This is a genomic window from Streptomyces sp. NBC_00637, from assembly GCF_045161545.1.
Taxonomy (GTDB): domain Bacteria; phylum Actinomycetota; class Actinomycetes; order Streptomycetales; family Streptomycetaceae; genus Streptomyces.
This window is the reverse complement of record NZ_CP109046.1, coordinates 8363978-8419113: the sequence shown is the minus strand read 5'-3', so window position 1 is coordinate 8419113 and position 55136 is coordinate 8363978. Positions and strand designations below refer to the sequence as shown.

Here is a 55136-nt window from a genome sequence, read left to right as displayed (position 1 = left end):
GCCCAGCCGGCTTATCCCCTCCCGCGCCTCCCGCCACCCGACGAGCAGTTCGGTTCCCGAGGGCGACTGCCGGAGCCACTCCCCCCACGTGTCATCCCACACGCTGACACCTCGCAGGTCTCACGCCGCCCCGCCCCGCGAGACACCCGTCACCAGCGCTCCAGGTCGATCGCCGGGAAGGCCAGGGTTCCAGACAGAGGTCACACCGGCGAACCGGTTTACGGGGACGTACCAGCTCGTTCACGGAGGGCCACCTGGGCGGCGACAACCGTGCGACAGCAGCATCCAGCCGGCTCACCACAAGTTGCACTGGTCGCCGAGGAAGAGGAACAGCAAGAGCCGTTCTCGCTCGCCGTCACCGCAGATCACTGGTACGACAATCCCCGGTTCCGGCCGCGTCACGCGGCGGAGTGCAGGGGCTCGGGATCAACCGGCTGAGACACCACAGATCCGTGGCGACCGGGTACGACAAATTCGCGGCCCTCCACGGAGCGACCGTGCTGGTACCGGCACAACCAAGTGGCGATAACCGTCACGATCGAACGCTGCCTACAGAGTTATCCAGTAGCGCCGCTTGACGCCCGCGCTGGTTGTGCGGACGTCCTCCAGAACGCCACCGTTGCGTTCGATGCTGCGTGCCGATCCGATGTTGTCGTCGTCGCACGTGACAAGGACCCGGTCCAGGCCAAGGGCACGGGCTTCGGGTAGCACCGCCCCGAGGGCCCACGTTGCCAACCCGCGTCTCCGGAAGGAGGGCCGGATGCTGTAGCCGACGTGCCCGCCCACATCGAGCAGAAGGGCGTTCAGGTAGTGCCGCAGGTCTATGGCCCCCAGGTAGTTGTCACCCTCGGTGATCCACCAATGTGTGGCGTGGACGCGTTCTTCTCCCAAGACGGCCGAGCTGTCCGACTGCTGTCGCAGTCGCTCGACCCACGCCGAGAAGACTTCGGGGCTGCCGAGGTCGGCACCAGTCGCGAGACGCAAGCCCGTCCCGTCCTGGTGGGCACCTGGAGACCACTCGTCACGCGCCGCGAGCCATGAGGAATGCAACCGGCCGGTGGGCGCGATCAGTTCGGGCATGCGGGCGACGCTAGCACTCGTTCGCCCATCGTGACCGAGTCCCGGGCGGAATCGCTCCTGCGTCCCTTCGTCGCCGCCTGCGCAGCCGTGTCTGCCGGCCGAGGCGGTGGACGAGGAGCAGCGCGGCCGGGCGAGCCGATCCGGTCCGATCCGATCCGACAGCAACCACTGAGCCTGACACCGAGCCCATGCCCAACACCGAGTTCCTGCGGGACCCGACGGATCCGCCGGACTCGCCGGGGGGCGGACCCACTCCGCACCTCGGAGCGGGGACTACACGGCGGATGCCGCAGAAGCGGAAGCGGAAGGCAAAACGGCTCCCCCTGCGTCCAAACACGTCCCATGCACCCCGCCCCAGTTGAGAGGCAGACCCACCTCGGTCGGCTAACGCGTCCGGATAAAACAGAGCGTCCGGCCGTTCTCGTCGGGCGTGGCGGCCGCGCACGCCGACTCCCACCCCTCGGGAAGCGACGGGGTCGGGCCGGGCTCCTCCCGGCCATACGGCTGCGGCTCTGCCGAGTCCCGCCACCACAAAGTCATCCCGCCCGCTGCGGTCACGAGGATCAGCCATATCGCTACGGCCCACCGCCATAACCTGCGGCGGCCCGTCACCACCACGGCTCCACCGCAACCACCGCGTCCGTCGCGTCCACCGAAACAGGGCCGTACCCACGCAGGCACCTCCCAGCTGCAACCGCAGACGCGCGTCGACTCCGGTACGCGCCGCGAACGCCGGCCGCGTCCCACAGGGACCCCTCTGCGAGGTGCAGGATGTGCGTGTGTTCGGGCATGGGTCCACGCTACGACGCCAGCCGCACCCACCGCCAACTTCGACAACTCCGTCCTGCCCAGGCGCTGTTGAAGTGCCAGACGCCGTCTTCGGTGGCTGGAGCCACAATCGGGCCCCTTGCCCCGTCGGCGGCAGCTGTCTCTACTGTCTCTCCCCTCAGCACGCGCGATGGGTATGGCGCGGCCCGTAGGGCACATCAGCCCTAGTCACCCGGTGCGGTACGCCCTCGCGGCCCACGGCCGGAGACGGCGTCCGCGAGGATCCGAGCCAGGTCTCCGTTGTATGTAGTGTGCGGAAATGACAAGAAGTGGGCGGCTCGCGGAGCAGTTGGACTGGTACTGGCGCAAGAACTTGCGGCCGCGGCTGAACGGCCTTACCGATGAGGAGTACTTCTGGGAGCCGGTGCGCGGCTGCTGGAGCATTCGCCCACATGGCACGTCGGACGCACCGATATCGGAGGGTTCGGGGAAATGGACGATGGACTCCGCGTCCCCTGACACGATGCCGGCGCCGCCACCGGTGACCACGATTGCCTGGCGGCTGGCGCACATCATCGTCTCCTGCCTGGGCTATCGGGTCGGATGGCACTTCGGCGGCCAGGACATCGACTCCCGGACGTTCGCCTACGCGGGGACCGCCGACGAGGCGCTGGAACAGCTCGATGAGATGTATGGGAGATGGAACTCGGGGGTCCGCGAGCTCTCGGACGCCGACCTGGAGAATCCGCCCCCGGTGGGCCCCGAGCGGCGTCCCATGGAGGGCATCGTCCTGCACGTCAACAGGGAGCTGATCCATCACGGCGCCGAGATTTCCCTGCTGCGCGACCTCTACCGCCGACAGGACGGAGCCGTACCGCGCCGAATATGAATTTCCGGCAACCGGCGATCGACTCCGGCACTTACGTGGGCTCCGTGACGCCCTGTACGGGCTCAGCGCGGCGAACACGGCTATCGGCTGTCCAGGACGGCTTCGGCGCCGTGATCACACCAGCCGCATCAAGATCACCCCACTTGCCGAGGCTGATCCGTGTCCTCGATCCTGTGTGGTCGGCAAGCGGGAGGGCACATGGGACTGGTTCTTTTCCCGGGCGACGCAGACAACGGAAGTCCCGACGTCTCCTGGTCCTACAGCGGCTTCGCCACGTTTCGGCGACGCCTGGCGGAGACCGAGGGGTTCGTCCTCACCGAGATGTCGAGCTTCGGCGGCGAGCGCCCGTGGAGTGAGATGTCCACGGTTCTGAAGCCATTCCTCGATCATCCGGATGCCGGCGGTGACAACCTCTCGCCTGCCGACTGCGCGGTGATCCTGCCCCGGTTGGAGGCGATCATCGACCAGTGGGCGCGGGAGAGCGGCGACCAGCACCTCCAGCAGCACATTGCGGATGCCGACCAGTTGGCAGACGTCCTGCGACTCTGCATCGAGGAGGACGTCCCGCTCACCTTCCTCTGAGGCACGCCGCCCACGGATCCCCCTCACGGGACAGCACTGAGGGCGCACCGCGGCCTTCGGGGATTGATGATCGTCCGGTGGCGTTCGGCCGATCAGGCGCGGTCGTGGAGAGTCACCTGGTAGCCGTCGGGGTCGGCGAAGGTGAATGTCCGACCGAAGGGGCCGTCGATCGGCGCGGAGACGATGGTGTGGCCGCCGGCGACGAGAGCATCGTGAATGGCCTGGACGCCCGTGGCGTGAAGCCAGATCGCGGCACCGATGCCGGGCTGGGCAACGGATGCGAGATCGGTGCCGGGAAGGACGTCCCGGAGCGCGAACGCGATCGGCTTCGTGTCGAAGACGACGGCGTGCGGAGGTCCGGCCGGCGAGCGGACGAGGCCTAGGTACTGCTCGTAGAACGCTTGCGAAGCGTCGAGGTCGCGCACTTGGAGCGAGATGAAGTCGGGGCCGGTGGCAGGCATGATGATGCTCCTTCTTTCGTGTCAGCTTTCTGACACAGGTCAAGCTATGTCAGAATCCTGACATGAATCAAGACGGTGTCGACCTGGAGACGTCTCTGGGCTACCTGTTGAAAGAAGCGTCCAGCGTCCTCCGCACAGCCATGGAGGAGGTGCTGCGGCCGCTCGGGATGAGCGTGACGCACTACTCCTGCCTCGAGCTGCTGGCTCAACGACCGGGGTTGTCGAACTCCGAGCTCGCGCGGGGCGCGTTCGTGACACGACAGTCGATGAACGTGCTGCTCCAGACCCTGGAACGAGAGGGCTACGTGAGCAGGCCTGCGGCGGCACCCGTAGGGAAGGCTCTTCCCACGCGGCTCACACCTCGCGGCCGACAGAGCCTCGAGAAGGCGACCGTGGCGGTACGGTCCGTCGAGGTCAGAATGCTGGCCGGCATGACCGAGGCCGAGCGGTCAGGCGCGTTCCGGATCCTGAAGAGCATGATCCATTCCCTGCGCGACGGCAACGCCGGCGCATAGCTCGTGCGCCGGCACACGTCTCGTCGCGCCCGGAGAACCAACGGATCCCGACTCCGCCTTCTCCGCCGCGAGTCGACAATGAGGTAGCGCTCCCGGGAGGCGGCGCACCGGGTGAGGCCTTCCGTCACGAGGAGAAGGGTTCTCTGACTCCCGGCCCGGACTCGACGAAGCCGCGAAAGACTCCACGCCCTGACCAACCCGCCCGATGGGCCGCCGAGTCGGCCGAACCCGAGGGCCACCCCCCTCACGCCGGCTGCCCACCGGACGAGGACGATCCACGACCAACCGCTACGCCCCCCAACCTGGCACATCCACCCTGGCGGCTGGGGTTCCCTCCGCTCTGCACGGCCTCCAAGAGGGTGGCGCCGCCTCCGCGTGTGGCGCGAACCAGCCGGCTGCTCATCTGCCGTGCGTCGAGCCGTAGTTACCGATGAGTAGAGTAGAGCGGCTGTGTGCAGGTCATTTCGAGAAGGGATCATGGAGTGCGTCGGTTGCTTGGCGTGGCGGTGGTGATGGCGGGGATGGCTCTCGCGTTCTGGTTGGTCCTGGGACCTTCGTCCGACTGGGAAGGTGCCGCGAGGTTCGTGCACTTCGCCCTCCTGCTGTCCTGCTTCCTGGTGATCGGCGGCGGGGTGCGGCTGGTCTTCCCCGAGAAGTCCGAGGACGAGGCGGCGGAGACCGCGGGGTGAGCAGCGCTCCGTGCGGACCTGTCGCGTAGGGACGGCTCCCCGCGAGCGACTCCGCCCGCAGCCCGCCGCCGGCGGTTTCCCGGACCCTCACACAGTGCGACTTCGAGTCCTGCGCGTCCGACTGCGACCGCTGCCGCAAGGCCGTTGGGTCCGCAACAGAACCAATTCACCCTTCAACGGAATTGCGTCAATCGCCGACCGATAGCGCTCCCCAGGGAACCGAATGGCGAGGGAACCACTCAGGGGTGAATGCACACGAACGCCGCGCTGTGATGATCACCACAGGGCCACTCCTTGAGATGGCTTTGATGATCTCCATAAGATCATCGAGGAATCGCGGCGGGCATGAAGGCCCTGCTTGCAGATGCAAGCGGGCATACGGGGCGCACGTCGCGAAAGTTCTCCGTCTCCGTCGGAGAAACTGGCCGGCTCACGGGGGCGAGCGGTCGGGAATGTCTGACCAACATTTTCCGGCACGCCGTCGTCTTCACCCCGGGCGACCAGATACAAAGAGGGGAAATCATGAAGAAGAAGAATGCCGCAGTCATCTTCGGTGTGGCCGTTGCGGGCACGCTTCTGACGGTGTCGATGCAGGGTTCGGCTCAGGCGTCCGCGCCGCAGCAGGCTGACGTGAGCCTGAGCGCACAGGCTGCCGACGCGGGCGCTCCGGTGGCTCCGCGGGCCGCCGCCGGTGCACGGGCCGCCGCGGCGGCCGGCCGGGCCGCTGCTCGCGCTTCCGTGCACGCACGGGCCGCCGCCGGCTCCGTCGCGCACCAGGCGTCCGAGGTGGCCAACAACTTCAGCCTCTTCAGCGCGCCTGCAAAGGTGTCCGTCGACGGCGCCTCTGCCGCGGCAACCGCTTTCGACAGGTGATCGCGCGCCATCGGCGCATCCAGAGGGCGGCACTGTTGGCTGGTGCCGCCCTCCTGGGCGCCCATTTCTTTCTTGCGGCCTTCTCCCAAGCGCCGCTCAGCCCAGCCAAGATCAGGCTTCATGGACTCATCAGCGGCTACTTGGAGCCGTATTTCACGCAGAACTGGAGTCTCTTCGCTCCGAATCCGACCAAGGATGACGAGGGGATCATAGCTCGCGCAAAGTGTGCTGACGGTTCCGTCACGGATTTCTACGACGTGACCGGACCCTTGATCAAGGAGACCCAGGAAGACCGATTCTTCCCCTCCCGCACCGTACGCCTCGTGAGCAACGGGATAAACCAGCTGAATGATTCGGACGACCTTTTGCTGCGCCTCCGCCAAAAAGAGGAGGAGAAGAATACCGAGGACTCCACGACCAAAGATTCGAAGCGTGATCACGTCATTCCTCTGACTCCCTATGAAAAGAGTCAGCACGAAGCCGCCGAGCGATCGCTGTCCCGTTTCTCGCTGACCCGGATGCACGACGTCTGCCCCGACGGCACAGGACCGACCGCCGTCCAGGTACGCATGTACATCAAGACGTTGCCTCCCTGGTCGCAGCGGAAGAACTCCGAGGCGAAGAGCAAAGTGGACCTCTACGACTTGCCGTGGAAGAAGACGGTGGACCTTCGATGAGGATCAAGGAAGCGATCGACGCCGCCGCCAGTCGCCCCATCGCCGCGCTGGGCGTGTCGGGGACCCGCGCGCTGCTCGGCTTCGTCGGCCTCATGTACTACGTGAGCCACTACAGCGACCGGAGCTACCTGTTCGGCCCGGGATCCGACTCGGTCCTGCCCCATCACCTCTTCGTCGAAGAGATCAAAGAGAAGGGCAGCTTCAGCCTCTACGCATGGAACACCTCCCACGCCTGGTTCGAGGTGGTCTTCCACCTCGGGCTGTTCGCCGCTCTGGCCGTCACCTTCGGCGTGGGGGGCAGGATGGTCCTCGCGGCGCACGGAATCCTCCTCTGGTCGCTCTACGAGCGGCAGTCGGCATTCCTGGACGGCGGGGACAACCTCGCTCAACTCGTCATCCCGATGCTGCTGTTGACCGATTGTTACCAGCACTTCTCCTTCTCGAGCGGGCTCGCGCAGCACGTCACGAGACGACTCCCCGAAGGCCTGCGCTGCCTCCGCGTCCCCCTGCACAATCTCGGCGTGGCCGCGATCGCCGTGCAGATGTGCCTCGTGTACGTGGTGAGCGGTCTGTACAAGGTTCAGGGGGAGGTGTGGCAGGACGGCACGGCGCTCTTCTACATCATGCGCGTTCCCGAGTTCGAGCTGCCGGGATGGTCCAGCCTGGTCTACGACAACGACGTACTCGTCTTCCTCGGCACCTACAGCACCACCTTGTTCCTCGTGTACTTCCCGATGGGGATCCTGGTGGCGAGACTGCGCCCGTGGACGGCGGCGGCATCCATCGCGTTCCATGTGTCCATCGGCGTGTTCATGGGACTCACCGCGTTCGCCCTGACGATGATCGCCTGCGACCTGATCTTCCTCTCGTCGGCTCTGGCACGTGCACGCCGGACGGCACGCGGCATCACCACACGCTGGGCGCCGAAACAGCCTGAAGGTGTCCGGACCGTCACCGAGAAGGGCACGCCGGACAGCGACCGTACAGTCGATGCCCCCGTACCCCAGACAGCGAGCTGACAGCCATGCGCACCGTCCCCACTTGCATCCTCGGCAGCGCCGACGAGAATCCGATCGTCACCGGCGCGCACGACCCCGACAAGTACGTGGAGGTGGGGTCCTTCACCAAGGTCGTCACCGGAACCGTCCTCCAACAGCTGTCCGCTCAAGGGGTGTTGACGCCTGACGACCCCGTCGAGCGATGGCTGGGCGTCCCTCGGGGAACCGGGATCACCCTGCGTCATCTGGCGGAGCACACCTCGGGTCTGCCCCGGCTTCCCCCTGGCACGTCCCGCCGCGACCCGTACCGCAGGTTCACCGACGACCGACTGCGCGAGCTGCTCACCGGCCTCGACGGGCTCGCTGGAGCCCCGGCGGGACAACGCGAGGAGTACTCCAACCTCGGCTATGCCGTTCTCGGCGCGGCGCTGGCAGCGGCGAGCGGGCAGGAGTACGAGGAGCTCGTCGCCGAACTCGTGTTGTCACCCCTCGGCCTGCCTCCGGCCGCCATGAGCGCCACACCGCCGCAGCACAGCCGACTGCTGCCGACCAGGTGGTACGGCCGCACGATGAAACCGTGGACCATGACCGGTGCGGTCCTGCCGGCCGGCGGCCTGTGGGCGACTCCCCGCACGCTGGCGCGCGTGCTCACGGGTCTCGTGCTCGATCGTTCACTTGGCGACCCGGCGCTCGGATGGCAACGCACCGGGCCGCTGCCCGTGATCTGGCACAACGGAGCGACGCGGACGGCGTCCGTCTTCGCCGGCGCCGTCCCGGACGGGCGTTGGACGGTGGTACACCGTCTGAGCGCCGACTCCGACGTGACAGATCAGGCCGGCTTGGACTACCTGCGCACAGCACGGGCGCAGGGAGAGGGGTGAAGGCGCCTTCGGGCCCGGACCGGCCGCCTTGCCGTCGATGAACACCACAGCCCTGCCGGGCCATTTGTGAACGGCAGCCGTGGCTCATGACGTCACCACCGACGGCATCGACGCGGCGGTCGGATTCGACAACCGGGTCAGCGGGCGCCGGCGAAACCTGCGCGGTCGTCGGCGCCCGCTGCCTCAGGCCTTCTCCTTCACGACCGGCCACTCCCCCCTTCCTCCCCGCCGAGACAGTCAACGCCCCACGCCTGCAGGGTCATGCGTGTCGTTGCCGCTCGTCATCGAGGGTCGCCCGGTCTGCTCGTCCATCAGAGCCGTCAGAGTCGTCAAGGGCGACCCGCTCCCCCGGGCGCCCCTCCAACTCCCGCTGCCTGGCGGCCAGTGCCCTCGCCAGCATCTTCGCCCGGTAGGGGTTCGACGTCCCGAGAGCCTTCGCCACCTCCACCGCCTCGTCCAGCAGGGCCAGCCGTCGCTCGGGCAACTCCCTCACCAGAGGCGACGCACTCGCCTCCACCAGGACGTACGCCAGCTTCGACCCGTACGCCTCCGGATCGACCTGTGCCAGAAGGCGGTAGATCCACAGCCCCTCCGCACCGCGTACCACCCGCCGGTTGGCACCCAGCAGCATGACCCTCGCCAGCGCCACCATGTCCTGATCCAATTGATCCCCCTTCGTCCCACCACCCCCCAGCCCGTGCACGTCACACGGCGAGACAGCACGGCGAACGCGCCGACAGCCCATGAAGGCTGCCGACACGTCGGCCGGAGAGTGGATGACGACGAGTCTGACGCGCGGCAGCAGCCGCCGCAAGGCCGAACGGACGTGCGCTGAGTCCTACCGAAACCGCCTCCGAACAGCCATGATGGACCTGACACTCACTCGACGACTTTTGGTGAGCACGGCGACCTACGCGGCCGTCACCGAGGACCTGGCTGCCGCTGCACATTCGCCACCGCCCGAGTACGCCGGCGGGAAGGCGGAGTCACGCGCCGGCGTCGGGACGGATGGACGGATCAGGCGCACGGCGCTGGTCACGACATGCACCAGGCGTCCTGTCGGACCTTGCTGCGAAGATCACGTCCATGGATCTCACCGACACCCTCGCCGGCCTCGACGCCCACCCCTGGGTGTCCGTCTCGCATGCCTACGGCCCCGCCGGGGACCTGCCCGGCCTGCTGCGCGCCCTGGCCGAGGGCGGCAGCGATGCCGAGGAGGCGCTCTCCGAGCTGTACTCGTGCCTCCTCCACCAGGGCACGGTCTACTCCGCCAGCGTGGACGCCGTCCCGTACCTCGCCCGGATCGCCGCTGCCGCCGGGCCGGGTACGGCCGAAGTCCTCTGTCTGCTCGGCGGGTTGGCCGAGAGCGATGACGAATGGGAGATCGCGCCGGGCGCCGTCCGGGCCGCCGTCGCCGCCCAAATCCCCTTGCTGACAACGCTGCTGGCGCATGAGGACGTGAACGTGCGGCAGCTCACCGGCTGGACGCTCGGACATACCCGCGATACCGGGCCCGCCCCGGTAGCCCTGCGGAGCCGGTGGACGGCCGAGGCCGATCCCGGCGTCCGGGCCGAACTGCTCATCGCCCTCGGCCGGGTGGACCTTTCCGGCCCCGCCGTCGAGAGCCGCGCGCTGCTCGGGGCGGACACGCCCGCGCCCGTGCGACTGGCCGCGCTCCTCGTCGCCCTGGCCGCCGCCGAGCCGTGGACCGGCGCCCACCACGACTGCGCGTTCGACTTGCTGCCCGCCCGCGCGTTCACCGTCGACCGGTACGGCATGCACCACCGCGAGCCGCTCCACGCGATCGTCGACAGCCTGCTGCGCCGTGAGACCGAGACTGACCGCGAGGCCGCCTTCGCCCTGCTGGAGGCCGCCCTGCGCGACGACCGCCCCGAGGTGCGGACCGAGGCGCTCTCCGCCGCCGACCACGCCTGCCACCTGTCCCGCAGCGCCCCCCGGCGACTCGTGCCGGCCATCGCCCCACTCGCCGCCGAGTACCCGGCGTCCACCCTGCTCGGCACACTGGGCCCGGCCGCCGAGGCCGCGCCGGTCCTCGTAGAACTCGCCGCCCGACCCGACGACGAGGCGGCTGACCAGGCATTGGCCGTGCTCGTCCGGGTCGCGCCCCGACAGGCCGCCCCGCTGCTGGCCCGAGACCTCGACCGGCGTCCCCGCGCGCTCTACGCGGCAGGCGACTTCCAGGCCCCCGCCTTCCCCTTCGACCCGGCCCTGCTCACAGCCGTCCGCGCCCGCCTGGCCACGGACGGGTGCCGCGACAACGAGACCGCCGTCCTGGTCCACCTGGTGCGCCAGTGGGGCGGGCAGGCCGCCGCCGCCCTGCCCGAGCTGTACGCCGTGCTGCCCCGCTTCCCCTATGCGGCCACCGCCATCACCGCCGTGGCAGCCGAGGGCCCGCTGACCGAGCGGGCGCAGGCCGGCGCCGCGCTGCGGGGCGCCGCCGGATCGCTGATGGTGGCGCGGGCCCACCACGACCTCACCGGCGAGACCGACGTCCTGCTTGACGCCGCCGCCAAGGCGTTCGTCGCCGGCCCGCGCGAGGTCGCCGAAGCTGCCCAGGCGGCCGCCGCCCTGGGAGCGGCGGCCGCCGGACTGCTCCCCGCCCTGCGGGCAGCCGTCGGCGATGACGCCGAGCCGACCACCCCGCAACTGGACCGCGACATCGCGATCGCCACCGCCCTGTGGCAGATCGCCGGTGACGCCCAGGAAGCCGTGGCGATCCTGGCCTCCGTCCTCGACCGCACCGACGGCAACCACCTCTGGTACCGGTGGACCGTCGTCCTCGCCATCCGCGCCGCCGCCTCCCTCGGCGCGGCCGCCCGGCCGCTGATCCCCCGGCTGGAACAACGGCTCGCCGACCCCGACCAGGCACCCGCCGCCGCACTCGCCCTGCTCGCCATCACCGACGCCGACGTCGTCGGCCTCGGGCGACTCGCCGAGGCCGCCCTTCACTCCGCCGAGACCGGGGCAGACGTCTCCGGCGCCTGCGAGGCCCTCCAAGCCCTCGGTGCCACTGCCCTGAGCACTCGACAGCGCCTGCGCGTCGCCGAACTCGCCGAACGGGACCAGCGCGTCGTCGGCTCAGGCCTCGCGAACAACATCATCCGCGAGGACGAGCGGCTGCGCGCCATGCTGGCCGCCATCTGATCCCGCGCCCGGGCTGACGACGACAAGATCGCCGCCCCGGCGCGGAACCGAGGTTGCGGACCGCTCCGCCGAGGGGGTGTCCGCGCTGGGCACCGGACGGCCGCCGCGTCAGGTCGTGCGGCCCGACGACCGCAAGGCCGGCCACCGCCGTGCTCCTCGGCCGTCGGGTGGTCGCCCGCCGGCCCCGAACTGCCGCACCCGCCCCCGAGCGCCGGGCAGTTCCACTCCGATGACCTGTGGTCCTGCGCTACCGGAGTGGTCAGTGCACCAGGGCGCTGCGGCGGTCGCGTGCGTTCCAGCACGCCTTGTGCCAGTGCCGCCGCTCCTCCACAGCGCTGTTCCCGGACCAGGCCACCAGATGCGCGACGCCGGACGGGATCGTTTGATCGCAGCCGGGGCAGCGATATGTCTTGCCCTCGACGCGCCCGCCCGCCACGGGCCGGACGAACCAGTCCACGCCCTGCCGGTCCACCGGCGATTCCTCGCCCCGCCTGCCGCGGAGCCGGGCAAGGGTCCACCTGCTGCGGGCCCAGAACGGCGTCCGCCACCCTGCCCGCGCCATCCCCGCGGCTGCGATCACCCCCGCGGACAGCGTGGTACCGGCAGCGATCACCGCGACCAGCCGGGGCGCCGATGCCGAGCGCAGCAGTGTGCCCACTTCACCGCCCGCGGCGGGGTCGACCGGCAGCAGACCGGACCGCAGCCACAGGACGACCGTGCCGCACAGGATGACCGCCGTGGCCAGGGTGCCGAGAGCGACCCGCAGGGTGACAAGAGCCCGGGCGACATGGGTGGCCACCGTCCCCGGCGCGGCGCCCATCGCCCTGGCGGTCTGGGCCTGTGTCAGACCCAACTCCTTGTTCAGAAAGACGGCCCTGCGCTGCTGACCGGGCAGTGCGGTGAGCGCCGCGTCGAGGTCGAGGCGCAGGTCGGCCGCGGCACACGGGTCTGCGGTGCCGGCCTGGGTCTCCAACTGCACGTCCGCGTCCAGGGACGCGTAGGCCCGGCCGGTGCGGTAGCGGCTCTCCACGTGCCGGATCTCGTTCCTGATGACGGTGAAGACGTACGGGCGTAACCGCTCGATCGGCCTGGGACAGGCCAGCACACTCGCCAGAGCGTTGTGCACGACGTCCTCGGGATCCGCCCAGGACGGCGGCACCCCCGCGTTGCGCAGCCGCTTGCGGGCGTAGCCGACCAGCTGGCCCTGCCGCTCGGCGACCAGGGACGCGAGTGCCCGGGCGCGCTGTGCCCGTTGCTCCTCATCCACGCCGCCCCCGATTCCCCGCACGACGCCCGCCACGCGCCTCCCCCTCGGCTCGCACGAGTTCGGCCTTTCCCGCGGCCCGGATACGGAACGCGATGCTCTCCAGCACGCTGCTCAGCCCCCGCGCCAACAGCAGCACGAGGAACACGACGACGCCGACGCCCGTCATCTCCACCGAAAACCCCTCCACTCCGCGGCCTGTCAGCGCCTCACCATGAAGCAGCGGCCGTACACACCCCCAGAGCCGCCCGGTCCCTGAATTCTTTACACGACGCCCAAGAACATTTCCTGGCCGTCCGCCCCCCTCGGCCGGCCGGCCGGGCACGGCCCACGCGGCTGATCGACGCAGCCTTGTCCTACCGCGATCTCCGGCTGGCCCGGCAGGCGCGTTCTCAGACGTGGATTTCGCCGCTGGAGTGAGAACAACCCGGGAGGCCACCGGACCGACGCCCGCCCGTCACCGTCATCCCTCGGCGCACCCGGACCCCCGGGCCGGACCCGAGCATTCGTCCCCCGGCGACGCGCACCGGACCGCATGGCCTTCATCACATTTTACCCATTAACGGGCATAGCAGCTCTTATAAGTGGTTTCAGAGAGAGTTGTGCTCTTTCGACGAGCAGCGCAGGGATACAGAGTCCAGTGACAGGGAGAGACGGTTGATCACGCTCGACAGACGACGCACCGGAAGGGTGGCCACGGCCGGAGTGCTCGGGGGCGTACTCGCGGTCACGGCGCTCGGCGGCACAAGTATCGCCGCCACCGGCGGCAACGATGTCCGGAATCAACCGACCTCGCAGGCACAGCCGAAGCAGGAGGGCGCCCAGGAGGCCTCGGACGCCCGCGTGGAGATCACGCCGGGGGAAGGCACCTACGGCGTCCAGATCGACGCTCCCGTCGGCGTCACCGTCCGTGATGGAAAGCTCACCAAGGTGACCATGACCGCCGTCGCGACCGGCGCCGAGGTCTCGGGCACCGTGTCGGCGGACGGCACCTCCTGGAAGCCGAACACCCGGCTGGATCGTGCCACCAAGTACCAGATCGCCGCGGAGGCCGAGGACGCCAAGGGTCGTTCCACCAGCGGAAACGCCACGATCACCACGGTCTCGCCGGCCAACGACTTCATCGGGCACGTCTCCCCCGAGGACGGCTCGACCGTCGGCGTGGGGATGCCGGTGTCGGTCACCTTCGGCCGGGCGATCAGCGACAAGGCCGCCGTGGAGTCGGAGATCCAGGTCAGCTCCAGCAGCGGCCAGCGGGTCGCCGGTCACTGGTTCAGCGACCACCGCCTGGACTTCCGTCCCGAGAAGTACTGGAAGCCCGGCTCCACCGTCACCGTCACACTCAGTCGCGACGACGTCCGGAAGACGGTCACGTTCACGATCGGCCGGAGCCAGATCAGCACCGTGGACGCGAAGACGAAGCAGATGACCGTCGTCCGGGACGGCAAGACGATCAAGACCATCCCGATCTCGTCGGGCAGCGCCGAGCACCCGACCTACAACGGCCGGATGGTGATCTCCGAGAAGTTCAGGCACATCCACATGAACGGCGCGAGCGTCGGCCTCACGGAGAAGGACGGCAAGCCCTCGTACGACATCAAGGCCGTACCGCACGCCATGCGCCTGACCGACTCGGGCACGTTCATCCACGGCAACTACTGGGGTACCGACTCGGTCTTCGGCAAGGTCAACACCAGCCACGGCTGCGTGGGCCTGAAGGATGCCAGGAGCGGCGGCGACGGCAAGCAGCCCGCCGCGTGGTTCTTCGACCACTCCATGATCGGTGACGTCGTGATCGTCAAGAACTCCGAGGACAAGACCACGTTGGCCCCGGCCAACGGTCTCAGCGACTGGAACATGTCGTGGACCGAGTGGGTAGCGGGCAGCTCGACGGGTCCTGCACGAGGTTAGCCCTGGCTGGGGATTCGAGCTCGACACGTCCGACCTCGTCGGGGCCGGGCGCGTCGACCTTCGCCGTTTCCTCTGCGGGTTCAGGAGCGTTGCAGGTCCCTCGATCCACGCCGGTCGGAGTCCGGGCGGTGCGGGCGGTGCCCGATGGCGATCATCGCCAGGGCGGTCAGGATGACGACTCCCGCCGTCTCGACGTACAGGGTGGGGCGGACGAGGTCGGCGTCGAGGGACTCGTAGAAGCCGAACAGGCCCGTGGTGAGGCTCAGCACCAGCGCACCCAGCGTGCCCGCCGTGAACAGCGCGGTGCCGGCGGCGACCGGTCCCAGCCGGCGCGTGGGCGTGACCAGCAACGCCACGGTGAGCAGGATGCCGACGACACCGTTGAGCAGGAAAAGCGGCCCGATGGTGGTGAGATTCCGATAGCCCTCGGCCCACAGACGCAGATGGATGACGGCCATCGCCGCCGTCAGACCCGCACCGGCCACGCGCAGGACGAACCTCGAGGTCATTCCGTCGGTGGTCATCGCTCAGTACCCATTGCCTGGAGACGTGGTGTCGGGGTCGGTGGTGGTGTTGCTGCTGCCGCTCGACGGTGCCGGGGTTCCGCCAACGGTGATCTTCGTGTCCATGCCGAGGTCCTTGTGACCGCCGATCGGGCAGAAGACCTGGTACGTGCCGGACTTCAGCGTCAGCGTGAGGGCCGTGGACTGTCCGGGATCCAGCGTCTTGCTGCGGTCGCTGCCACCAGGTCCCACGAGCTCCAGGGCGTGTTGGTGGTGGCCCATGTTCGTCGCGGTGAAGGTGTACGCGCCGGGCCGGTACTTCTGCGTCGAGAGCTGGATGTGGAAGTCGGTGAGCGCCGCCGTGACCTGGGTCGCCGAGGTACCGGCCTTCGCCGGGGCCGGGGTCAGGGTGGTGCCGGTGTCGCTGCCGCCGTTGCCGCTGCTTCCACAGGCGGCGAGCAGGGCGGTCAGACCGCCGGCGGCGACGCCGAGGAGTACACGATTACGGGTGCGCGGGATGGTCATGATTCGGTCCTCCGGAACGTCCGTCCCCCTGCAAGGGGTACGGCGCCGCCGGGCGAAGGGATTGCGGCCGACCGGATCACAGAGACGTAAATAGTTCAGGGCAATGCAATACATTCCGGGCGATGAACCGTATCCCTGGTATGTGGCGCATGAGCCTGTCTCGCGGGCGAGTGCCGGACGAGGCACTCCTCACCGGTCTGGCGACGGGCGATCCCGAGCTCGTCGTCGCGTTCGTGCGCCGATTCCAGGGAGTCGTCTTCGGCGTGGCCGTCGCCGTCCTCGGCGACCCCCAGCTCGCCGAGGACGTCGCCCAGCAGGCCTTCGAGCGGGCCTGGCGGCACGCACAGGTGTACGACCCCCGGCGTGGCTCGGTACGGGCGTGGCTGACGACCATCGCGCACAACCTGGCCGTCGACACGGCACGGGCCCGGCGCGCGAACCCGGTCGCCCCGGCGGACCTCGACGCGCTGCTCGGCATCGTGACCGAGACACCCGAGCGGCGGGCGCTCGCCGACGACAGCGCGCAGCGGGTCCGGCGAGCGGTCGCGGAGCTGCCCCGGGAGCAGGCGCGGGCCCTGGTGATGGCCGGGATCTACGGCATGACGGCGCGGGAGGTCGCGGAGGCTGAACACGTTCCGCTGGGCACGGCGAAGACCCGTATCCGCACCGGGACGCTCAAGGTACGGGCCCTGCTGGAGCCGGAGGAGGAGCGGTGAACGGCATGGATTGCGAGCGCCTGCGGACGCTGGACGCCGAACTGGCGCTCGGGGTCCTGCCGGCCCGGGAGCGGGCCGAGGCCGTCGTCCATCTGGACGGTTGCCCGGAGTGCCGTGAGCGCGTCGAGCGGCTGACGTCGGTCGGCGACGGCCTGCTCGCGCTGCTGCCGGACGCCGAGCCGCCCGTCGGCTTCGAGAGCCGGGTGGCACGGGCACTGGGCACGGAGCCCGCGCCGAAGCGCCGTCGGGTGTGGCAGCGGCAGCGGAACCGGCTGGAGCAGCGGCGGTGGCAGGGGCGTCGGCACCGGCTGCGGCTGGCGGCGGCCGCGGTGACCGCGACCCTGGCCTGCGGTTTCGGTGGATGGGCGATCGGCACGGCAGTCGTGGGCGCGCCTACGGCGGTCTCGCAGCGGACGGACGGCGGTCTGCGAGAGGCGGCCCTGATCGCCGACGGCCATGAGGTGGGCCGCATCTTCGCCCACTCCGACGGCCAGGGCTGGGTGTACATGTCCGTCGACCTCGGCGGGTCCGGCCGGGACTCGGTGCGATGTCTGCTCGTGCAGGCCGACGGGTCCGCGGTCCCGGCGGGCTCGTTCCCGCTCAAGGACGGCTACGGATACTGGGGCGCACCGGCCGAGGTCGATCCCGCCACCGTGACCGGCGCCCGCCTGATGTCCCCGGACGGGACCGTCGTCGCCACGGCACATTTCTCGGTCGGCACATAACACCACCGGCTTGTGCGCCGCTCGGCCGACGAGGACCTCCGGTGGCATCGGCGGCACTCGCGGGGAGGCCAGGGGCAGATGCCGAGTTCAGCGGCCGTGGCCGCTGCCGTGTGGCAGGCCGCCTCCACCGTCAGGTCGTCGCCACTGGAAGAAGAGTCGGCCCGGCCTTTCCCGGCTGGCACCGACACGCGTATACCGGCACGCGCCAAGGTGGCCCGGCCGGGGTCCGGGCCACCTTGGACCGATGGGATCAGGCCGGCTGCGGGGCGGGGGCCGCCGGGACGGCCGCGACCTGGCGGGTCTCGTGCATCATCAGCAGGCCGTTGACCACCATCAGCGTCGCGGTCAGGCCGTGGACGCCGAGCGCGGTGGCCACGGAGCCGTGCCGGGCCAGCACGGTGGTCATGTCGCCGTAGGCGGCGAGGGACTCCACCAGCAGCGCCCAGCCCAGCGCCCGGCGGTGACCCGTCACCAGCAGGATGCCCAGGACCAGGGCTAAGACGACGTCGCGGATGCCCTTGATGACCAGGAAGCCGTCGCCGTCGCCGGACGGCCGGCTCGGCAGGCCGAAGCCCGGCGCCGTCGTCTCCGGGCTCAGGATGAACTCCGTTCCGAACCAGAGGATGAAGAGGATGAAGGCGGCGGCCAGGACAGTGTTGATCTTCTTCAGCGACATTCATCTGCTCCTTGCGAGTGGCTGCGGGTGAGAACGCGGCGGGTGAGGCCGTGGGCTCAGGTGAGGGCGGTGGCCAGCAGGGCGAAGGCGGCGATGATGACGGCGACGCGGACGTAGTGGAGGCGCTCCCAGCGCTTCAGTTGCCGCTTCCAGTCCTCGGGTCGGTTCTCGGGGGTCCACGTCTTGTTCCGGTTGTTGATCGGGACGAGCAGCAGGATCGACATCGCCACGCTGAGCAGGAGAAGGGCGCCGGCGATGACGACGAGTCCGGCGCCGTCGTGGTGCCGTCCGACGGTGGCCCAGACCGCGACGAGGACGAGTGAGCCGACGTACCAGACCGGCATCACGGCGCCGAGCATCCGACCCCCGTGGGCGTGGCCGAGTTGGGCGCTGTCCTCCGGGAGGGCGTTGAGGATCGGGTTGATGACGAAGGCGACGGAGAACTCCACCCCCACCATCACGCCGACGATCACGGTGGTGACGATCTGAAGCGCGTTGAGCATGATGCCCCTCCTGGGAACTAGCACCGCTAGCCGATGAGGCAACGCTAGTACTACTGCCGCTCGATTGTCTAGCGGTGCTAGGATTCCACCATGTCGGTACAGGAACGCAAGGAACGCGAGCGGGCGGAGCGTGAGCGGCTCATCGTGGCGACGGCCCGTGAACTCGCCGAGCAGCAGGGCTGGGACGCGGTGACCACCCGCCGGCTCGCCGAGCGCATCGAGTACAGCCAGCCCGTCCTCTACAGCCATTTCCGCGGCAAGCGCGAGATCATCGGCGCCGTCGCCCTCCAGGGCGCCACGGAGATGGCCGCGGCGGTACGCGCCGCGACCGCCGCCGTGGACGGCTCGCGCGAGCGCGTCGCCGCGCTCGCGCGCGCGTACCTCGACTTCGCCGCACGCAACCCGGCGGTCTACGACGCCATCTTCCAGCTCGACGGCGGTCTGGCGTACGCACAGGAGGACACCCCGGAACCTCTCAAGGACGCTTTCGCCGCGTTGCTGGAGTGCCTCGGCGAGGTCGCCGGGGGCGGCGTCGACCCGGGGCTGTTCACCGAGGTGTTCTGGGCGTCGCTGCACGGGGTGGCGACGCTGACCCGGTCGGGACGGCTGCCGCCCGAGCACACCGAGCTGAGGGTGGGGCTGCTGGTGGACCGGCTCGCCATGGTCTGACGCACCCTCCCGCGCGGTCCGCCTACTGCCGGTGGCGGCGCTTGGCCTGTCGCGGTGGCAAGGTCAGTGTGATCTGCCGGACGAGCTGTTGGAAGCACGCGAGGGAGGCGAGGGCAGGCAGGGCGGCGCCGGCGATGCCGGTGAAGGTCTTGTCCGCCTGCGCTACGCACAGCATGACCGCGACGGAGGAGAAGAGGAGAACGATGAACCACGAGTGCACGGCTCGGCGTTGATGCAGGGCAGTGCGCAGGATGGAGAGAGACGCCACCATCCAGGGGCCGTAGACGAGAAGAGGCCACGTCGGGGTGATGCCGACACCCGTTCCGGACGTGATGTTCTGCAGCGGCTTGTAGGCCACCATGCCTCCGAAAACGCTGACCATCGCCACGATGACGGCGACGAGCGCGACGAGCGCGACGCTGCCGGTCTGCAACCATTTGAGCCGGGCTTTTCGGACCTGCATCTTGCGATGCCCGGCGGAGGAACCTCGGGTGGGCGGTAACTGAGCGCCGATCTGAGCCAGGTTCTTCACCTGGTCGGTGAAGTCGACGCCGGACGTCGGCTCGCTGCGAAGCGGTGGCACCCTGACCGGCTGTTCTGCCGGAACAGTCTCTTGCAGAAGATAGGCGAGTTCCTCGACCGGGTCCCAGCCCGTGTCGGCTGCGGTCAGGGGTACCTCTGCGTGGACACTGTCGTCAGGCACCCCGTTCCAGCCGGTCCTTGTCCCATAGGAATACGCGTCGGAGTAATACTCGTGCTGCGCGAACGACGGATTCACATAGTCATGATTCATGGCGTTGTTCCGCCACGCACCGCCTCGTGACGGCCCGGGTTTTCCTGGCCGTCCCACCGAGAATTGAGCTCCTCCTGCATCGCCTCCAGCAGCCCGAGGAAATCGCGTAGCAGCGGCTCGGTCATCCGGTAGTCGGCCCACGTGCCGCCTCCGGTCGCGGCCCCCTGTTCGACAAGCACCGAGCGCGTCGCACCAGACGGCCAAGCGCATTTCCCCACTGTCAGATCAGGGGGCGCAGGCAGATTATCCGTCCTCGCGTTGCGTTGAGGAAGTCCGTGGGACGTTGCTTTCGTCATATCCCGCTAACGCCACTCCGCCTCCTCCGGAGGCGCGGCAAGATGAGTGACCGTGACCCCGATACAGGTGACATTTCCTTGATCAAGTCCTACGTATCCCACTTTGCGCTTAATGAGCCGAGCGGGTTTTCCCCGGATTTTACCGAATGCTGACAGAATTCACCGCCGGTAGAAAAGGATGAGTATCTCGGTGGCCTTTTTGATCCGGACACGACAGCGTCCACCGATCTGGACCGAGTACGGCTGCCGCCGGCTCCGTGCCGGAACGAAACCGCGCCACAGCCGGCGCCCTCAGATCCACTCGGACGCCTCTAGGCCGATTGGCCGGAGGGGTGAGTGTCTCTGTGGGTGATCGGGCACCCATGTCCTGTCCGGCCCCCGGGCATCTTCGCCCTACTCATCAGACCCCCCGTCGGGAGCCTCGCGTGGAACCAGTCGCCGTCCCGAGAAACTGTCCGTTCGACTATGCCGAGGCGCTCGAGTTCGACCCTCTGCTCAAGCACTTGATGACCGAAGAGCCCGTCTCCCGCATCCGGCTGCCCCACGGCGACGGCGAGGCCTGGCTCGTCACAGGCTACGACGATGTGCGCACGGTGACCACCGATCGGCGTTTCAGCCGAAGCGCCGTCATCGGCCGTAATTTTCCGCGCATGACGCCTGAACCCATCGTTCAGGACGAGGCGATCAACGTGATGGACCCACCGGGTAGCAGCCGCCTGCGCAGCCTGGTCTCCAAGGGCTTCGCGCCCCGTCACATGGAACGCATGCGCGTCCGCACCCAGCATGTCGTGGACGAGTTGCTGGACCGGATGGAAGAGCACGGTTCTCCCGCGGATCTCACCGAGCACTTGGCGGACCCCCTCCCCCTGGCCACCATCTGCGAGGTCCTCAACATCCCCGAGGCCGACCGGGCCCGACTGCGCTCCCACGCCCGGACCATGATGGACACCGGCATCGACAACCGCAGCAACGCCGTACAGGCCAAGGCCGATCTGCGTGCCTACTTCGAGAAGTTGACGGCAGACCGTCGCGAGAACCCCGGCGAGGACCTGATCAGCGTTCTGGCCACGGCGCGTGACGGGGATGAGATTCTCAACGATCAGGAATTGGCAGTCATGGCCATGGTCCTGCTCATCACCGGCCAGGACACCACCACCTACCAGATCGGGAACATCGCCTACGCCCTGCTCACCCGCCCCGAAGAGCTCGCCATGCTGCGCTCCGACCCGTCGAAGCTCCCGCAGGCCATCGAGGAACTGTTGCGCTTCATCCCCTTCCGGAAAGGCGTCGGCATCCCCCGCGTCGCCACCGAAGACGTGGAGCTGAGCGGGGTGAAGATCCGCGCCGGGGACATCGTCCACGTCTCCTATCTGACGGCCAACCGTGACGGCCGGAAGTTCGACCGTCCCGACGTGCTGGATCTGGAACGCACTGGTCCGTCTCACATGACCTTCGGCTGGGGTGGCCATCACTGTCTCGGCGCTCCCCTCGCCACCACAGAATTGCAGGTCGCACTCGGAACCCTTCTGGAGCGCTTCCCGGACCTGAAGCTCGCGAAGCCGGCCGACGAAGTGCGCTGGAACAAGACGTCGATCTGGCGCTATCCGCTCGCGCTGCCCGTCACCTGGTGACCGCGGCCCTCTGCGACGCGGCGAGTCCACAGCTCTGAGGCCTGCCTCGGAATCCGCTGGGTGGCCATCCGTTGGGTGGCTGCTGCCCGCACCACTACGCCCAGCCCTGGCCTGCCCCCCCGCCGGACCCCGCGTCGGGGCGCAGTCCCGTTGCCGCCGGACCGGGCCCCGCGTCGGACTCGATGGCTCCGAGCGGCTGGGTGGCGGCCCCGCTCGGCACCAGGTGGATGCGGCCGGCTGCGTCGACGTAGGCGGCGGGTCCGCCGAACTTGTCCACCGTCCAGGTCACTCCGCGCAGGTCGGCGTCGCCCGCCGCGAGGTCGCCTATCTTCCGGGTGGCGGCCGTGCCGTCGGCGAAGGCGGTGAGCAGGAGCGCCCCGGCCGAGGTGTCATGGCGTACGAGATAGCCGTCGCCGAGCAGTGCCTCGCCGGACGGGACGGGGATGTTCGCTGCTCCATGAGGTGTTGCTCCACGCAACCCGAACTGCTTGGTTTTGCGGTCAACAGGCCGGCCCTTGGAACACAGCTCAAGTGCTTTCGAAATCAAGCGTCACCGAGGCGTCGGCCGGGCGGCGGCCCGCACTGATCCGGGGCATCCCGTTGCTCCTCGCTCGACGTGCGACGATCACGCTCCCGTCGTAGCGTGAGTCGGACGGCTGATCAAGCCGTGGCGGATCACTTTCCGCCCGAACGGGGAGAAGTCAATTCTTCGACATCTGCCCCGACCGCGCCCTGCCAGGCATATCGAAATCGGCGCCGGAGCCCACCGCAGGTCTGTTCGCAGCGTTTCCGCGCGGACGGATCCGGCTGGCTGCCGCCGAAAGACGAACAGCGTCATCCGGCCAGGGCGCGGCTGTGTGGACCACGTCCGCGGGAGGCCTTCCATGGCGGTTCTCTGCAAGCCTGCAATCCAGGTGCCCGAGTACGTCATCACCAACGAGGAAACCCTCGAGCTGGCGCAACGGTTGCACGGCGACCATCCGCAGCTCGATCTGGTCCTCCGCCTGATCGAGCACACCGGGGTACAGAAGCGGCATCTGATCCAGCCGATCGAGGAGGTGCTGCAGCATCCCGGCTTCGACGCCCGCAGCAGCGCCTACGAGGCGCACACCAAGGCCCGCGTTCCGGCGGTGGTGCGGCGGGCGCTCGACCATGCGGAACTGGAGCCGCGGCAGATCGACATGATCGTCTACGTCTCCTGCACCGGCTTCATGATGCCCCCGCCGACCGCATGGCTCATCGGCGAAATGGGCTTCCGGCCGGAGACACGGCAGCTGCCGATCGCCCAACTCGGCTGCGCGGCAGGCGGCGCGGCCATCAACCGGGCACACGACTTCTGCACGGCCTACCCGGACGCCAACGTACTCGTCGTCGCCTGCGAGTTCTGCTCGCTGTGTTATCAGCCCACCGATCTGGGCGTGGGATCGCTGCTGTCCAACGGGCTGTTCGGCGACGGAATCGCCGCGGCCGTGGTCCGGGGCAACGGGGGCACCGGAGTCCGCCTGGAACGCAACGGCTCGTACATCATCCCGCGGACCGAGGACTGGATCTCCTACGCGGTCCGGTCCACAGGTTTCCACTTCCAGCTCGACAAGCGCGTGCCCGGGACCATGGAGCCCCTCGCGCCGACGCTGCAGGCCGTCGCGGAACAGCACCATTGGAACGCCGGCAAGATGGACTTCTACATCATCCACGCGGGCGGTCCGCGCATCCTGGACGACCTGAGCCTCTTCCTCGACGTGCCCCCCGAGGCGTTCCGCTTCAGCCGCGCCACGCTCACCGAATACGGAAACATAGCCAGCGCGGTGGTACTCGACGCCTTGGCCCGCATGTTCGACGAAGCATCGGCCCTGCATGGCCACCGGGGCCTGATGGCCGGCTTCGGACCCGGCATCACCGCCGAGATCGCCCTGGGCACCTGGACCTCGGAGTCCGAATCCTGACGCGTCACCGTGCCGTGTCGACGATGAGGATCGGGTCGGTTTTCCGCGCACGTCGTGGGTATCGGCACCGACCCACCAGGGTCGCGTCGAAACGCCGGCGGGTGGGGTCAACTCCTCATCGTCAGGTAGGGTTTTGAGGCAACGATGGTCGGACCGGGCGCCGCAACGGCGCCCGGCTGTCCTGGACGGCGACCTCGTCGACGAGGCGAGAGCTGTTGTTGCGGACGCTGTTGACCATCGTGGAGACGGGCCGCGCGTCGAGGTGGCCGCCTGCGGGCTGTTCGAGGAGGGCGCGCAGTTCGTCGGGATTCCGGTGGGTGGGGTCGAGCCATGTGTCGTAGTGGTCGGGGGTGAGGGCGAGCGGCATGCGGGGGTGGACGCGGCCCGCCGCGTCGGTGGCTCGGGTGGTGATGATGGTGCAGGTCATCAGCCAGGCGTCCGGGTCGTCGTCGTGTTCGACGGCCGGGTCGCGCCAGTATTCGTACAGTCCGGCGAGGGCCAGCACCTGGTCGTCCTCGGAGTGGATGAAGTACGGCTGCTTGCGGGTCTTCCCGGTGTCGGGGTCCTTGACCTGTTCCCACTCGTAGAAGCCGTCGGCGGGCAGCAGACAGCGGCGGCGGGTGAACGCGCGACGGAAGGCGGGCTTCTCGTGCACGGTCTCCACCCGTGCGTTGATCATCCGGGAGCCGATCTTCACGTCCTTGGCCCAGGACGGCACCAACCCCCAGCGCAACGCCCGCAACTCCCGTGAGACTTCCGCGCTGTCGTCGCGGTCGCGAGGCGCTCGCTCGAGGACGGCCCACACGTTGTCGGTGGGGGCGACGTTCCAGCTCGGTGCGAGCGTCTCCGCGGGGGGCGGGTCGGAGACGTGGAAGAGGGGGGCGAGATCCTGAGGACTGCGAGTGGATACGTAGCGGCCGCACATGCCGCCACTGTGCCATTCATGCCCAGGGGTCGTCACCGACCATTCGGTCCGCTCGGAAGCTGTGTCTGCGTCTCTCTCCACTGCTCACACCGTCACAGCGTCGCAGCGTCACCGAGTCGACACGTTCAGGGCCTACGACCGATGAAGGCGAGCAGGCGAGTCTGTACTTCGGCGCTTTCGGGTACCTCGACCCGTGGCCCGTACTGCCCGCTCTTGCGGAGCACCTCGTCGAGCGGCAGCATCCCGTCGAGCAACCGGGCGCACCTGTCCGGGTCGAGGCGCTCCTCCTGGCCGGTGGCTCGCGCCAGGTCCCAGGTGTGCATGAAGACGTCGGCGGTGTAGAACCGGTCGACCGCCTGGTCCAGCGGAAGCTCTCCGATGTGCGGGTTCGACAGCGTCCTGCGCGCCGTGGCCGAATCGTCGAGGAGTGCCTGCACCCCGTCGCTGTGCACCGTCCAGGCCGCCACCGGGTCGTCGTCCACCGACGGCCCCTTCGGCAGTTCGACTCCGGCGCCGGCTTTCAGGAAGCTCGGGAACCACTCGACGAGGTGGCGCACCACATCCCGGGCGACCCACCCCTCGCACGGCGCCGGGTTGTCCCATGCCCCCGGACGCACTCCGCGCACGCGGTCGGTGAATACCCCCGCTACGGTGCGGTGCTCATCGGTTGCGCTTGTCATGATCTGAAGCCTTCTCTCTCGGTACGTCGGTCGGTGCCGCCGCTCGGGCGGCCACGAGCAGCTCGTCGAGCCGCTCGTGGCCTTCCCGGACGCCGCGTTGCATGCCGCTTTTGATCATCGAGTCACGGGCTTCGACGGAGTCCATGAGGGATGTGGTGGTGACCCGGGTGCGACCGCCGAGGTCCTCGAAGACGGTCGTCTCCAGGCTGACGCCGTCCGGGAAGCCGTCGAAGGCGAAGGTCTGCACGATGCGCTCGTCGAGACGTACCTCGTGGAACACGCCGCGGAAGCCGTACTCCGTCCCGTCGTCCTCGCGATGCACATAGCGGTACGACCCACCGCTGCGCGTGTCGTACTCGTCGATCCGCATGGTGAGTCGACGCGGGCCGAGCCACTGGATGACGAGTTCAGGGTCGGTGTAGGCACGGAACACACGATCCGGCGGAGCGTCGAACTCCCGGATGATGAGGATGGTGGGGAGAGCCGGGTCGGCCACGATCTGCGTCTCATGCCGGCGGTTCGCCTTCGTGGTGCTCATGATGCCGCCTCCTTCGTCGGGGTGCCCGCCGCCGGCTGTTCCTCCATCTGCTCGAGGACGCCATCGAGCTGACGGAATCGGTCCTCCGCCTCGCGCCGGTACCGTTCGATCCACTTCGTCATCAGGTCGAAGACCTCGCCCTCGAGGCGGCAGGGCCGCCGCTGAGCGTCCTTGCTTCGACTGATCAGACCGGCGTCCTCCAGGACCTTGATGTGCTTGGACACGGCCTGCACGGTCACGTCGTACGGCTCGGCCAGTTCGTTGACCGTGGCATCGCCGGAGGCCAGTCTGGCCACGATGTCGCGCCGGGTCGGGTCGGCCAGAGCGGAGAACACCCGGGACAGCCGGTCGTCGGCCACCTCGCACCTCGCATCTTCAACCAATCGGTTGAATAACCCTACGACCGAGCTCATGCCGTTGTCAACCGATTGGTTGAATAGGGATCGACGGAGCGGGCGGCTACGGCCTCCGCGGCCCACACCCGGGCGGAGGGCGTGACAGCCACGACGACCTCGGCATGCCAGATCTGTCCCGCGGCACGGCCCTGCAGCGGTGCGAGTCTGCGACGCGGCCGGGGAACCGGGGCTCTGGGGGCCAGGTCGGCTCAGGGGCTGATGGGCAGGTCCGTCCGCGCCTGTTCCAGGTCGGTGGCCCAGATCCACAGGCGGTGCTGTGGAGGCACGTGGTGGTAGCCGTACAGGCCGACCTCGGTCAGCGTCCGAAGGTCCACGCACACGCGTTGATAGGCCTGGCCGATCGCCTCGGCGGGATCGGCCGGTTCCCTGACACCGAGCTTGATGCAGGCCCGGTACTCGTATCCCAGCAGCAGGTCCTTTCCGAACTCGTTCCAGGCGCCGAGCTGTTGCGTCCAGGCGGCCTCGGCGTCCTCCAGCAGCAGATCGAGGTCACGGGCGGGCGGGATGGACGGGTAGATGAGGAAAGTGGCCGCCCAGCCGAGCGCCACCATGTCCAGATTGAACGTGCGCCGGCGGGGATCGTCGCGTGGTGGCAGCGGATCGGAGGCACTGCCGGTGAACCAGGGGGCGGTGTAGGCCAAAAGTCGTCCGTTGCCCTCGACGAGCTCGCCGGTGGCGATCACGGCCATCTTGCGCTGGGATCCGTCGGGGCGGTTCAGCCGATCGGCCACCATGGCCGTGTGGGCTTCGGCTGCCGCTTGACCGGCGGCCTGATGTCGTTGCGCGGCGTCGGGAGTGATCCGGGAGACGAGGTAGTCCCGCAGGTCCTGCGGGAGCGCGTCGTAGGTACCGTCCAGGAGTCGCGTCCTGGTGCGTTCCAGCGCGGCCTGCGCGGTGGCCGGGGCGCCGCCATAGTGGCTCTCGGGGGTGTCGATGGACACCATGCGGACGGCCATGGCGATATTTGGGGTGTCTCCGTCCGTGACGCTCAAAAGGCGATAGTCGTTGGCGGGCCGGCTGGGGCCCACGAAGCCGAGATCGACCACAGTTGTCCTCCCGAAGATGCGGCCCGAGGGTGCGCGACAGTCGGACGCCTGGTACGTAGCGGTGCCGATGGGGACTTCTGGGGCGGGCCGATTGCCGGTCCCCTAGCGATTCCTGGCTTCGATCTTCGCCAAACCTGCGCCGAGGATCCTCACCCGGCGGTATACGTCGATGCGGGCGCGAGCAGTATCGGGTTTCGCGGTGACGGTGGCCCCGAGCGACTGGCGATGCCGTCCCGTGCGGTGAGAGGCACCCGGCTCGGACGTGACCTTCACAAGATGGACACATCACGCACACCTATTGATCACCTCCGCTATGCTCCTGACGCCCTGTTCGCACCACTGAGGGGGGACTCCTCATGCGTATACGCCATGCCTTGGCCGCAACTGCAGCCGCGGGCACCATCGCCGTGATCGCCGCCGGACCGGCCCAGGCCACCGAGTACACGTCCGCGCTGAAGGTCAAGGGCGTCCAGTACGACGCCCCGGGCAGCGACTCCAACCGATGCTCCGGCGGCAACACCAAGGACGAGTACCTGACGATCAAGAACTACTCCCGTACCGCGACCGTCGACCTCAAGGGCTACGTCGTCAAGGACGCCACGGGCAACAAGTTCACCTTCGCCACCAGCCACAAACTCGAGCCGGGCGACTACGTGAAGCTGCGTGGCGGCAAGGGCACCAACTCCGACGCCGGCAACGTCGTCTACCGCCAGAACTGCAACTTCATCTGGAACAACGACAAGGACACCATCTACCTGCTCAAGCCCACCGGCGCCAGGGCGGACGTCCACTCCTACACCAAGCGCGCCAACGACACCGATGGGAACGGCTACATCAACTACCACGGCTGACCTCCCGCCGACGCCACCCCTCGCCCTACGGGGCGAGGGCAGACGTATGGTGCGCCCGACCCGCAGCGTCGGGGATGAGTGCGGTTCGGCGACGGCTTCTGCGGCCCACGGCGCCTGCTGACGGCCTGTCGTGAGGCCGAGGGTCCGGGCGGCGGCGTTGCCTTCTCGGAGAACAGCCTCTGGGGACCCCATCCTGTGCGTCACTATCCGTGCAGCCGCCCGATTCGAACGCGGCAACCTAGTCGAGCGACCCCAGGCGGTGGCGGTGTGAACCGACCGATCAACGGCACGTTGCATCACGTCGAGCTGTGGGTGGCGGACATCGACCGCGCGGTCGCTTCTCTCGGCTGGCTCCTGGAGGCACTGGGCCACACACGTTTCCAGAGCTGGAACGGCGGCCGCAGCTGGCGGCTCGGGCCGACCCATCTGGTCCTCGAACAGTCCCCCGCCCTCACCGCCGACCGGCACGACCGCTGCCGGCCGGGGCTGAACCACCTGGCGTTTCACGTCGACGACGAGATCGCGGTCGAGCGGCTGGCCACCGAGGCGACCGGGCACGGATGGCGCCTGATGTTCCCCGACCGGCATGTGCGACGGCCGAGCCGAGCCAATCCGATCCAAGGGCCGGCGCTCTGGCCGCGAAGGTTCACCGGGTCGGCAGTGTTGTCCGCGCACGAAGGGCCGCAGCACGGTGTCATGGTTCGCCGGTGCCATCGGCAGGTCGTTGTGGTCGGGCGGTACGCTGCGGGCCTTGAAGGGGGCTTCAGTTGCACCGTTCGATCGCCGTCGCACTCACCGGCACCCTTGTCCTGCTCGGCGCCCTCACCGCGTGCGACAGCCCGGAGCCGACCTCCCTCACCATGCCCGAAGTGTTCTACGTCCCTCCGTACGGCCAGAAGTCGGCCTTCTCCGAACCCCCCGAGTTCACCGTCAAGGCCGACGGCGGGGCGCCGTATCCCCGCGACGAGAACCACCACGTCACGGTCGACGTGCAGCAGGGCGCCAAGGACGTCGTACGGCTTCGCGAGTCCGGTCCGGACTGCCGGGCCGCTGATCCGGCCCACGTCACCTGCGACATCGCGAGCACCCTGGTCAACGGGGCCGGCGGGCGGCGGTTCACGCCGGTCGCCGCGCAGGGCGGCCGGATCGGGGACTGGGCGTTCGTGAAGGTCACGTACGGGGTGGAGGGCGGCAAGGAGCTCACCGCGCGTACGAAGGTGGTGATCGGTGAGCCCGTCGTCCAGGCGCTGGTGCCGAAGGCGTTCCAGGGCGTCCGTCCGGGGGCCGCGTTCACCGCGCCGCTGATCGTCCGGAACGCCGGCCAGGTGCCGGTGCGCGGACTCGGTGTCGAACTCAAGGCGGGGCGCGAGGAGTTCGCCGAGCGGTACAGCGGCTGCCGTTACCCCGGCCGGGACGCCTACTTCGGCGACATCGCCGTCTGCCGTTTCCCCGACGTGGTGATCCCGCCCGGCGAGACCGTCGTCCTGCGGCCCGGACTGCGGCTGCGCGCGTCGGACACGATGATGTACGGCGACATCGGTTCCGAGGTGTGGCCGCTGGACACCGAGCCTCAGTCGGGAGGCCACGGCACGCGGGGCACAGCGGGTGACGGTTCCGCTCTCCAAGTGAGCGCGGGGTCGGACGACTTGGCACCGGGCACCTTCGAAACCGGCGGTGGTACCACCCCGGTTTCCCTCGACACCCACGCCGACTACGAGGTCACCGGCGTCACCCTGCACGGCGAGGCCGGGGACACCCGCAAGCTCCGCATCACCGTCCGCAACAACGGTCCGGGAAACCCGGGCGCCGCCGCGGAGCTGGTCTTCGAGCAGCCTCTCGACAGTGGCGTCCTGAAGCAGCCCATGACGGAGATCGACGAGGACGAGTACGGCCCCTACTGCGAGAACAACCTCGCCTCCTATACCTGCCCCATCGAGGAACTCGCCCCCGGAAAGTCCCGCACCTACGAGTTCACCCTGCGCCTCGGCGCACCGGGAGCCGGACGGGTGAGCCTCAGGGACACCGAGGCGGCCATCCGTGACCATCACGTCCGGCACGACCCCGACCCGGTCGACGACGAGGCCGCGATCATCGTCGAGAAGTGACCCGATTCGGTCCCGACCGAGCCTCGGCGACCGGTCTCCCCCACCGCGCCGATCGGATGGTCCGGCGCCGTGTCACTTCGACCGGATCAGCCGGGCCTGCACGCCGTAGTGGTCGGAGAGATGGACCTGGCGGCCGTCGCCCAGGGTCACCTTGTCCTGGAACACGAGGTCGGCCTTGCCGGTCAGCGTCTCCCCGGCTGCGGCCCGGATCAGTACGTGGTCCAAGGCGGGCGGCGACGGCCATTGCGGTGTGGGCCGGTAGGTCGGACGCGTGTCGTCGGCGAGGATGTCGCGCAGGCCCGCCGTGGCGATGAAGTGGGCGAGTGCCGCCGAGTCGCGCGGGACGTTCAGGTCACCGACCACGGCCACGGGCAGGGACGGGCCGACGGCCGCGATCAGCTCGGTGATGTGGGCCAGTTCGGCATCTGCGATCCGCGTGTACCGGTTCGTGGGAGACCAGTCGTCGTCCCGGTTGGCCGACAGGTGGGTGTTCACGACGACCAGTTCACCGTCCGGGGTGGCGACGGACGCCAGCTGGGCACCCTTGCGCATGAGGAATTCGCCGCGCACCGGGCCCGTCATCGGGTAGCGCACGAACCGCCATCGGCTGATCGGCCACCGGGACAGCAGCACCAGGCCGCCCTTGAGCAGGACCGTGCCCGAGTGGGCGACGTGCCGGTACGCGGGAGCGGCACGGCGGATCAGCCGGGCGTTGCGGCGGAACATGACCTCCTGCAGGCACACGATGTCGTAGTCGGACCGCTCGAGCGCCGCGCCGAGGGCCCGCAGCCGGGCCAGGACGTCGCCGGTGAAGAGCGTGTTCATGGTCAACAGCCGCAGGTCCTTCACTGACTTGTCGCCTTCCGTCCGGTGGCCTGTCGGGCCGTGCGGGGAGCCGCGTACGGCATCGATCGTACTGTCGACCCTTCGCCGGACGGCCCGAAGTCGTGGATGGACAGGGGACGTTACTGGATCTTGATCCGGTGACCGAGCGCCTTGTTGTCTGCGGCCGACACGAGCCCCGAGCCCCTCCTGCCCTGTCCTCGGGTACTGGACGACGCGTCTAGCCGGTCATGGCGTCGCGTACGAGCGCGGTGTCGACGAACTGCTCGAAGCGGACGATCAGACCACCACGCACCACGAAGTGGTGCGCGACACGGACGCCGATCGCCTTGCCGGTGGCCTTGTTGACGGCGCTGTAGCGGGCGAGGACGACGACGTTCTCGCCGTCGACGACATAGATGTCGTCGTGGGCGGTCCAGTCGTCCCAGTCCGCGCCCAGCCTCTCCATCACGTGGGTGGTGACGCCGTGGGGCGTGCGATAGGTGCCGGCGAGGGGGAAGCCGGCCATCTCCGTCCACTCCACGTCCGGGGCGAGAGTGGCCCGAAGGGCCTCCAGGTCGCCTGCCGCGGAGGCGAGGTACTGGCGGCGTACGACATCGGCGGGGGCGACGGAGGTCGCGAACTCGGTCATGTCAGCCCCACTTCATTTCGCCCTTGGCGACCTTCGCGCCGATCTGGGCGGCGATCAGCATGCCGTTGCCCGGGTAGCGCTTGACGAGTGCGTCGGTCAGCGCGGCGCCGTCGGTCGCCTTGGCGAGCTCCTCCTCGAAGGTGACGAGGTACTCGCGGGTGGCGGAGATGGCACTCGCGTCGGCCGCGGTGCCGGGCAGTCGGTGGCCCGGGACGACCAGTTCAGGCTGGAGGGCGGCCATCTCGTCCAGCAGGTCGATCCAGGCGGCGCGGTCACCGGGGGTGGGAGTGTCGGCGACCCATACGTGCTCCTGCTGGAAGAGCAGGACGCCGCCGAGCAGGGCGCGGGCCTCCGCCTGCCACAGGTAGTGGCGGTCGGGCAGCGCGGCCGGTCCGCCCTTGAGCTCGAAGCGGTGGCCCTCCAGGGTCAGGGCGTCGCCGGTCAGCGGGGTGAGGTCGACCAGGCGGGTGGGAAGGTTCGGGCCGAGCGCGGCCCATGCCTTGAGCTTGCCCTCGTAGGAGTGCCGGATGTGCTCGATGACGAGCGGTGTGGCGACGAACGTCGCTTCCGGGAAGGCGTCGGCGAGGATCTCCGCGCCGAAGTAGAAGTCGGGGTCGGCGTGGCTGACGAAGACGGTGGCCGGCGTCTTGCCCGAGTCGAGGATCTCGGCGGCCAGGCGGTGCCCGTCGGCGCGGGTGAAGCCCGCGTCCACCAGAAGCGCCTCGTTCTCGCCGGTGACGAGGGTGGCGGTCTTGTTCTTGCTGCCGGCCGGGAAGTCCAGGTCGAGGACCTTGAAGGTCAGGGTGCTCATATGGGGCTCCTGTGCGAGTGGGGTGAGGACAGCGGGGTCAGGGCGTACGAAGAGCCGCGAGTCGCTGGTCGATCTCGTCGGCGGTGGCATGGCCGTATGCCAACGGGGTGGCGGAGTCCGCGTCGACTACCAGCAGCGTGGGGAAGCCGGTGACGCCCAGTTCCGCCGCGCGGTGGAAGTCGCCCGCCGCGGTATACGGCGCGTCGGGGCTTTCGAAGGCGGCGACCACGGCGTCGGCGTCCAGCCGGGCCGTCTCCGCGATCTTCCGATAGGTGGCCGCGTCCGACAGGCTGCGCCCGTCGACGTAGAAGGCGCGCTGAAGGGCGATGGCGAGTTCCGCCGCGCGGTCGGGGGCCGCTTGGCGCAGGGCCGCGATGCCACGGGCGGCGGCCTCGGAGTCCATCACGAACGTGCCGTCGGCGATCAGCCGCTCATAACCCTCGCCGAACGCGGCACCGGTCAGCTCGGCGATTTCGGCGTTCGCGCCCTGGACGTGACCGAACTCGCGGATCGGCACCCGACGGGGTCCGGTGAACAGGCCGCCGGAGACCACCTCGACCGGCAGTTCGGGGTGGCGGGAGACGACCTCGCGCAGGGTCGCCGAGAATCCGTGCGACCAGCCACAGTAGGCATCGAAAACGTAGACGAGCTTCATCAGGGACCTCGGCAGGGTGGGGGCCCGCGCCTTCCGCGGGCGATTCACCTGACTAAACAGTAACTGACTCGTCAGATATTTCCGGCTGACTGTGACGCGCGCCACACCGAAGCCACTCACGTCATGACATCAGCGCTGTCGCCGCACCGCGGGTCAGGGGCAGTTCAGGGCAGCCGCGGCAGCACGTCCCGGGCCGTATGGCTGAGGATGCGGAGATCCTCCGCGAATCGCGCACGGTCCGCAGCGGGGAGCGGCTGCACGAAGTACCGCTGGATGTTCTCCACGTGGACCCGTGAGGCGCGTACCGCCGTCTCCTCACCCAGCGCGGTCAGACGGACCAGCCGCCCACGCCGGTCGTCGGGATCCTCGGCGCGCTCGACGAGACCCGCTGCCTCCATCCGGTCGACCAGCCGGGTGGCACCTCCCGTGGTCAGAACCTGTTCCTGGGCGACGGCGCGCATCGACAGCCCCGGCTCCCCCGCCCGGCCCAGGATCAGCAAGGCCTCGAAGACCAGATGGCTGATGCCGCACTCCTTCTCGAGCGCCCGGCCGAGGATGTACTCCAGCCGGTTGGCCGCCCCCTGCAGCCGCCCGAACGCCAGAATGAGGTCATGGTCGGCGGCCTCCTTCGCCGTCCTGATCTCAGCTTCCTCACCCACGGCCGCGCCGCCCCCTTCAGTCGTCCCGTCACCACCGTACCGATCATGCGGGGAACGGGCAGGACAGGAGCCGACCGGACCGGTCGAGCGACAGCAACGCCGTCGCGGGGCGACCGGCCTCCCTTGCCGGATGCGGGGAGCGGGGAGCGGGCGAGGGTGCCACCCGCTCCGCTGGCCGGGCACGGTCGCTCAGTTGATGCGGACGATCTTCCAGAGCTGGTCGTCGACGTTCACGTCGGTCCACTGGACGACCGCGGCGCCGTTGCCGGTGGCGGACTGGGCGACGCCGGCGTCGAGGCCGCTGTTGACGTTCTTCAGTTCGTAGGAGCCGTTGCCCGCGTCGGTGAGAGTCCACTTCTGTGAATTGGCGGTGGAGGGCACGTTCTGGACGACGGGGGCTCCAGCGGTGCCGGAGCCGCTACGGATGTCCGGGTTGAGGTTGCTGTTGGCGTTCTTGATGGTCCAGGCACCGCCGCCGGCGGACTGGAAGGTGAACAACTGGCAGGCGCAGGCGGAGTTCTGCCACTGGTCGGCGGCCGTGTCGGCGGCGGTGGACGCGTTCGGGATGTCTAGATACTTGCCGCTGTTCTTGTTGACGAGGACGTACTGTCCGGTGCCCAGCGGCGGCGGGGCGGTCTGCGTGAGGTTCCAGCGCCGGCAGGCGCAACCGGTGCCGCTCCACTGGGCGGCGGTGGTACCGCGGTGGTGGAGGCGTTGGGGATCTCGAGGATCCTGCCGGTGACCCGGTTGGTGAGCGTGTAGCCGCCCACCGGGTTCGGGGCGACGGCCCACTCGTGGTCCAGGGCGCCGTTGTCGTCCCACTGGAGGATCTTCGCGCCGTCGGCGGTGGACTGGTTCTCCACGCCCAGCACTTTGCCACGGGCGACGTTGAAGACCTTGAAGAAGCCCGAGGGCTGCGCCACCGCTTCAGTCCTCGAGCGGCCCGTAGTCGAACCAGTCGAAGTGGACGGTGCCGGTCGAGGCGTACATGCCGAGGACCCGGCCGGTGAAGCCGCCCGCGACCTCGGTCGACAGGTACCGGCCGTCGAGCGCCGCAAGCTCGACGAACGTGCCTTCCGCATCCTCCACGCCGAGTGAGACGGTGTCCGGTCCCTGCCGGGCGTCGGTGACCTTCTCGGTGACTGCCACCCCGATCCTGAGCACCACCGGGCCGGTGGCCGTCGCGCGGTAGGCCACCACCGTCCGCAGTGGTCCGATGCGGGCGAGGACCCGGACCTGGCCGGGCGTCGCCTCGATCTCGTAGTGGTGCTCCTCGTCGAGACGAACCGTGAGGCCCCCACACCCTTCGGCCGGGTCGACCAGGACCCGTGCGCGGCACGAGAGATGCTGCTGGCGACGGCCGACGAAGGTGACCTCGGGGTCGTCCGGTGACTCTCCGCGGGCGCGCAGGCTCAGCCAGCCCGCCCGTTCCGACGTGGTGCAGTTCTCCGCGGGCCGGGAGCGCAACGAGACCCAGGCCGGGGCGAGTTCACCGAGGTCGAAGTCGTCCCGGACCGGTGCGAGGGCAGGCTCGTGGAGCGGCCAGGGAGGCGGGGCCATGGTGGGTGACACCTCGCCGACGACCGGCCAGTCGTCGACCCAGCTCACCGGAGCCAGGAATGTCTCCCGGCCGAGCACGTGCCAGCCCGGAGTGCCGCCGCGTGGTCGGACTCCGAGGAACACCATCCACCACGAGCCGTCCGGCCCCTGCACCAGGTCTCCGTGACCGGTGTTCTGGATGGGACGGTCGGTGCCGCGATGGGTCAGGATCGGGTTGTCCGGGCACGGCTCGAACGGACCGCCTGGCGTGCGGCCACGGGCGATCGAGACGCCGTGGCACCGCTCCGTGCCGCCCTCGGCGATGAGCAGGTACCAGTAGTCGCCGATGCGGTACAGGTGCGGCGCCTCCGGGGCCTTGGCGCCATGCGCGCCCGACCAGAGGCGCCGTGACTCACCGAACGTCTCTCCGGTGCGGGGGTCGATGCGGACCTGGCTGACGCCGGCGACGGTGCACCAGCAGTTGCCGTCGTCGTCCCAGGCGATATCCGGGTCGATGCCGTGCACGCCGGGCAGCGGGATCGGGTCGGACCAGGGGCCGGCGGGGTCGGTGGCCGTGAACAGCAGGTTGCCGTCGCTGCTCACGTTCGTGATGATCAGCCAGAAGCGGCCGTCGTGGTGGCGCAGGGTGGGCGCGTAGAGGCCGCCGGACGAGGGGGTGCCTGACGGCAGACGCAGTTGACTCGGGCGGTCGAGGGCGTTGCCGATCTGGGTCCAGTGCACCAGATCCCGGCTGTGGAAGATCGGCACGCCGGGGAAGTACTCGAAGCTGGAGCATGCGAGGTAGTAGTCCTCGCCGGCCCGGCAGATGCTCGGGTCGGGGTGGAACCCCGGGATGACGGGGTTGCTGATGGTGTGGTCCCTCTCGGACACGCTCGGCACATCGAGTCCCTTCATGGCGTCGACCGCACGGTGCCCGTCAACTCTCCGGGATGGCTGCGCAGTTGCACAACACGATCGAATACGCCGGCACGGTCTGACGGAGTGGCCCGTCCAGTAGGACGTACACCGCGACCCGGTGACGGCGCCCAGATCGCACCGCACGCAGCAGGGCCCGGGCCGCGCGTCGCGGTCCGGGCCCTGCTGCGTGCGGTGCCGCCCTGTGGCGGCGGTGCGTCAGCTCTGTGCGGTGTCGTCGTCCGTCTGCGCCGCGCTCTCGGCTGCGGCTGCCTTCTCGCGCATCTTGCGTACCAGCTCCGCCTTCTGGTCGGCGGCACCCTCACGGTCGAGGTTGCGGTGCGGGCCGTTGTTCTGCCGCTCGGCGCGGGACAGCTTCTTGCGCTGGCCGCCGCCCATGCCCACGGGGTTGTTGATGTTCTTGCTCACGGGTTCTCCCGGAATGATGTGAAGTGATCTGCGGACTCATCGGTGGGGGACGGGCGCGGCCACGTCGAGGGACGTCGGCAGGGGCCCGTCACGCTCTCACTCGTAGATCGGCGTCTGGAAGAACATGACAAGGACGTTACCCGGTTCCGTCGGCCCCGCGCACCAAACTTTTCGCCGCCCCGGCACCGGCCGGGCCTTCGGCGGGCGCCCGGAGTCAGCCGTTCCCTTCCGGGAATCTCAGCACCGCCGGCGCCTGCTCACGGCCGCCGCCCGCCCGGGCAGGTCCGGATGCGCGGTTCCGGATGGGCAGTTCCCGCTGGGCGGTTCCCGATGGGGCGCGACCGCGCCGCCGTGGGCGTCGTCGGCCAGGTCATCGCGATCACACTGACGGCATGCGCGTCTGCGCGTCACACATCACTCGACCGAGCAGCTACTTGAACTCGATGCGTCCTGTCGGGTCGGGGTCGGTCGTCAGTGCCTCTATCGCGGCCGGCCACGTCAGGGCACCGGAGTGGAGCTGCGTGTGGAGGTAGGCCGCGGTGAGGCGGGCGAGGGCGGCGACCTGGTGGGGGTTCTCGTCGGTGGTCTCGGCGGCGTCGTATCCGGCGATCCCGCCGAGTCCGTGCTCCGCGCCGAACAGGGTGAGGAGAGCCTTGGGTGCGGGGGCGAGGGTGTAGGGGTCGGCGTGCCAGTCCGGTCCCCTGTCCGTGAAGTGCCGGGAGTCGTCCTTGTCGCCGACGACGACCAGGGCGGGCGTGGTCATCGTGGAGAAGTCGATGGTCCGGAAGACCGGCAGCGCGTCGGCCATCGGTCCGTTGAGGACGTCGCCCCTGCCGGGCGCGGCGAGCAGCACGCCCGCCTTGATCCGGGGTTCGAGGAGGCTCACCGCTTCGCCGTCGTCGGGGTCGGTGACCCGGGCACCGAGGAGGAGGCTGGAGGTGAAGCCGCCGAACGAGTGCCCGGCGACGGCCACCTTGGTGTGGTCGATCCGCCCCGAGAGCAGTGGCACGGCCTTCTCGATCGTGTCGAGTCGGTCGAGGATGTGCGTCATGTCCTCGGAGCGCGAGCGCCAGAAGAAGGGCGCCCCGGGGGCGTCGGCAACCTGGTGGCTCAGCGTCCTGGAGGAGAGGTGGGTGGGCTGGACGACCACGAATCCCTGGGCGGCCCAGGAGTTGACGAGCGGTGCGTAGCCGTTGAGCGAGGAGAGGTTGTTGGAGGGGCCGTGCCCGTGGGAGAGGAGGATGACGGCGAGTCCGGTTCCGGTCGCGGGTGCGGAGACGCGGACCTGAAGGTCCACGGGGCGCCCGGGCACGGAGAGGACTACCGGGCTGTAGGACAGGACCGGGACGGGCGTGCCCGAGGCGTCGACACCGGTGACAGCTGATGCGCTCACGATGGGGGTTCCCTTTCGGTGGCATTCCTGCCCGCCGGTCTCGTGCGACCTGACAACGGACAGGGTGGTCAGAGGCATGCCGCTTCGACTAACCTGAAACGGAACGCCGCTCCACTTAGTATCCGGAGCAGCGCTCCGTTTTGTCAATCGGTCTCGGACGGAGGAGAACGTGATGGCCACCGACAGTGCTGCGGGAGAGCCGCCGTCCCGCGGCAAGCGTGCCGACGCCCAGCGCAACCGGGAGACGGTGCTCGCTGCCGCCGCCGAGGCGTTCGTCGCCTCTGGTGTCGACGCGCCGATCCGGCAGATCGCGGCGCGAGCGGGCGTGGGGATGGCCACGATCTACCGCCACTTCCCGACCCGGGCGGATCTCGTCACCGCCGTCTACCGCCACCAGATCGAGGCATGCGCGGAGGCCGGTCCCCACCTGCTGGCCAGTGCCGACTCGCCGCTCGACGCACTGCGCCAGTGGATCGACCTCTTCGTCGACTTCCTCGTCACCAAACACGGACTCGCCGACGCCCTGCAGTCCGACGACGACCGCTTCGCCGCACTGCACGCCTACTTCCTCGACCGCCTGCTGCCCGTCTGCGCCCGCCTGCTCGACGCCGCGGTAGACAACGGCGACATCCGGCCCGGCACGCAGCCGTACGAGCTGATGCGCGGCATCGGCAACCTCTGCATCGGACACGACAACGACCCCCGGTACGACCCCCGACGCCTGATCGCTCTCCTCCTTCAGGGACTCCAGCGACCTCACGCGCTCTGATGCCGACGGGTGCGTTGCGACCCGGTTCCTCCACGCCTCCGGCGTGCGCGGCCGCCCCTCGGCTGCCTCTCGGCCGCCTCTCGACAACCAGGCAGGTCACTGCGGCAGAGCCGTAACGGTGGCACGCGCCGAGTCCTCGTGGCAGGGGTGGCCGCGATCGACTCGGGGAAGTCCGACTGCGGCCACCCCCGACGCCGGAGTGCGGGGAGCACACCACACGCGCAGGCGTGACGTCCGCCTTCCCCGCCGCGTCGGCCGCACGCTGCTCTGTACGGGTGACGATCGATGGCCGTCGCCCGGAGAAGCGGCATGGGCGATCGAGATGATCAGCGGTGCCCGCGTGCCCGCCCCCGTCTCTCGGACGACCCCACCGGCAAGACCACGGCTACGGCTACGGCTACGGCTGGAGTACCAGGTCGCGCCGATACCAGCTGCCCGGCTTACCGCCGAGGTCAGCCGGGTCGGCTGGACCTGTCAGGACGAATCCGGCTTTGACCAGCACCTTCTGGGACGCGACATTCTCGCGAGCGGCGGCCGCTCGCACAGTGCGCAGCCCGTGGCGCGACGCCGCCAGTCCGCACAGCTCCCGGACGGTCGCCGTCGCCACGCCGCGGCCTGAGACATGCTGGGCCACCCGGTAGCCGAGTGCCGCGGTGCGATCCTCGATGTCGACCAGGTTGAACCTGCCGAGTACCGAGCCGTCTTCGGCGACGAGCACGTAGAAGGCGCAGATGCCGGCCTCCTGCTCGGTCAGCAAGGCGTCGTACCGGTCGCCGAACCGGTCGAAGAAGTCGTCGCCGCGGTCGGAGACCGAGGCAGCGAAGTAGGCGCGGTTCGCCAGCTCGAAGGCCAGGACCGCCGGGGCGTGACCGGCATGCAGCGGTTTCAGGTGGGGCACCGCCCGACTCTACGCAGACGGCGGCCCGGTGCCACCCGAGTTTCCGGTGCGTACATCGTGCGATCCGCTGATGTGGGCGAAGCGTCCCCCGGTGTTATTCAATGAGGTGTGCGCTCAGGGATCTCGGGGCCCCGTCGCACGGGTCCGAATACGGCCCCGGCGCTGTGCCGGGGATTGCTGAGAGAGCGGCATGGACTCCACCTCCTCCCCCTCGTCCTCGTCGCCGTTCGACCTGGTCAGCCGTGCCCTGGGGCGGTACATCCCGTCCGGCGGAGCGGCGGCGGCCGCCGGTCCCGCCGACGCGCGGGACGACCGCGCCAGCCGCCGGCGGGCACCCGACGAGTCCGCGGCGGGCGGCGGTCAGGATCAGATTCTCGGCGTGGTCAACCTGGACAGGGATCTGCGGATCACCCGTCGCAATCTGGACGCTCCCGTGTTCGCGGGTCTGGATGCCGTGGCCGGAAGCTCCTTCGTCGATCTGCTGCCCCCGAGGGACGCGCCGACGGTCACACGGCGGTTGCGGCATGTTCTGGAGACCGGGGAGGCGCACGTCGCCCGGATCCAGCGCCTGCGGCGTGGCGGCGGGTCGGAGCTGGTGGTCTCGATGAGCATCCTGCCGGCCGCGGCGCCCGAGGAGGGCCTGACCGTCTCCTTGATCGCCATGGCCAGGAGGCTGCACCTGTACGCCGCCGAGACCGCGATCGGCACCTCGCTGGACATCGGCGAGACCGCGCAGTCCCTGGCCGAGTCCCTGCTGGCCTGGGGAGACGTGGCCGCCGTCGACCTCGACTTCGCCGTGTGGACGGGCGAGGGAGTGACCGAGAAGGCTCAGGGGCGGATCCGGCTACGGCGGGCGGCCCTGGTGCCGGACCGGGCGTGGCCCGACGGCTACGTGACGCCGGGCGACGATCTTCCCGGCGACGCGAGCCGTCTGCTGGCGCAGGCGGTACGGCGCAACGACGTCCCGCAGACCATCGTGATACCCGACCGGGAGGCGGTCGAGCGGGTGCTCGGCAGTCCGCGCGTGGTGCGTGCTCTGGTACCCGGTGACCGCTCGGCGGGTGTGGCGTGCATTCCCCTGGTCCTGGAAGGCGCGCCGCCGGTCGTCCTGGGCGTGGCGGAGGTCTGGCGGCGGGCGGACCGCCCCTTCCGCGACAGCGAACTGTTCGACCTGCAGGAACTGGTGGCCAGGACCGCCCATCACGTCGATCTGGCCCGTCAGCACCAGCGCGAGCACACGCAGGTGCTGGCGTTGCAGCGCCGGCTGCTGCCGCGGGCCGGCGGCGACACCATCGACATCGCCAGCGTCTACCAGCCCGCCACCCCCGACAGCGCGGGCGTCGGCGGCGACTGGGTGAACAGCTTCCCGCTGCCTGACGGCCGTACCGCCCTGGTGGTCGGTGACGTCGTCGGGCACGGTCTCGGCGCCGCGGCGACCATGGGCCAGCTGAGCATGGAGGCCCGCGCACTGCTGTCCGCGGGGCTGGCCCCCGACGAGGTGCTGGAGCATCTGGACGAGACCGTGTCGCTGCTGGACGACGCGGAGTCCGGGCTGGCGGCGGGATACAGCGCCCTCGGTTCGACCTGCTGCATCGCCCTCTACGACCCGGTGAGCCACCACGTCGTGCTGTCCAGCGCGGGCCACCTCCCCCCGGTCCTGGTGTCGCCGGACGGTCGCGCGGGCCCGCTCGCGGTCCGCCCGCACCCGGGTCTGGGCGCCGAGTTCGCACTGCGGGAGCCGTATGACGTACACACGTTCGACGCTCCCCCCGGGTCCCTGCTCGCCCTGTACACCGACGGCCTCGTCGAAGATCCGGCCGTGTCGATCGACGAGGGCATCGACCGGCTGGCGGAGACCGTGGCCGCGGTGCACCCGTGGGACGCGCTGCAGAAGGCCGCACGGCGCGTCGTCTCCACGATGGCGCCCGCGCGCCAGCGCGACGACGTGACCCTGTTGCTCGCGCGCATGATCGGCTGCCGCAAGGGGGACACCGCGACCTGGCGGCTGCCCGCCCGCGACGACGCACCCGCTCGTGCCCGCGCGCACGTCTCCGCGCTGCTGCGGCAGTGGGGCATACGGGACGACACCCGGGACAACGTGTCGCTGCTGGTCAGCGAGCTGGTCACGAACGCGGTGCGCTTCGCCGCGGGTCCCGTCACGGTACGGCTGATCAGGGCCGGTCACGGCCTGCTGTGCGAGGTCGGCGACACCGGCAACGGCCGGCCGCGTCTGAGCCGCGGCGACCTCCTCGACGACGGCGGTCGCGGGATGCACGTCGTGCACAGACTCACCACGCGGTGGGGCGTGCGGTGGACGGACACCGGCAAGGTGGTCTGGGCGGAAGTCGCGCGGTGACGCGACCGCTGGGCGGCGGGCACAGGCCCCGGCGCACAGGCACAGACACAGGCCGAGTCACAGTCGCAGGCACAGGCACAGGCACAGACGGCGTACGGGAGCGCGGCGAGGGTACGTACGGTGCGCGTCGGACGGCGCGCCGACCGGCGAGGGTACCTCGCGCCGTACCGGTGGTGTCACCGGTACGGCGGGGCGGCCCACCTGCCGGCAGACAGGACGCGGCCTCGCGCTACAGCCACTCCCCTTCCAGGGCGGTGGCGGTGAGACCAGGGGCCGCCGCATACAGGACGGTGCGAGCGCCCGACTTCTGCCCGGCGTCGTGCGCCCTTCGCATGATGTCGAACACGGCGGCGCCGCCGCGGTTGCCGCCGGTGTAGCTGTCGCGGCTGTAGTCCAGCAGCCCCGACGGCCACCCGTCGGGCATCGTCTGCTCCATGTACTCCAGCACCCGGGTCCCGCCGGGGTGGGCGAGCAGCACGTCGGGGTGCCAGGAGCTCGGGTCGTCCTGGTAACGGAGGCGCAGCCACTCCCACATCGCGGTGACCGTCTCCTGTACGGCACGCGGCCCGCGCCGGTCCATCACGAAGTGGGTGCCGTCCGCCCGTGTGTCCAGGCGGTGCAGGTCCTGAGTGTCGGGCACGGTGTGGTTCCAGGCGGCGTCGAGTCGTAGCATCGACTCGCGCCTCTGGCGGCCCGTGACCACCACGGCGACCGCGGTGTCCGCGAACAGCAGCCGGACGATCAGGGACTCGAGGGTGTCGTCGGCGGGCTGGTAGGTGGTGCTCAGCGCCTCCGCGATCACGACCAGGACCACCCGGTCGGGGTCCGCGGCCACAAGATCAGCGGCCAGCGCGAGGGAGCGGGTCCCCGCGATACAGGCCCACTGCGTGGCCGGCAACAGCATCACGTCGCCGCGCAGCGCCAGCCTGTTGGACAGGGCGATGTCCAGGCCCGGCAGCGCGGGGGTGGTGGAGTGACTGGTGATCAGGCAGTCGACGTCCGCGGCATCCAGTCCGGCGGCCTGCAGAGCTCCGCGCGCCGCACGCTCACCATAGGCCTGCACGGCCTCCCAGGCCGGCGCGGTGCGCTCCTGGATGGTCTGCGGCGCGGGTATCGCTTCCAGGGCGGCGATCGCACGGTCCACGTCCTGCGGGGTGAACCCGTCGCGGGCCAGCGCCTCTTGGGCCGGTCCGACGCCGATGGTCCCCAGGCCGTTGCCGTTGCCGGGCGCGACGGCGGTCTCCAGCGGCAGCATCCACCCGCGCTTCTCGATGCCCGTACTGGCCGCTATGCCGTCGATTCTCGGCACCCACGCCGCATGCGGATGCCGGTCGCGCACCTCCGCCACGATCTGGCCGGTCTCCACGCCGTGCTCGCCGTGGATCACTGCGGGGGGACAGAGGTATGCGGTCATGAGGGGCACCTTTCCAATGGAAACCAGGAGGAGCGTCACGAGTGCTACGACGAGGGCGGCTTCGACAATCCACGCCCAAGGCAATGCCGATGAGCTCCACTTCGTGGGTGTCGGCATCCGTCCCCAGCATGGACGCCAAAGGGACATTTCCGCTGTGACGCACACAACTTGGGCGGCCCTCGAAGTGCGTGACACGGCACACACCACGAAGACGAAGGCCCTCCGAGCCACCCTGCGACTCTCACCTGACATTCCGTCAGTCAAGAATGGAGGCCGGAACCGACCGGGCATCCCGCTCCCCCGCCGCCTCGGACACCAGGGCGTTGGGGCGCCCCGGCGAGTCATGAGCAGTAGCGAGGGAACCCCTCGGTGGCTCGCTGTCCCACCCGGACGACGTCCGAAGCCGCTTCGCGTTCGGGATGGTCCGACCAGACGATGAGCCCTCAATGACGCCGACGGCGTGACATCCGGCCTCGACCGCAACCGCCACGGGCCCCACGCGCCTCCTGACCCACAGAACCGCAAGCTGCTGGTGAGGAGACCGACATGACCACCACTGCCTTCGAGTACAGCGCACCCCACGCATTCGTCGACCCCTACGCCGTCGACACGGCCGAGGTCCCCTGGCCGGCCCCCGCCGGCCAGGACGGTGACGCCGACTACCTGCTTGCGCCGCCCAATCCCGCCGAGCGCATCAGCTTCACCATCGACCCACGGGACCGTCGACGCCTCGACCTGCACGCGGTACTCACCGCAGCGGGGATCCCGCCGCGCCCCGAAGACCGCGAAGCCATCGACCAGCTCAGCGCACTGCCCGGCAGCATCAACGCGACCCTCCAGCGCTGGCTGCACCACACCACATGAATCGACCGCCCGGGAGCGCCGGACCCTCTCGGACGGCGGGCCCGCAAGGTCCCGGCAGGACCGTCGGACGGGCGGTGGGTGATCACGCCCACCGCCGCCGGCGACGACAGCCCAGCCCTCGGCACCTGGGGTCCCCCGAAAGGGATACGATCTCGCCTTTGCCGTCACTACGACATCGAGCTCGATGCCGATGAGCGACTCGTCATCACGACAGCGGGCGGATCCGGCGTCGGCGGCCGCAGGCGATTCCGCAGAGGGGCGTCATGGGGAACGAAGAAGGACGAAGCTCCGAGTACAGCGTCTGGGGGACGATCGAACTGCGTCCCCCGGTCCCGGTGGCACGATTGTGGGGACTGACCGACCAGGACGGTTTCCGGAACAAGCTCGACACCGCGCCGCCCGGCGCGGCCGAGCCGAACCCCGAGGCCGCTCGACCGAGTTGGGAGTTCGTCCCGGACGACGACGCGGGCACCGACGAGCAGGGCCGTCCTCGGGCCATCAAATACCTCCGGGTGAACGATCAGGGTGTCGCACGAAGTGAAGTCGACAGCCGACTCCGGGAGGTGGCCGCCTTGCTCGGCGCGGACCACGCTTTCCACGGACACCTGCGCTACGAGGGTTACGTCGAAGACGACGGCGAGATCCGGCTCCGAAGCGACGGCGGGGCCCCGGAGTGGCGCGACACGACACCCCGGTACTGGTGACGACGCTCCCGGAGCGCACGGCCCTGACGGCGCCTCGGACCACCTCCGTCGGGCTACCTGTTCCTGCCGCAGGCGTGGGGACGCGGGTACGCGGCCGAGGCGTGCGCGGCAGCACTCGACTGGTACGCCGGCATGCTTCCGGGCGAGCCGGTGGTGCTCACCACCCAGACCGCCAACCACCGCTCGATGCGCCTCGCGGCGAAGCTGGGATTCACCGAGGTGGCGCGCTTCGAGGAGTACGGGGCCGAGCAGTGGTTCGGCAGGTGGTTCGCGGTCGGACGCAGTCCGTAGAAGCGTCCGCCCGCAGAATTACGGCAGTTGGGGCGGCCCATCACCGGGATCGACTCGGTCGGAAGGCGAGACCGGTGACGTGACCGTCCACAGGCGCGCGTGCCGTCACTTGTCGGCGGCGAGCCTGCCTCCGACGCCGAAGCTGTCGGTGGGGGTCTCCTCGATGAAGACCATCACCGTCGCGGCCGGGATCTCGTACGTCTCGACGAAAGCGTCGGTGATCTTCTTGATCAGCTCCCGCTTGAGCTCGACGTCACGCGGGCCCTGCTGGATGGTCACGGCGGGCATGGCTGCCTCCTGGTCCTTGTCGGTGCCGTACAGCGTGTGCTGTGGCGTATGGCCAGTTCACCGCGTCGCGCCGTGGCGACCAAGGCGCACTTGACTCATACACTCATCACGGATCGTGATGAGTGAAGGGGCGGGGTATGGAACTGCGGCAGGTCAGGTACTTCCTCGCGGTCGCCGAGGAACTGCATTTCGGACGCGCCGCCGGTCGGCTGCGCATCGTGCAGCCGACCGTCAGTCAGCAAGTCCGCAGACTGGAACGCGAACTCGGCCTGGAGCTGTTCGACAGGACCACCCGCAGCGTCACCCTGACCGCCGCGGGGCACGCTTTCCTCCCCCGCGCCCGGGCCGTCGCGGCGGCCGAGGAAGCGGCCCTCGAGACGATGGCCTCATTGCGTGCCGAGCAGCTCACGACCTTGCGCGTCGGCACCAACACCGGTCTCGGCACTCGGCTGGAGCAGCTGTTGGCGGACATGGCACAGCATGCGCCGGAGATCACCGTCGAACTGCACAGCACCCCGGCCGCGCTTCGGCTGCAACGCGTACGGGACGGCGAACTGGACGCCGCCTTCGTCCGCGGGATCGAGCAGAGCCCGGGACTCGACCTCATTCCGGTGTGGCGGGACGAGCTGGTGGCCGCGCTGCCGGCGTCGCATCCGCTGGCCGCACGCGAACGCGTCGACATCGCCGACCTGGCCGCCATGCCGCTGCGCATCGCGCCCCGCCACATCAACCCGCACCTGGTCGACCTGATCACCGGCGCCTGCCGGACCGCAGGCTTCGAGCCCGTCATGGGCCCGGCCTTCACCACCGACCAGGACACCCTCGCGGCCATCGGCAGCGGCAAGCCCAGCTGGACCGTCCTCTATTCCTCCAAGGCCGCGATCCTGCCCACCGCCCGTACGGCCTTCCGCCCGTTCGCCCCGCCCGCACCCGCTCTGCAGACCTACCTCGCCGTCCGCACGGCCGCTTCGGCGCGGCGCCTGGCTCCCCTTCTCGACGCCTGCCGCACGCAGGCTCCCTGACCGGAAGGGTTCGTGGCGTCAGCCCCGCGACCACCCGGCGCGGGGGCCCGAGCCACCGAGGAACATCAGAGCGGGTTGAGGCGGGCCTTGAGCAGACAGAACTCATTGCCTTCGGGGTCGGCCAGGACGTGCCACTGGTCCCCCTCCGCCTGGCCGATGTCGGCCGGGCGCGCACCGAGCTTCAGAAGGCGTTCGAGTTCGGCGTCCTGATCACGGTCCGTGGGGTTGACGTCGATGTGCAGCCGGGACTTCCCCTTCTCCGGCTCGGCCCTGTGACTGAGGATGATCGTCGGCTGCGGACCGCCGAACCCTTCGCGCGGCCCGATCTCCAGAGTGCCGTCGTCTTCGCGATCGAGCACGACGAAGTCCAGGACCTCGCACCAGAATCGCGCCAGCACCTCGGGTTCGCGGCAACCGAGCACGAGTTCACTGATACGACATGCCATGGACGCAACCTGCTCTCAGCCTGGGAACTGCCGGGCGGCGACACGGAAAGCGCAGGTGTCCCCGGCAGTGTGGACAACCCCGCGAGCGTACCGGCGGGGCGAGCACGGGTGAATTGATTTCCGGGCTGCCGCCCCTGGCCGCCCCCCTGTTTCCGGCAATGGGGCAATCGAGCAACCTGCCAGTCGCGCACGGTTGTTGCCCATGCGCAGGGAAGCAGACCGTCCAACGCGACCTGGGGCTCGGGTACTTCCGACACTCCCCCCACCACCCCAGGCTCCCCTCACCGAAAATCGTGATCTTTGTGGCGGGGCTCTGCGCTACGGTCCTGAGCATGAAGCCGTACTCCCTCGCAGTCCTGCCTCCGCCCGCCCCCTAGCGGGCGGCCCACCGGATCGAACGTCACTCCGAGCGTTCCTCGAAGGAGCCGCCGGAGCGGTGCCTGCTGCCCGCGCGCCGAGTCCACGCGCCGTCAGCGACCACCGACCGGAGTCCTCCATGCGGGCTGCACCCGTACGTCCCCTGCTCCACATCTCCCTCGCCGCCACTTCCTGGGGCAGTGCCGGCGCCGCCGCCGCGCTGCTCTACGGCACCAGCGGCCTCAGCCCTGTCGCGGTCTCCTACTGGCGATTCGCCATCGGGGCCGTGCTGTTGCTAGCCGGACGCGCGCTCCTCGCACCGGCCGTCGACACGGGGCGCGCCCGGCCGATCGCACTGGTGGCGACCGGCGTCCTGATGGCGGTCTTCCAGACCGGCTATTTGGCCGCTGTCGCCTTCGCCGGACTGTCCGTCGGCACCGCGGTCGCACTCGGCGCCGGGCCGGTCTTCACCGCTCTGGGCGCACGGCTCGTCTTCGGCGAACGGGTGAGCCGGCGCGGCGCGCTGACCGTTGCGCTCGCCCTCTGCGGACTTTCCCTGCTGGCCTTCGGCACCGACGCCCGAGCAGGAGGCACCGAGCCGTTGTGGGGATTCCTGTGCGCGCTCGCCTCGGCCGCGGGATCGGCCGCGATCAATTTGCTCACCCAGGCCGAAGCACGGCGCGGCCGGGCAGGCCGGCCCTACGACCGCGCGTTGGCCGGTTTCGCCGTCGCCGCGGTGTGCCTGCTGGTCACCGCGATGCCGTCCGGTGCACTGGTGCCCGCCGACGGGCACTTCGCGATGTCCTCGCGTTGCTCGGATACCTGGGGGCGATCCCTACCGCGCTCGCCTACGCGCTGTTCTTCTCGTCCCTGATGGCCGTCCGCGCCACCACCGTCTCCGTTGTGATGATGCTCGAACCGGTCGCGGCGCTCTTCCTCGGCGTCACGCTGCTCGGTGAGCGAATGACCCTCGCCACCGCCGCCGGCTCGGCCGTACTGCTCTGCGCGGTCCTGCTGTCGGCCGAACGGGAGAGGGAGCGGTAGCCCGGCACGTGCGCATGCTCCGGTGAAACCGTGCCAGGTCGTAACGGAAGTGAGGCGCGGTCGGCCTGGTGCCGCGGGCCGCGAGATCCATCCCGCCGGGGTGTCGGACGATCAGCACCCTCGGCGGTCGCCCCCGATCTGCGCGGGTGCCGTCCCCCTGACTCGCACGACAACCGCGGTCGGCGGCTTCAGGGTCGGACACGGTCAGTCCTCGGCGACGCGAATGATCGTGCGGCCGGGGACGCGTTGGTGCGGGGCGAAGGCTGCGGGTGCCTCGGCCAGCGGCAGAACCGCGCCGACCCGTACCCGGAGCCGGCCGTCCCGCAGACGCCCGGCGAGGTCGGTGAGGCGGGCGCGATCCGGTTCCACGACGAAGAAGACGGCGCGCCCGTCGTCGGGGCGCACGGTGGGCTGGTGCGCGATGGTGACCAGCGTGCCGCCGGGGCGCACGAGGGCGGCCGAGCGGTCGAGGATGTCGCCGCCGATCACGTCGAACACCACGTCGACCTGGCCGGTGTGTTCCCACCGGTCGGCCTCCGGGTCCAGGTCGAGGAACTCGTGGGCGCCCAGGTCGAGGACGGTGTCGCGGTCGGCGGAGCGGCCCGTGCCCACCACGCGGGCTCCCGCTTCGTGAGCGAGCTGGACGGCGATCGAGCCGACGCCCCCGGCGGCGCCGTGGATCAGCACACTCTGGCCGGCGGTGAGACAGGCGTGGTCGAACAGGCCCTGCCAGGCGGTCAGCCCGGAAATCGGCAGTGCGGCCGCCACCGTGTGGTCGATGTCGGCGGGGAGCGGGGCAAGGTTGCGGGCTTCGACGGCGACGTACTCGGCGAGCGAGCCGTCGCGGGCCCAGTCGGTCGGTCCGAAGACCCGCTGGCCGACGGTGAGGCCGGTCGTTCCGTATCCGAGTTCCACCACCACCCCCGAGACCTCGTGGCCGGGCACGCTCGGGGTCCGGTCGCGGCCGGCGCGGTCGGCCCAGGTGGCGGGCCAATCGAGCTCTCCTCGGGTGAAGCCCGCGGCGTGCACCCGGATGATGACGTCGTTCTCGGCGGCATGGGGATGAGGAAGGTCCTCGACGGTCAGTCCCGCGATTCCGGCCTCGCGATCCCGGACGGTAATGGCTCGCACGAGCATTCCTTTCTGTTTGCATGGTCTTCTTACGCGGTCTTCCACTCGGTCTTCTATGTGGTCTTCTCGCGTGGTGATCGGTGAGGTTGCTCTCGTGGTCGCCATCAGTGCGACGAGCGTGACCGATGGTGCATTGCCGCCCGATGTCGGCTCAGTCCTGGAGTGGTGCGGCCGGAGGGCGGCGGCGATTGCAGCTGCTCGATACCGGCTGCCGCCGGGTCATTGTGGCCAGGGAGCGTTCATGATGCGCTCGACCATGGACGTCCGGCGGAATCCGGGAACGAAGTGTTCCAGGACATCCGCATTGACGGTTCCGTAGGTGGTGTCCGGGCGGTTTTCGAGGCCTTCGACGAATGCCTGAAGGAACTCCCTCTTGAAATCGCCGCGCGGATGAGCGGCGAGGATCTCGTCGAGCTGGTCCCCTTCCAGCATGTTCAGCCCCCAGCCGACCGCGTCGGTCAGCACTCCGTGGTTCGTGGCGGCGACCTCGGGTTCCATCCGGGCGGGAATTCCCGGAGTCGTGTGCAGGGCGATGGCCCTCCAGACCACCTCGGCGGCGCGCTCGGGGAAATCGCGGTCGAGCAGGAACTTCCGTGCGTGGTCGGCGCCGTCCAGCTCGAAACGCTGCCGCGCGTCGGAGAACGGGATCGAAAGGCCCGCGTCGTGGAACATCGCCGAGATGTAGAGCAACTCGGGATCGGGTCGCAGGTTCAGTTCACGCGCGTGGAGGGAGGCGAAGAGAAACACACGGCGGGAGTGGTGGAAGATCAGGGGGTTCGTCCTCTGCCGAAGGAAATCCGTGGCCTCCGCGACTGCCGAGGTCCCGGGTATTTCCACCCCTGCGATGATGTCGGTCATGATGTCCGTGCTTTCCGGTGCGATGTGCTTCGAGTGGACCGTGCGTCCGCTCTCTACGGTGCCGACCAGGCGGCCCCCGGCGCCGCCTCGGTCCGGCCATGAACCCCTCGAATCCGGTCATCCCAGGATGGGCCTGTGAGCGCCGACACGCATCGGGTGGCGATCCTCGTCTACGACGGGGTCAAGCTGCTGGACGTCGTCGGCCCCGCCGAGGTCTTCGGTGAGGCGAATCTGTTCGGCGCCGACTACCGGATCGTCCTGGTGTCGACGACGGGCAGCGACGTCGTCTCCTCGATCGGTGTGCGGATCGCCGTCGACGGCAGCGCCGGCAGGGAGCCGGACCCCGACACGTTCCTGATGCCGGGCGGGGCCATCTATCCCAGGACTCCCGTCACGCGCGACCTGGCCGAAGCGGCCAGGGATCTGGCAGTGCGGGCCGGCCGGGTCGCCTCCGTGTGCTCCGGTGCTTTCGTCCTCGGCGCAACGGGCCTTCTGGACGGCAAACGGGCGACCACACACTGGAAGATCGCGAGCGAACTCGCCGCCCGGCACCCGAAGGCCCGCGTCGAACCCGACGCCATCTACGTGCGCGACGGCACGACCTACACGTCCGCCGGTGTCACGGCCGGTATCGACCTCGCGCTCGCCCTCGTCGAGGAGGACCACGGTCCCGACGTCAGCCGGGAGGTGGCCCGCTCGCTGGTGGTGTACCTGCATCGTGCGGGCGGCCAGTCACAGTTCTCCGCGCCCCTACAGGGCCCACCGCCCCGGTCGGCCGCCCTGCGCAGGGTCGTCGACCTGGTCACGGCGGATCCCGCCGGCCACTACTCCCTCGCCGAACTCGCCGGGCGGCTCAACGTCAGCACCCGTCACCTCACCAGGATGTTCCGGGAGGAGCTGGGCACCACGCCGGCCCGGTACGTCGAGTCGATCCGCTTCGACATCGCGAAGTCGCTGCTCGACCAGGGGTACACGGCGACGCAGGCGGCGTCCTTGGCCGGTTTCCCGAGTTACGAGAGTCTGCGCCGCGTCTTCGGCCGGGAGTTGTCCCTCAGTCCCGCCGCCTACCAGCGCCGGTTCGCCACTGCCCGCCGCGAGCAGCCCGAGTAGCGTTCCAGGTGTCGTGGAGACGCGTCTTCTCCGCCCCGCGCGGCAGGCCTTGACCGCCCCCGGAAACAATTGCGGGCGCCCGCCCGATCGTTGACGTACGGTGGTGTCACCGACGCGGGGTGGAGCAGCTCGGTAGCTCGCTGGGCTCATAACCCAGAGGTCGTCAGTTCAAATCTGGCCCCCGCTACCAGATCCGGCCCCTTTCGGCACCTCGGTGTCGAAAGGGGCCGGAGTCGTTTCACGGCCGCCCGATCCACCGCGCCTTGCTCGTCGTGACCACGTTCCTCACGCCCAACACACCCCATTTCACCTCGGACTTCTGGTGCAGCTCCGAGGTCCCCGAAGCCCGACGCATGACGTCCCCGAAGCCCGACGGACAACGGACCGGTCCGCACGGGCACGATGCGTGAGCGGGCGTATGCGGCCGTCCGAACCACTACGTTGGGTGCCTTCACACGGGGAGGGTTCATTGGCGCGGCAGGTGACGCTCGGGCGGGACTTCGGGCGGTTGTGGGGGGCCTATGGTGTCAGTGCCGCGGGGAGCGCCGTCGCGATGGGGGCGTTGCCACTGGTCGCCCTCCTGGTGCTGCACTCCTCGGCGTTCCAGGTCTCGCTGCTCACCGCGCTGTCCGCCGTGGCCAGTGTGGCGATCGCCCTGCCGCTCGGCGTCCGTATCGAGTACCGGTACAAGCGGCCCGTCATGGTCACCGCCGATCTGGTGCGCTGCGCGGTGCTGGTGAGCGTGCCGGTCACGGCGGCTTTCGGCGGACTCACCTTCGTCCACCTGTGCCTGGTGGGCATCCTCCAGACAGCCGCGTCCGTCGCGTTCGACGCGGCGAGCGGCGCGCACCTCAAGGCGCTCGTCCCGGCCGAGCAGCGCCTTCGCGCCAACAGCCTGTTCGAGACCACCAGTTGGATCAGTGTCAGCGCCGGACCGCCCGTCGGCGGGCTCCTGGTCGCAGTCCTGGGCCCCACCGTCACGATGGCGGTCGACGCCGCGTCCTTCCTCGGATCCGCCCTCGGTATCCGCCGCATCCGGCGGCCCGAATCCGCGCCGTCGGCACCCGTCGCCGCCCCTCACCTGGGCCGTGACATCGCCGCAGGCTGGCGCTACCTCCTGCGGCATCCCGGACTGCGTCCGCTGTTCTACAACTCCCTGCTCTTCGGCGGCTCCATCATGATGACCTCACCGCTGATGGCGGTCCTGATGCTGCGCGACCTCGGCCTCGCGCCGTGGCAGTACGGACTCGCGCTGGGCCTGCCGTGCCTGGGCGGTGTGCTGGGTTCGCGCCTGACCCCGCCGCTCACCCGGCGGTTCGGGCAGCGCCGGATCCTGCTGCTGTCGGGTGTCCTACGCACGATCTGGACGATCCTGCTGCCGCTGACGCCCTCGGGTGCCCTGGGTGTGTTCGTCATCGTGGCCGTCGATTTCGGCCTGCTCTTCGCCGCCGGCGTCTTCAACCCGTCGTTCACCACCTACCGCATGGAAGCCACCCAGGACGCGTTCATGTCCCGCGTCGCCACGTCCTGGTCCGTCAGCTCGAAGACGTGTCAGGCAGTCTTCATGGTCGCCGGTGGTCTCGTCGCCGACGCGGTGGGCGTCCGCGGCACGCTGCTCATCGCCGGTGTGCTGTGCCTGGGGAGCGCGCTTCTCCTGCCGTGGCGGAAGACCCACACCTCGACCAAGGGTGTTCCGGCACCCGCGGGGGAACCGGTCCCGGAACCGGCTCCCTCTCAGGCCGACTCCCCGTGACGGGGACTGCCTGCAGTGATCAACTCATCCTCTTAATTGTCATGATTCAGGCATGAAGGATGTCGAATCGGCCGAATGAGGCCTCGAAGGGCGCGCGGAGCGCCGCGGTCCGGTGACGATGGGGCCGGCGCGGTACACCTCGACCGAGCAGGGGGACGACGTATGGGTAAGCAGGTCAAGTGTGGGTCGACCCAGACCAAGACCGGCAAACGGTGCCAGAAGCCGGCGATGATCGGCTACTCGCGCTGTCAGCTGCACCGAGGCGAGTGGACTCCCCCGCAACGGAAGAAGACCAAGAAGCGCTGACCGCCGTCGCGGCAACCGGCCGCCGGATCGCGCTCCCTGCGGGTGCGCTCGCCCGCCGACTGGCCGACGGCGGCGGGGCATGCCAGCTTGCAGGAGGGAGAGGCGGCGGCCCACTGCGCCGAGCCGGTGTTCCGGCCGGAGGAGGCGCGCGCCGGACTGGGTGGCTGTCGGTGGCGCGGGCCTCGGCTCGACCACTGGACCGCTCCCGCCGGCGGCCGCGAGACGAGGGCAGGTGGGATTCACCGGTGCCGGGGCAGTCGGGAGAGGCGGATACGTCGAACGGGCGGGTCGCCCGTCAGCTGAGGGGATCAGAGCATGGCAGGACCGGAGGACACGCAGAGCAACGGCAGACGTCTCCTGTCGGCGCCTGCCGCCGCCGCGGCCGAGGTGCTGGAGGCCATCGGGACCGGGGCTTACGTCGTGGACGAGCAGGGACGCGTCATCGCCGTCAATTCCCGCGCCGAACAGTTGCTGGACCTGCCCGCCGGGGATCTTCTCGGCCACGACGCGCACGACCTGCTGCACCGGGACGCCCACGGCCAGCCCATGCCGCGCACGCAATGCCGTATGCGAGGGGCCTTCCACGCCGGGCGTGCCGCTCAGGCCGACGAGGACTACTTCGCGCGGAAAGACGGCTCGACGCTGCCCATCTCGTGGTCGATAGCCCCGTTCGATCTCGGTGCGTGTGAACGCGGCACGCTCGTCCTCTTCCATGCCCGGCGTCCGGAGCCGGACGCGCCGGAGCCGGCTGCCACGCTGCTGCCGGACCTCGAACGGCTCGCGCTGCTGGCCGCGACCACCACGCAGCTGACCTCCACCCTCGACGTCGACGAGGCGCTGCGGCGGCTGGTGACGCTGGTGGTGCCCCGGCTCGCGGACTGGGCCATCATCGATCTGATCACCGAGCGCGACGAGGTCTGGCGCACCGTCGTCGTCGAGGCGGCCGGTGCCGCACTGGTCCCGCACGAGGAGCTGCAGGGGCCGATGCCGCCGGTCCCCGAGGAGTCGCCGATGCCCTTGTCCAGGGCCCTGCGCGGAGTCGCTTCGACGCTGGCCGGCCCCCAGACCTACCAGGGGCAGCCGGATTCCGGTATCGCGGTGGAACAGCGCCGCCTGTTCGACGCCACCGGCATCCACTCCGCGGCCATCGCGCCCATCCGCAGCACCCGCGCCGTCCTCGGCGCCCTGACCCTGGGCCGTGCCAAGCAGTCGGGTGACTTCCACACGGCCGACCTGCCCCTGATCGAGGACATCGCCCGCCGCGCCGGTCTCGCCCTGGACAACGCGCGGCTGTACCAGCGCCAGCGCAAGGTCGCCGAGACCATGCAGAACCATCTGCTGCCCCAGATGCCCCGC

At 69.6% G+C, this 55136-nt stretch carries 60 protein-coding genes, 1 tRNA gene and 3 pseudogenes (2 of these 64 running past the window's edge); 30 read left to right on the top strand and 34 right to left on the bottom strand.

Annotated features, from left to right (window positions below; all coding sequences use genetic code 11):
* Both OG440_RS37250 and OG440_RS37245 read right to left on the bottom strand, forming a co-directional pair.
* Nucleotides 1–102: the 5' end (the start) of a hypothetical protein gene (locus OG440_RS37250; RefSeq protein ID WP_406011167.1), read on the bottom strand. 657 nt of this gene lie to the left of the window's left edge; only the first 102 of its 759 coding nucleotides appear in the window; the start codon lies at nt 100–102; its stop codon lies beyond the left edge, outside the window.
* A gap of 447 nt (nt 103–549) precedes the next feature.
* Nucleotides 550–1080: a GNAT family N-acetyltransferase gene (locus OG440_RS37245; protein ID WP_406011166.1), complete on the bottom strand. Its 531-nt coding sequence runs from the start codon at nt 1078–1080 to the stop codon at nt 550–552.
* Nucleotides 1081–2167: 1087 nt separating this feature from the next.
* Here OG440_RS37245 and OG440_RS37240 point away from each other — a divergent pair.
* Both OG440_RS37240 and OG440_RS37235 read left to right on the top strand, forming a co-directional pair.
* Nucleotides 2168–2737 (top strand): DinB family protein, encoded by a 570-nt coding sequence (locus tag OG440_RS37240; RefSeq protein ID WP_406011165.1) that lies wholly within the window; start codon nt 2168–2170, stop codon nt 2735–2737.
* Nucleotides 2738–2935: 198 nt separating this feature from the next.
* Nucleotides 2936–3319: a hypothetical protein gene (locus OG440_RS37235; protein WP_406011164.1), complete on the top strand. Its 384-nt coding sequence runs from the start codon at nt 2936–2938 to the stop codon at nt 3317–3319.
* A gap of 92 nt (nt 3320–3411) precedes the next feature.
* Here OG440_RS37235 and OG440_RS37230 read toward each other — a convergent pair whose 3' ends face one another.
* Nucleotides 3412–3780: a VOC family protein gene (locus tag OG440_RS37230; protein ID WP_406011163.1), complete on the bottom strand. Its 369-nt coding sequence runs from the start codon at nt 3778–3780 to the stop codon at nt 3412–3414.
* A 62-nt stretch (nt 3781–3842) separates the two neighbouring features.
* On the opposite strand from OG440_RS37230, the gene OG440_RS37225 reads away from it, so the two are divergent.
* From OG440_RS37225 to OG440_RS37200, 6 genes are all read left to right on the top strand, one after another.
* Complete coding sequence (locus tag OG440_RS37225; protein WP_406011162.1) at nt 3843–4295, top strand: MarR family winged helix-turn-helix transcriptional regulator; 453 nt, start codon at nt 3843–3845, stop codon at nt 4293–4295.
* A gap of 482 nt (nt 4296–4777) precedes the next feature.
* Nucleotides 4778–4984, top strand: a complete 207-nt coding sequence (locus tag OG440_RS37220; RefSeq protein ID WP_406011161.1) for a hypothetical protein — start codon at nt 4778–4780, stop codon at nt 4982–4984.
* Nucleotides 4985–5329: 345 nt separating this feature from the next.
* A complete protein-coding gene (locus OG440_RS37215; RefSeq protein WP_406011160.1) occupies nt 5330–5857 on the top strand; it encodes a hypothetical protein in 528 nt (175 codons plus the stop codon).
* Nucleotides 5854–6534: a DUF5819 family protein gene (locus OG440_RS37210; RefSeq protein ID WP_406011159.1), complete on the top strand. Its 681-nt coding sequence runs from the start codon at nt 5854–5856 to the stop codon at nt 6532–6534. Before OG440_RS37215 ends, OG440_RS37210 begins: the two co-directional genes overlap by 4 nt.
* Nucleotides 6531–7553, top strand: a complete 1023-nt coding sequence (locus OG440_RS37205) for an HTTM domain-containing protein (protein ID WP_406011158.1) — start codon at nt 6531–6533, stop codon at nt 7551–7553. The genes OG440_RS37210 and OG440_RS37205 overlap by 4 nt, the downstream gene beginning before the upstream one ends.
* Before the next feature lie 5 nt (nt 7554–7558).
* Nucleotides 7559–8413, top strand: coding sequence for a serine hydrolase domain-containing protein (locus OG440_RS37200; protein WP_406011157.1), 855 nt, complete (start codon nt 7559–7561; stop codon nt 8411–8413).
* A 259-nt stretch (nt 8414–8672) separates the two neighbouring features.
* On the opposite strand, the gene OG440_RS37195 is transcribed toward OG440_RS37200, so the two are convergent.
* Nucleotides 8673–9077, bottom strand: coding sequence for a hypothetical protein (locus tag OG440_RS37195; protein ID WP_406011156.1), 405 nt, complete (start codon nt 9075–9077; stop codon nt 8673–8675).
* Between the two features lie 422 nt (nt 9078–9499).
* Here OG440_RS37195 and OG440_RS37190 point away from each other — a divergent pair, with 422 nt between their 5' ends.
* The gene (locus tag OG440_RS37190) at nt 9500–11578 is read left to right on the top strand and encodes a hypothetical protein (protein WP_406011155.1); all 2079 of its coding nucleotides are present in this window, start codon (nt 9500–9502) and stop codon (nt 11576–11578) included.
* A 259-nt stretch (nt 11579–11837) separates the two neighbouring features.
* On the opposite strand, the gene OG440_RS37185 is transcribed toward OG440_RS37190, so the two are convergent.
* Together OG440_RS37185 and OG440_RS37180 are read right to left on the bottom strand one after the other, a co-directional pair.
* Nucleotides 11838–12140 (bottom strand): ATP/GTP-binding protein, encoded by a 303-nt coding sequence (locus OG440_RS37185; RefSeq protein ID WP_406011569.1) that lies wholly within the window; start codon nt 12138–12140, stop codon nt 11838–11840.
* A 201-nt stretch (nt 12141–12341) separates the two neighbouring features.
* Nucleotides 12342–12845 (bottom strand): annotated as a pseudogene (locus OG440_RS37180) (RNA polymerase sigma factor); the annotation flags it as partial.
* A 654-nt stretch (nt 12846–13499) separates the two neighbouring features.
* Between OG440_RS37180 and OG440_RS37175 the strand changes: the two are divergent.
* Nucleotides 13500–14753 carry an Ig-like domain-containing protein gene (locus tag OG440_RS37175; protein WP_406011154.1) on the top strand — a complete coding sequence of 418 codons (1254 nt, stop codon included), beginning with the start codon at nt 13500–13502 and terminating at the stop codon, nt 14751–14753.
* 80 nt (nt 14754–14833) lie between these two features.
* Here the strand turns inward: OG440_RS37175 and OG440_RS37170 are convergent, their stop codons facing one another.
* Both OG440_RS37170 and OG440_RS37165 read right to left on the bottom strand, forming a co-directional pair.
* Nucleotides 14834–15277, bottom strand: coding sequence for a hypothetical protein (locus OG440_RS37170; protein WP_406011153.1), 444 nt, complete (start codon nt 15275–15277; stop codon nt 14834–14836).
* Nucleotides 15278–15280: 3 nt separating this feature from the next.
* Nucleotides 15281–15781: a plastocyanin/azurin family copper-binding protein gene (locus OG440_RS37165; RefSeq protein ID WP_406011152.1), complete on the bottom strand. Its 501-nt coding sequence runs from the start codon at nt 15779–15781 to the stop codon at nt 15281–15283.
* Between the two features lie 140 nt (nt 15782–15921).
* Between OG440_RS37165 and OG440_RS37160 the strand changes: the two genes are divergently transcribed.
* Entirely contained in the window at nt 15922–16497 is a 576-nt protein-coding gene (locus OG440_RS37160) for an RNA polymerase sigma factor (protein ID WP_406011568.1), read from the top strand.
* Between the two features lie 5 nt (nt 16498–16502).
* Nucleotides 16503–17222 (top strand): hypothetical protein, encoded by a 720-nt coding sequence (locus tag OG440_RS37155; RefSeq protein ID WP_406011151.1) that lies wholly within the window; start codon nt 16503–16505, stop codon nt 17220–17222.
* Between the two features lie 250 nt (nt 17223–17472).
* Here the strand turns inward: OG440_RS37155 and OG440_RS37150 are convergent, their stop codons facing one another.
* Together OG440_RS37150 and OG440_RS37145 are read right to left on the bottom strand one after the other, a co-directional pair.
* On the bottom strand, nt 17473–17898 hold the full coding sequence (locus tag OG440_RS37150; RefSeq protein WP_406011150.1) for a DUF4267 domain-containing protein: 426 nt from the start codon (nt 17896–17898) through the stop codon (nt 17473–17475).
* A 56-nt stretch (nt 17899–17954) separates the two neighbouring features.
* Nucleotides 17955–18401 carry an anthrone oxygenase family protein gene (locus OG440_RS37145; RefSeq protein ID WP_406011149.1) on the bottom strand — a complete coding sequence of 149 codons (447 nt, stop codon included), beginning with the start codon at nt 18399–18401 and terminating at the stop codon, nt 17955–17957.
* 90 nt (nt 18402–18491) lie between these two features.
* On the opposite strand from OG440_RS37145, the gene OG440_RS37140 reads away from it, so the two are divergent.
* Nucleotides 18492–19070 carry a TetR/AcrR family transcriptional regulator gene (locus OG440_RS37140; protein WP_406011148.1) on the top strand — a complete coding sequence of 193 codons (579 nt, stop codon included), beginning with the start codon at nt 18492–18494 and terminating at the stop codon, nt 19068–19070.
* Nucleotides 19071–19092: 22 nt separating this feature from the next.
* On the opposite strand, the gene OG440_RS37135 is transcribed toward OG440_RS37140, so the two are convergent.
* Together OG440_RS37135 and OG440_RS37130 are read right to left on the bottom strand one after the other, a co-directional pair.
* Nucleotides 19093–19863, bottom strand: a complete 771-nt coding sequence (locus OG440_RS37135) for a DUF2637 domain-containing protein (protein WP_406011147.1) — start codon at nt 19861–19863, stop codon at nt 19093–19095.
* Nucleotides 19860–20042, bottom strand: coding sequence for a hypothetical protein (locus tag OG440_RS37130; RefSeq protein ID WP_406011146.1), 183 nt, complete (start codon nt 20040–20042; stop codon nt 19860–19862). Before OG440_RS37130 ends, OG440_RS37135 begins: the two co-directional genes overlap by 4 nt.
* 542 nt (nt 20043–20584) lie before the next feature.
* On the opposite strand from OG440_RS37130, the gene OG440_RS37125 reads away from it, so the two are divergent.
* On the top strand, nt 20585–21790 hold the full coding sequence (locus tag OG440_RS37125; RefSeq protein ID WP_406011145.1) for a cytochrome P450: 1206 nt from the start codon (nt 20585–20587) through the stop codon (nt 21788–21790).
* Nucleotides 21791–21884: 94 nt separating this feature from the next.
* Here the strand turns inward: OG440_RS37125 and OG440_RS37120 are convergent, their stop codons facing one another.
* Nucleotides 21885–22268, bottom strand: a complete 384-nt coding sequence (locus tag OG440_RS37120; protein ID WP_406011144.1) for a hypothetical protein — start codon at nt 22266–22268, stop codon at nt 21885–21887.
* A 406-nt stretch (nt 22269–22674) separates the two neighbouring features.
* Between OG440_RS37120 and OG440_RS37115 the strand changes: the two genes are divergently transcribed.
* Nucleotides 22675–23733: a type III polyketide synthase gene (locus OG440_RS37115; RefSeq protein ID WP_406011143.1), complete on the top strand. Its 1059-nt coding sequence runs from the start codon at nt 22675–22677 to the stop codon at nt 23731–23733.
* A gap of 121 nt (nt 23734–23854) precedes the next feature.
* On the opposite strand, the gene OG440_RS37110 is transcribed toward OG440_RS37115, so the two are convergent.
* The 5 genes from OG440_RS37110 to OG440_RS37090 form a co-directional block, all read right to left on the bottom strand.
* Nucleotides 23855–24658 carry an SOS response-associated peptidase gene (locus OG440_RS37110; RefSeq protein WP_406011142.1) on the bottom strand — a complete coding sequence of 268 codons (804 nt, stop codon included), beginning with the start codon at nt 24656–24658 and terminating at the stop codon, nt 23855–23857.
* A 125-nt stretch (nt 24659–24783) separates the two neighbouring features.
* Nucleotides 24784–25338, bottom strand: a complete 555-nt coding sequence (locus OG440_RS37105) for a TIGR03086 family metal-binding protein (RefSeq protein ID WP_406011141.1) — start codon at nt 25336–25338, stop codon at nt 24784–24786.
* Complete coding sequence (locus OG440_RS37100) at nt 25319–25876, bottom strand: SRPBCC family protein (RefSeq protein ID WP_406011140.1); 558 nt, start codon at nt 25874–25876, stop codon at nt 25319–25321. The genes OG440_RS37105 and OG440_RS37100 overlap by 20 nt, the downstream gene beginning before the upstream one ends.
* Complete coding sequence (locus tag OG440_RS37095) at nt 25873–26235, bottom strand: ArsR/SmtB family transcription factor (protein ID WP_406011139.1); 363 nt, start codon at nt 26233–26235, stop codon at nt 25873–25875. Before OG440_RS37095 ends, OG440_RS37100 begins: the two co-directional genes overlap by 4 nt.
* Before the next feature lie 245 nt (nt 26236–26480).
* Nucleotides 26481–27248 (bottom strand): hypothetical protein, encoded by a 768-nt coding sequence (locus OG440_RS37090; protein ID WP_406011138.1) that lies wholly within the window; start codon nt 27246–27248, stop codon nt 26481–26483.
* Between the two features lie 446 nt (nt 27249–27694).
* Between OG440_RS37090 and OG440_RS37085 the strand changes: the two genes are divergently transcribed.
* The 3 genes and pseudogenes from OG440_RS37085 to OG440_RS37075 all read left to right on the top strand — a co-directional run bounded on the left by OG440_RS37085 (nt 27695) and on the right by OG440_RS37075 (nt 30294).
* Complete coding sequence (locus OG440_RS37085; RefSeq protein WP_406011137.1) at nt 27695–28189, top strand: lamin tail domain-containing protein; 495 nt, start codon at nt 27695–27697, stop codon at nt 28187–28189.
* A gap of 267 nt (nt 28190–28456) precedes the next feature.
* A pseudogene (locus OG440_RS37080) lies at nt 28457–28777 on the top strand (VOC family protein); the annotation flags it as partial.
* 179 nt (nt 28778–28956) lie between these two features.
* Entirely contained in the window at nt 28957–30294 is a 1338-nt protein-coding gene (locus OG440_RS37075) for a hypothetical protein (protein ID WP_406011581.1), read from the top strand.
* A 72-nt stretch (nt 30295–30366) separates the two neighbouring features.
* Here the strand turns inward: OG440_RS37075 and OG440_RS37070 are convergent, their stop codons facing one another.
* The 10 genes from OG440_RS37070 to OG440_RS37025 form a co-directional block, all read right to left on the bottom strand.
* Nucleotides 30367–31119, bottom strand: a complete 753-nt coding sequence (locus OG440_RS37070; protein WP_406011567.1) for an endonuclease/exonuclease/phosphatase family protein — start codon at nt 31117–31119, stop codon at nt 30367–30369.
* A gap of 238 nt (nt 31120–31357) precedes the next feature.
* Nucleotides 31358–31768: a nuclear transport factor 2 family protein gene (locus tag OG440_RS37065; protein ID WP_406011136.1), complete on the bottom strand. Its 411-nt coding sequence runs from the start codon at nt 31766–31768 to the stop codon at nt 31358–31360.
* Between the two features lies 1 nt (nt 31769).
* Nucleotides 31770–32579 (bottom strand): MBL fold metallo-hydrolase, encoded by an 810-nt coding sequence (locus OG440_RS37060; RefSeq protein WP_406011135.1) that lies wholly within the window; start codon nt 32577–32579, stop codon nt 31770–31772.
* Between the two features lie 37 nt (nt 32580–32616).
* Nucleotides 32617–33234: a DsbA family protein gene (locus tag OG440_RS37055; RefSeq protein WP_406011566.1), complete on the bottom strand. Its 618-nt coding sequence runs from the start codon at nt 33232–33234 to the stop codon at nt 32617–32619.
* A gap of 164 nt (nt 33235–33398) precedes the next feature.
* The gene (locus OG440_RS37050) at nt 33399–33893 is read right to left on the bottom strand and encodes a MarR family winged helix-turn-helix transcriptional regulator (RefSeq protein ID WP_406011134.1); all 495 of its coding nucleotides are present in this window, start codon (nt 33891–33893) and stop codon (nt 33399–33401) included.
* Nucleotides 33894–34082: 189 nt separating this feature from the next.
* Nucleotides 34083–34514: an RICIN domain-containing protein gene (locus OG440_RS37045; protein WP_406011565.1), complete on the bottom strand. Its 432-nt coding sequence runs from the start codon at nt 34512–34514 to the stop codon at nt 34083–34085.
* Nucleotides 34463–34816: an RICIN domain-containing protein gene (locus OG440_RS37040; protein ID WP_406011133.1), complete on the bottom strand. Its 354-nt coding sequence runs from the start codon at nt 34814–34816 to the stop codon at nt 34463–34465. Before OG440_RS37040 ends, OG440_RS37045 begins: the two co-directional genes overlap by 52 nt.
* 4 nt (nt 34817–34820) lie before the next feature.
* Nucleotides 34821–36347 (bottom strand): glycoside hydrolase family 43 protein, encoded by a 1527-nt coding sequence (locus OG440_RS37035; protein ID WP_406011132.1) that lies wholly within the window; start codon nt 36345–36347, stop codon nt 34821–34823.
* 219 nt (nt 36348–36566) lie between these two features.
* Nucleotides 36567–36776 (bottom strand): DUF6243 family protein, encoded by a 210-nt coding sequence (locus OG440_RS37030; protein WP_406011131.1) that lies wholly within the window; start codon nt 36774–36776, stop codon nt 36567–36569.
* 430 nt (nt 36777–37206) lie between these two features.
* Nucleotides 37207–38169 carry an alpha/beta hydrolase family protein gene (locus OG440_RS37025; protein WP_406011130.1) on the bottom strand — a complete coding sequence of 321 codons (963 nt, stop codon included), beginning with the start codon at nt 38167–38169 and terminating at the stop codon, nt 37207–37209.
* 172 nt (nt 38170–38341) lie between these two features.
* On the opposite strand from OG440_RS37025, the gene OG440_RS37020 reads away from it, so the two are divergent.
* Nucleotides 38342–38938, top strand: coding sequence for a TetR/AcrR family transcriptional regulator (locus OG440_RS37020; protein ID WP_406011129.1), 597 nt, complete (start codon nt 38342–38344; stop codon nt 38936–38938).
* A 397-nt stretch (nt 38939–39335) separates the two neighbouring features.
* Here the strand turns inward: OG440_RS37020 and OG440_RS37015 are convergent, their stop codons facing one another.
* Nucleotides 39336–39836, bottom strand: coding sequence for a GNAT family N-acetyltransferase (locus tag OG440_RS37015; protein ID WP_406011128.1), 501 nt, complete (start codon nt 39834–39836; stop codon nt 39336–39338).
* A gap of 190 nt (nt 39837–40026) precedes the next feature.
* On the opposite strand from OG440_RS37015, the gene OG440_RS37010 reads away from it, so the two are divergent.
* Nucleotides 40027–42192, top strand: coding sequence for a SpoIIE family protein phosphatase (locus OG440_RS37010; protein WP_406011127.1), 2166 nt, complete (start codon nt 40027–40029; stop codon nt 42190–42192).
* A gap of 229 nt (nt 42193–42421) precedes the next feature.
* On the opposite strand, the gene OG440_RS37005 is transcribed toward OG440_RS37010, so the two are convergent.
* Nucleotides 42422–43606, bottom strand: coding sequence for a type III polyketide synthase (locus OG440_RS37005; protein WP_406011126.1), 1185 nt, complete (start codon nt 43604–43606; stop codon nt 42422–42424).
* Nucleotides 43607–44152: 546 nt separating this feature from the next.
* Between OG440_RS37005 and OG440_RS37000 the strand changes: the two genes are divergently transcribed.
* From OG440_RS37000 to OG440_RS36990, 3 genes and pseudogenes are all read left to right on the top strand, one after another.
* The gene (locus OG440_RS37000; RefSeq protein ID WP_406011125.1) at nt 44153–44470 is read left to right on the top strand and encodes a hypothetical protein; all 318 of its coding nucleotides are present in this window, start codon (nt 44153–44155) and stop codon (nt 44468–44470) included.
* Between the two features lie 263 nt (nt 44471–44733).
* The gene (locus OG440_RS36995; RefSeq protein ID WP_406011124.1) at nt 44734–45174 is read left to right on the top strand and encodes a hypothetical protein; all 441 of its coding nucleotides are present in this window, start codon (nt 44734–44736) and stop codon (nt 45172–45174) included.
* Between the two features lie 51 nt (nt 45175–45225).
* Nucleotides 45226–45465: pseudogene (locus OG440_RS36990) on the top strand (GNAT family N-acetyltransferase); the annotation flags it as partial.
* Between the two features lie 105 nt (nt 45466–45570).
* On the opposite strand, the gene dmpI reads toward OG440_RS36990, so the two are convergent.
* Entirely contained in the window at nt 45571–45786 is a 216-nt protein-coding gene (gene dmpI / locus OG440_RS36985; RefSeq protein ID WP_406011564.1) for a 4-oxalocrotonate tautomerase DmpI, read from the bottom strand.
* A gap of 104 nt (nt 45787–45890) precedes the next feature.
* Here dmpI and OG440_RS36980 point away from each other — a divergent pair, with 104 nt between their 5' ends.
* Nucleotides 45891–46775, top strand: coding sequence for a LysR substrate-binding domain-containing protein (locus OG440_RS36980; RefSeq protein ID WP_406011123.1), 885 nt, complete (start codon nt 45891–45893; stop codon nt 46773–46775).
* A gap of 65 nt (nt 46776–46840) precedes the next feature.
* On the opposite strand, the gene OG440_RS36975 is transcribed toward OG440_RS36980, so the two are convergent.
* Nucleotides 46841–47221: a VOC family protein gene (locus OG440_RS36975; protein ID WP_406011122.1), complete on the bottom strand. Its 381-nt coding sequence runs from the start codon at nt 47219–47221 to the stop codon at nt 46841–46843.
* Nucleotides 47222–47717: 496 nt separating this feature from the next.
* Here OG440_RS36975 and OG440_RS36970 point away from each other — a divergent pair, with 496 nt between their 5' ends.
* A complete protein-coding gene (locus OG440_RS36970; RefSeq protein ID WP_406011121.1) occupies nt 47718–48452 on the top strand; it encodes an EamA family transporter in 735 nt (244 codons plus the stop codon).
* Nucleotides 48389–48622, top strand: a complete 234-nt coding sequence (locus OG440_RS36965) for an EamA family transporter (RefSeq protein WP_406011120.1) — start codon at nt 48389–48391, stop codon at nt 48620–48622. The genes OG440_RS36970 and OG440_RS36965 overlap by 64 nt, the downstream gene beginning before the upstream one ends.
* Before the next feature lie 204 nt (nt 48623–48826).
* On the opposite strand, the gene OG440_RS36960 is transcribed toward OG440_RS36965, so the two are convergent.
* Together OG440_RS36960 and OG440_RS36955 are read right to left on the bottom strand one after the other, a co-directional pair.
* Complete coding sequence (locus OG440_RS36960; protein ID WP_406011119.1) at nt 48827–49753, bottom strand: NADP-dependent oxidoreductase; 927 nt, start codon at nt 49751–49753, stop codon at nt 48827–48829.
* Nucleotides 49754–49972: 219 nt separating this feature from the next.
* Nucleotides 49973–50611 carry an HD domain-containing protein gene (locus tag OG440_RS36955; protein ID WP_406011118.1) on the bottom strand — a complete coding sequence of 213 codons (639 nt, stop codon included), beginning with the start codon at nt 50609–50611 and terminating at the stop codon, nt 49973–49975.
* A 135-nt stretch (nt 50612–50746) separates the two neighbouring features.
* Here OG440_RS36955 and OG440_RS36950 point away from each other — a divergent pair, with 135 nt between their 5' ends.
* From OG440_RS36950 to OG440_RS36935, 4 genes are all read left to right on the top strand, one after another.
* Nucleotides 50747–51721 carry a GlxA family transcriptional regulator gene (locus OG440_RS36950; protein WP_406011117.1) on the top strand — a complete coding sequence of 325 codons (975 nt, stop codon included), beginning with the start codon at nt 50747–50749 and terminating at the stop codon, nt 51719–51721.
* 113 nt (nt 51722–51834) lie between these two features.
* Nucleotides 51835–51911: transfer RNA gene (locus OG440_RS36945), tRNA-Met, on the top strand.
* A gap of 228 nt (nt 51912–52139) precedes the next feature.
* Nucleotides 52140–53474 (top strand): MFS transporter, encoded by a 1335-nt coding sequence (locus tag OG440_RS36940; RefSeq protein WP_406011116.1) that lies wholly within the window; start codon nt 52140–52142, stop codon nt 53472–53474.
* Nucleotides 53475–54095: 621 nt separating this feature from the next.
* On the top strand, nt 54096–55136 hold the 5' portion of the coding sequence (locus tag OG440_RS36935; protein WP_406011115.1) for a SpoIIE family protein phosphatase. The gene runs 672 nt beyond the window's last position; only the first 1041 of its 1713 coding nucleotides appear in the window; its start codon is at nt 54096–54098; its stop codon lies beyond the right edge, outside the window.

Coding starts and splice junctions, on each gene's coding strand:
- OG440_RS37245 (WP_406011166.1), bottom strand. CDS start 1,080: ATGCCCGAACTGATCGCGCCCACCGGCCGGTTGCATTCCTCATGGCTC.
- OG440_RS37240 (WP_406011165.1), top strand. CDS start 2,168: ATGACAAGAAGTGGGCGGCTCGCGGAGCAGTTGGACTGGTACTGGCGC.
- OG440_RS37235 (WP_406011164.1), top strand. CDS start 2,936: ATGGGACTGGTTCTTTTCCCGGGCGACGCAGACAACGGAAGTCCCGAC.
- OG440_RS37230 (WP_406011163.1), bottom strand. CDS start 3,780: ATGCCTGCCACCGGCCCCGACTTCATCTCGCTCCAAGTGCGCGACCTC.
- OG440_RS37225 (WP_406011162.1), top strand. CDS start 3,843: ATGAATCAAGACGGTGTCGACCTGGAGACGTCTCTGGGCTACCTGTTG.
- OG440_RS37215 (WP_406011160.1), top strand. CDS start 5,330: ATGAAGGCCCTGCTTGCAGATGCAAGCGGGCATACGGGGCGCACGTCG.
- OG440_RS37205 (WP_406011158.1), top strand. CDS start 6,531: ATGAGGATCAAGGAAGCGATCGACGCCGCCGCCAGTCGCCCCATCGCC.
- OG440_RS37200 (WP_406011157.1), top strand. CDS start 7,559: ATGCGCACCGTCCCCACTTGCATCCTCGGCAGCGCCGACGAGAATCCG.
- OG440_RS37190 (WP_406011155.1), top strand. CDS start 9,500: ATGGATCTCACCGACACCCTCGCCGGCCTCGACGCCCACCCCTGGGTG.
- OG440_RS37185 (WP_406011569.1), bottom strand. CDS start 12,140: ATGGCGCGGGCAGGGTGGCGGACGCCGTTCTGGGCCCGCAGCAGGTGG.
- OG440_RS37170 (WP_406011153.1), bottom strand. CDS start 15,277: ATGACCACCGACGGAATGACCTCGAGGTTCGTCCTGCGCGTGGCCGGT.
- OG440_RS37165 (WP_406011152.1), bottom strand. CDS start 15,781: ATGACCATCCCGCGCACCCGTAATCGTGTACTCCTCGGCGTCGCCGCC.
- OG440_RS37160 (WP_406011568.1), top strand. CDS start 15,922: ATGTGGCGCATGAGCCTGTCTCGCGGGCGAGTGCCGGACGAGGCACTC.
- OG440_RS37155 (WP_406011151.1), top strand. CDS start 16,503: ATGGATTGCGAGCGCCTGCGGACGCTGGACGCCGAACTGGCGCTCGGG.
- OG440_RS37150 (WP_406011150.1), bottom strand. CDS start 17,898: ATGTCGCTGAAGAAGATCAACACTGTCCTGGCCGCCGCCTTCATCCTC.
- OG440_RS37145 (WP_406011149.1), bottom strand. CDS start 18,401: ATGCTCAACGCGCTTCAGATCGTCACCACCGTGATCGTCGGCGTGATG.
- OG440_RS37140 (WP_406011148.1), top strand. CDS start 18,492: ATGTCGGTACAGGAACGCAAGGAACGCGAGCGGGCGGAGCGTGAGCGG.
- OG440_RS37135 (WP_406011147.1), bottom strand. CDS start 19,863: ATGAATCATGACTATGTGAATCCGTCGTTCGCGCAGCACGAGTATTAC.
- OG440_RS37115 (WP_406011143.1), top strand. CDS start 22,675: ATGGCGGTTCTCTGCAAGCCTGCAATCCAGGTGCCCGAGTACGTCATC.
- OG440_RS37110 (WP_406011142.1), bottom strand. CDS start 24,658: ATGTGCGGCCGCTACGTATCCACTCGCAGTCCTCAGGATCTCGCCCCC.
- OG440_RS37105 (WP_406011141.1), bottom strand. CDS start 25,338: ATGACAAGCGCAACCGATGAGCACCGCACCGTAGCGGGGGTATTCACC.
- OG440_RS37100 (WP_406011140.1), bottom strand. CDS start 25,876: ATGAGCACCACGAAGGCGAACCGCCGGCATGAGACGCAGATCGTGGCC.
- OG440_RS37090 (WP_406011138.1), bottom strand. CDS start 27,248: ATGGCCGTCCGCATGGTGTCCATCGACACCCCCGAGAGCCACTATGGC.
- OG440_RS37085 (WP_406011137.1), top strand. CDS start 27,695: ATGCGTATACGCCATGCCTTGGCCGCAACTGCAGCCGCGGGCACCATC.
- OG440_RS37070 (WP_406011567.1), bottom strand. CDS start 31,119: ATGAACACGCTCTTCACCGGCGACGTCCTGGCCCGGCTGCGGGCCCTC.
- OG440_RS37065 (WP_406011136.1), bottom strand. CDS start 31,768: ATGACCGAGTTCGCGACCTCCGTCGCCCCCGCCGATGTCGTACGCCGC.
- OG440_RS37060 (WP_406011135.1), bottom strand. CDS start 32,579: ATGAGCACCCTGACCTTCAAGGTCCTCGACCTGGACTTCCCGGCCGGC.
- OG440_RS37055 (WP_406011566.1), bottom strand. CDS start 33,234: ATGAAGCTCGTCTACGTTTTCGATGCCTACTGTGGCTGGTCGCACGGA.
- OG440_RS37035 (WP_406011132.1), bottom strand. CDS start 36,347: ATGAAGGGACTCGATGTGCCGAGCGTGTCCGAGAGGGACCACACCATC.
- OG440_RS37020 (WP_406011129.1), top strand. CDS start 38,342: ATGGCCACCGACAGTGCTGCGGGAGAGCCGCCGTCCCGCGGCAAGCGT.
- OG440_RS37010 (WP_406011127.1), top strand. CDS start 40,027: ATGGACTCCACCTCCTCCCCCTCGTCCTCGTCGCCGTTCGACCTGGTC.
- OG440_RS37005 (WP_406011126.1), bottom strand. CDS start 43,606: ATGACCGCATACCTCTGTCCCCCCGCAGTGATCCACGGCGAGCACGGC.
- OG440_RS37000 (WP_406011125.1), top strand. CDS start 44,153: ATGACCACCACTGCCTTCGAGTACAGCGCACCCCACGCATTCGTCGAC.
- OG440_RS36995 (WP_406011124.1), top strand. CDS start 44,734: ATGGGGAACGAAGAAGGACGAAGCTCCGAGTACAGCGTCTGGGGGACG.
- OG440_RS36980 (WP_406011123.1), top strand. CDS start 45,891: ATGGAACTGCGGCAGGTCAGGTACTTCCTCGCGGTCGCCGAGGAACTG.
- OG440_RS36975 (WP_406011122.1), bottom strand. CDS start 47,221: ATGGCATGTCGTATCAGTGAACTCGTGCTCGGTTGCCGCGAACCCGAG.
- OG440_RS36970 (WP_406011121.1), top strand. CDS start 47,718: ATGCGGGCTGCACCCGTACGTCCCCTGCTCCACATCTCCCTCGCCGCC.
- OG440_RS36955 (WP_406011118.1), bottom strand. CDS start 50,611: ATGACCGACATCATCGCAGGGGTGGAAATACCCGGGACCTCGGCAGTC.
- OG440_RS36940 (WP_406011116.1), top strand. CDS start 52,140: ATGCGGCCGTCCGAACCACTACGTTGGGTGCCTTCACACGGGGAGGGT.